This window comes from Saccharopolyspora sp. ASAGF58 (assembly GCF_012277335.1).
In the GTDB taxonomy this organism is placed as follows: domain Bacteria; phylum Actinomycetota; class Actinomycetes; order Mycobacteriales; family Pseudonocardiaceae; genus Saccharopolyspora; species Saccharopolyspora hattusasensis.
This window is the reverse complement of the sequence record NZ_CP040605.1, coordinates 4,869,375-4,927,045: the sequence shown is the minus strand read 5'-3', so window position 1 is coordinate 4,927,045 and position 57,671 is coordinate 4,869,375. Positions and strand designations below refer to the sequence as shown.

The following is a 57,671-nucleotide window of genomic DNA, read 5'->3' as shown; positions in this document are numbered from 1 at the left end:
GCTACCGCAACGCGCAACTGACCAGGCCGGGGCACCAGCCGTGATGAGCGCAACGCCCCTCACCGACAAGACCCCGCACAGGAGATACGACCCAACCTTTCCCCGCGATCAACAAGCATCCGCCGACCGGCATCGGCGTCAAGGCCCTGCGTTTCCTCCCGCGGTCGGGCTCCGCCCGAGCCTTGACCCCGACGCCTTGCCCGGGCGCGGCCCAACCGCGGGAGGAAAGGCCAAAAGAAAGGTCAGCACCCCCTTGACCGGCCCCGCTCCTTCAGGGATGACCTGCACCGACAGCGCGTGTGCCTGCAACCGCCCGGCATACGACGGCGAGAGCGTGGCCTGCTGGCGTGGGCGAACTCGCTCGATGAGGCTGCATTCGATCTGTGGCCTAGCACCCGCGGCGGCAACGGCCTGGTCACCTTTACCGCCGGACCATTGGCGGGGTGTCGATCGAGGGCTTCGACCACCTGACTTACGCCAGCAGCTGCTTCAGCCTGCCGGTCGGAACTGGCCTCAGGAGATGCAGGGGGAAGGGCCATCAAACGGTAAGCCGGAGAGCAGGTCACGCCGCCGCGTCACAATGCGAACGCTGCCCCCGCACATGTCGAGGGCAGCGTTGCGCACTGCGGACGTGAGGATTACGTCCAGGTGGTCTTGGCGGGAGTGACGCTTCTGTCCTTGATCTTCTCGGTCGTCACCGCGTCCTTCGCGAGTTTCACTTCCGACACAGCGCTGTCCGCGAGCTTCTCGCTCGTCACGGCCGCTGCAACCAAATGGCCGGTGCTCACCTGGTTGGGTGCGAGTTCGTTCCCCGTAACGGCGTTCTGAGCGATCTTGTCCGTGGTCACAGCCCCGGACACGAGTTTCTGGCCCGCGATGGCGTTGTCCGCGATCTTTCCGTCCGCCACGCAGTTCGGGGCGAGTTGCCGGTCGGTGACGCAGTTGTCCGCCATCTTGGCGGTCGTGACGGCCCCGGCGTCCAGTGCCTCCGTCCCCACCGCGTTGGGCGCGATGTGGCTGCTCTGGACGGCTCCGATCGCGATCTTGTGAGAGCTGACCGCGCCATCCATGAGCTTCTTTTCCTGCACCGCGTTGTCGGCGATCTTTTCAGCCGTGACAGCGTTGCTGGCGAGTTCCCTGCCTGTGACGGCGTTCTCGTCGATCTTTCCGGACTTGACCGCGTTGTTCGCGATCTCCCTGTCGGTGACCGCATTCGCAGCGATCCTGTCGCTCGTGACGGCGTCCATCGCCAATTTGTCGGTGTTCACCGCGTTGTTGGCAATCTTGTCTCGTAGGACGGCGTCCTTGAAGATATTCTCGGACTTGACCGCATTCGGAGCGAGTTCAACGTCAGTAACCGAGTTGTCGGCGATCTTCGGGGTCGTGACCGCGTTGTCGGCAATCTTCGCGGCCACGACCGCGTTGTCGGCGAGCTTCTTCGAGGTGACCGCATCCTTACCGATCTTCGTGGTCGTGACGCAGTCCTCCGCGAGATGACGATTCTGAATCACACCGTCCTTGTCCTCCAGGTACTTCGTCTGCATCTCCCGCACGGTATTTTCAAGTTCTGTGATTCTGTTTTCTAGCGCATCCACGTACTTCATGCGATCAAGCTGGTCACGGAGACGGTTGACCTGGACGGCGGCCTCGTTCCAGTCGCTCGTCGTAATCTCCTCACCGTGTCCTTTGGTGGACAGTGGGTATTCTCTGGTGTGATTCGACATCATTTTCCTCTCTCTGCGTGCTGTCGAGACCGGAGCGCTTCACCCCGTAGGCCCATCGTGGTTTGGTTGCGCGGTCATCGCGAGTCGGTCACACGATGCACACCTGATCGAAGGATAATTCAGCAAAGAGATCGAAAAATGTGGACGCCAGGTAATCACAATTGTGTTTTTTCTGCCGGTTCGCGAACATATCGACGAAATCAACTGGTCCTGATCTGGCGTTCGCAGGTCCGCCCGCCACTGTCGGTTACCTGAACGGATCGCGGTAGGGACCGCCCTTGTGGGCAGGGTTCCGGCGAAGTCTGTTCACCCTGGGTAAAGGACGGGCACGGCGCTCTTGTTGATCATGTGAGTCCACCGCGCTGTTCTACGTCGCCGCTCGGCTATTGCACAGAATCAGCATGGGCGATCACCCCGAACTCGCCGAGCCACTTCGCCCTGGTTGCCGAACTCGAAACGCAGGAGCCAACCTCGGCGACGTGCATAGGCGATGGTTACTGCGCGTCGGCTCAATGTCCTATTCGGGTGCGGGGTTGTCCGTCGGCGAGGTGGTGCCGGTATAGCGGGCGCCAGGCCGTGCCAGTCGTCCGGTGACCAGTGCGCAACGGGCCTCGCGCCAACGGCCCGCGTGCAGGTGCTCATCTGCGGCGCGGATGGCGTCCGCGGCGTCCTGCACGATAATCGTCTGATCGTCGTCGATCTGGGCCAGCAGCCCCAGGGCGTGCTGCACATGGGACCGCACCTGCGGCATGGCTGCTGCCTCGGCGGTAAGCACCTTCACCAGGGCCGTGTCGACCGCTGCCTGAACCTGGCCAACGATTCCGTCGTGCGATGAGGGCGACATGGAGGACCAGGATAAGCACCCGCCGCGGCGGCACGGCCGAGACACGCCCGGTTCCGATGCAGTCAGAGGCGATCCGACCATTGTGGGCATCTTGTACGGCGGGGCGTGGCTTCGGCGCACCTGCGGGGCCCGGCTCGACGACCGGGCTGTCCGCGGCCAGTGAAAACCACATGGCCACTGACACCTAGCCTGACGGCGCGCAGGGCGTGGCCGCTTCGGGGGGTGCAGGCGGCAGTGATCGTTGGCGTTTGGTCGGTGGTGGCGTTGTCGGCCTGGTTCGATGGAAGGGCGTCGTTCGCTGCTTCGGGAGGGGCTGGTCCTGCACGCGTTACTTGCGGAGGCTCTGTCCGTCGTTGTGCTCCTGGTGGTGCTGGCCGCGGCGGTGGTGCGGCCGTGGGGCTGGCCGGAGGCGGTGGTCGCGGTTCCGGCCGCAGCGGTGATGATCGGCACCGGGGCGGTCTCGCTGGAGCACGCGCGCATCGAGGCGGAACGACCGGGGCCCATGATCGGTTTCCTCGCTACGGTGCTCGTTTTCGCCCGGTTGTGCGACGACGAGGGACTGTTCCACGCCTGCGGGGCGTGGATGAGCCGCACCGCCGTGGGGCGGCACGCCGGTTACTGGTCGAGCTGTTCGTGATCGCGTCGCTGACGACGGCGGTGCTGAGTCTGGACGCCACAGTGGTGCTGCTGACCCCGGTGGTGCTACCGCAGCCCGGCTGGGCGCCCGCCCCAAGCCCCACGTCTACGCCTGCACCCACTTGTCAAACACCGCTTCTCTGCTGTTGCCGGTATCCAACTTGACCAATCTGCTGGCATTCGCAGCCAGCGGCCAGAGCTTCACGCGGTTCGCCGCGCTGATGGCGCTGCCGTGGCTGGTGGCCATCGCCACCGAGTACGTGATCTTCCGGTGGTACTTCGCCATCGACCTCGACGCCGGCGCCCCAGCGCCGCCTGGTGCCGCAGCGCCCGAATTACCGGTGTTCGCCCTGGCAACCCTCGCCTGCACCCTGGCGGGTTTCGTCCTCGCCTCCGGTTTCGGGGTGAACCCGGTGTGGGCGGCCCTGGCCGGTGTCGTCGTCCTCGCTTCCCGCGCGCTGGCCCAGCGCCGCACCACCGCGTTCGAGATCGTCCGCGCCGCCGCGGTGCCGTTCCTCGCCTTCGTGCTGGCGTTGGGGATCGTGGTCCGTGCGGTGGTCGACAACGGATTGGCTTGGGCGCTGGGGAATCTGGTGCCCGCAGGCACCGGCCTGCCGGTCCTGCTGGGCACCGCGGCGCTGGCAGCGGTCCTGGCAAACATGATCAACAACCTGCCCGCTGTGCTGGTGCTGCTACCGCTGGCCGCCCCGGCCGGCCCCGGCGCGGTGCTCGCAGTGCTGCTCGGAGTGAACATCGGCCCCAACCTCACCTACGCCGGGTCCCTGGCCACCCTGCTGTGGCGACGCATCATGCGCGGCCACGACACCGACGTGGACTTGGGCGAGTTCACCCTGCTCGGCTTGCTCACCGTGCCCGCCGGCCTCGTATGGCCGTAGTGGCACTGTGGGCATCGCTGCATGTGATCGGAGGCTGATCGGATGCCCGTCATCGTCTGGATCGTCGAAGGCACCTGGCCCGCGTGCGTCGACGCCGCACGCACCCACACGCCCGAAGACACCGACATCGTGCTGCTCCACGTCACCAGCCACGACATCCCGGGCGGAGCCCACGGCGCCTACGCCGGCCTGCTCGGCCGCGCCCACCCCGAACACGACCCCGGCACCCGGCTGGAACACCTGGCCGCCGGCTCCGCCGAACGACTCCTCAACGCCGCCGCCGACCGCCTACAGCGCCCCTGCACCCGACTGGAGCGCATCGGACGATGCCGAACAGGAAGTCGTCGCCGCAGCCCAAGGCGCCGACCTACTCATCCTCGCCCGCGACGGGGACCGCACCCACCCAGGACCGAAAAGCCTCAGCGCGGCCACCCTCTTCGCCGTCGACCACGCACCCTGCCCCATCCTCCTGGTCTGGCCCGAACCACCCCAAACCACCGCCATCCCACCACCACATCCACAGCACCATCCATAAACCCGAACCACCCCAACAAACCGCGAAGGAATCGAGCAGTGCTCGCAGCGCGCGGCGTAGTCGGCCAGACCCTCGCCGAGCGCTGTGTATTCGCCGGCGTTGGTGACCCCAGTCACGGATGATTTGTGCCAGCGGCTGCGGCTGTGCGCTCCGGCCAACAGGGGCGGGGAGTCGGTGCCGCCGTGGAATTCCAGCTTGGTCAGGACGTCGACTTCGGTGACCACGCCCACCGGCCTGCCTGCCGGTCGATGACGACCAGGGCGTCGATGTCTCGGGCGATCATGGTGCCCACGAGTTCCTTGAAGGGCGTGCCGGGCACGACAGTGATCGCGTGCGGGTTCATCACATCCGCCACGCTCGGCTCGCGCATCTCGACCTCGCATTGATGTGGTGCGGCCCACTACACAGCAAGCCATTCGAAGTTGCTAAGGTTAGCAACTGCTGAACCTCGTGGGCAGCGTGCGAGCTGGCCCGCCCCGAGTGACGGCGGGCAGGGAGGATCAGCGGTATGCCAACGATGGACGGCCGTAGTGCGAGTAATGAATCCCGCGAGGAGGGGTACTGGTGAGCAGACCCCTCTACCAGGTCAAGGCGGATTTCTTCAAGACGCTGGGGCATCCGGCGCGGATCCGGGTGCTCGAGTTGTTGAGCGAACGCGAACACGCGGTGGCGGAGATGCTGCCCGAAGTGGAAATCGAACCGGCGAACCTCTCACAGCACCTTGCGGTACTGCGACGGGCCGGTCTGGTGGTGACCCGCAAAGAAGGTTCCACCGTGTTCTACTCGCTGACCAGCCCCCACGTGGCCGAGCTGCTGGCGGTCGCGCGGCGCATCTTGACCGGGGTGTTGTCCGGTCAGGTGGAGTTGCTGGAGGACCTGCGCACCGCGACATCCGCAGCGGCGGCCCGCAGCGGCCGGAGGCCGGCGCAGCCGGGCGATTGAGCCGCGGTCACGTCGCCGATTTCCTGCAGGCTTCGGCGACGTGACCGCACCCTCATGACTCGAACGGACTTTTCGTACGGAGTGAGGCAGGAGCGAGAGCGTGCTGGGTTTGTGGCGGAAGATCCGCAGAACCGGGCGGGTGGCCGAGCCCGCGCCCGCGCGACCGGCGGGTGAGGGGTTACCGGCCGCGGCGGAGCTGGGCGGCTCGGTGCAGATCCGGCACGTGGACGCGGGTTCGTGCAACGGGTGCGAGGTGGAGATCGGTTCGGTGTTCGGGCCGGTCTACGACGCCGAGCGCTACGGTGCGCGGCTGGTGGCCTCGCCGCGGCATGCCGATGCGCTGGTGGTGACCGGGCCGGTCACCCGCAACATGGCCGAGCCGTTGCGGCGCACCTATGACGCGGTGCCGGGCCCGAAGACTGTGGTGGCGGTGGGTGACTGCGCCCGCAACTGCGGTGCGTTCGCTGGGGCGTACGGGGTGGCGGGCGCAGTGCGCGATGTGGTTCCGGTGGATGTGGAGATCGCCGGGTGTCCGCCGCGGCCGGAGGCGATCGTCGAGGGGTTGCGGAAGCTGACCGGTCGATGAATCTCGCAGCAGTAGGCCTCGGCACCGCCGTGGCCATCAGTGTGTTCACCGCTCTGATCGCCCTGGTGCTGCCTTCCCGTTCACGACCGGCGGCAGTGGGTGTCACGACCGCACTGACGGGCGCTGCCGGTGTGGTCGCCGGGACGGCGGCGATGGTCGGGCCTGGGTTTTCGATCGTGCTACCCGATCTGCTGCCGCTGGCCGGGGTGTCGATCGCGCTGGACGCGCTGGGCGGGTTGTTCGTCGCGGTGACCGGTGGTGTCGCGGTGGTGGCAGGGATCTACGGCATCTCCTACGCCTGCTCGCACGGCTTGGGCTCGCGCCCGGTGCAGTCGGTGTTCCCGCTGTTCGTGGTGGCGATGTTGCTGGTGCCGGCGGCGGCGAGTGTGGGCACGTTCCTGGTGTGCTGGGAACTGATGGCGCTGACCTCGTTGCTGCTGGTGGTGGCCGAGCACCGGCAGCGCCCCGAGGTGGCCTCGGCGGGGCGCTGGTACGCGGTGATGACCCACCTTGGTTTCGTCTCCGTCCTCATCGGACTGATGGTGTTCGCCGCGGCTGCCGGGAGTGACTCGTTCCCCGCTCTGCGCTCGGCCAGTCTCTCCCCTGCCCTGAGCAGCGTGGTTTTCGTGGTGACGCTGGCGGGTTTCGCGTCGAAGGCCGGGATCCTGCCGCTGCACGCGTGGCTGCCGCGGGCGCATCCGGAAGCGCCGAGCCACGTGTCCGCCTTGATGTCGGCGGCCATGGTCAACCTGGGCGTGTACGGCATCGTGCGGGTCGTGTTCGATCTGCTCGGCGGTGGCCCGCAGTGGTGGTGGCTGCTGGTGCTGGCGCTGGGCGCGGTTTCCGCGGTGTACGGGATCCTGCAGGCGGCGATGAGCACCGATCTCAAGCGCCTGCTGGGGCAGTCAACGACCGAGAACATGGGGCTGGTGCTCATCGGCATCGGCGCAGCGGGGCTGTTCCTCTCCAATGGCAACCGCGAGCTGGCTGGTGTGGCGCTGGCCGCCGCTTTGCTGCACGTCCTCAACCACGCGGCGTTCAAGACATTGCTGTTCCTCGCGGCGGGCTCCGTCTTGCACGGCACCGGTACCCGTGATCTGGACGCGTTGGGTGGTCTGCGGCAGGGCATGCCGGTGACCACGGCGGCATTCGGCTGGGGTGCGCTTGCCGCCTCCGCGCTGCCACCGGGCACGGCGTTCGTGTCGGAGTGGTTGTTGTTGCAGGCGCTGATCCACGGGTTGCCTGCTTCGGGGACCGCTGAGGCGGTCGTGCTACCGGTGGCGGTGTCCGCGGTCGCGCTCACGGCCGGGTTGGCGGTGGCGACCTTCGTCAAGGCGTTCGGGGTCGGGTTCCTGGCCAAGCCCCGAAGCGACGTCGCCACGACCGCACGCGAGAGCCCGGCCGGCATGCTCGCGGGAATGGCGCTCGCTGGGTTGGCGTGCGCGGTGCTGGCGCTGGTGCCCACGCTCGTGCTGCCCGCGGTGTCGGCGGCCAGCGGGATCGCGTTGGGGTCGGCGGGCCCCGCGGTCACCGGTACGGTGACCCTCCAACTGACCGGGGTGACCGGATCGTTGTCGCCGCTGATGCTCACACTTGCGCTCCTCTGCGCCACCGTCCTGGCATTGGTTGTGGTGCAGGTGGTGTCGGCCCGGCGGGCGCGGCGTGCCGCGCGGTTGTGGGACTGCGGGGCGGGTCCGCTGTCGGCGCGGATGGAATACACGGCGACGTCGTTCGCCGAGCCGCTACAGCGGGTGTTCGACAACGTGGTGCAACCGGAGCAGGACGTGGATGTCAGCCACTACGAGGAATCGCGGTATCTGGTGCGGGCCGTGGAGTTCCGGCGGAAGGTGCCCGACCGGATCGAGCGTCGCCTGTACGCTCCGGTGCTCGCTGTGGTGGCGGCGTGCGGCGGGTGGGCACGGCGGTTGGCCACCGGCAGCGTGCACCGCTACCTCGGCTACGGCTTCTACACGGTCTGCGCACTGCTGATCCTGTTGGCGGTGACCCGGTGAGCGTTCTCGGTGTGGTCGGCGGATTCGTGCAGGCGGTGCTGATCGTGGGTGGCGCGCCGCTGCTCATCGGCGTCATGCGGCAGGCCCGGGCGAGGCTCGAAGGCCGCCAGGGGCCGGGTGTGCTGCAGCCATGGCGGGACCTGCGCAAACTCTTCCGCAAGGAAGCGATCACACCCCGGGGCACGAGCGAGATGTTCCGCATCGCGCCACTGGTGCTGGTGGCCACCGCACTGGTCGTCGCGGCGGTGGCGCCGTACGTGACCACCGCATCGGCGCTCAACCCTGTCTCAGACCTCTTCGCGGTAGTGGCGCTGCTGGCGATGGGCACCGCGACGCTGGCGCTGGCCGGGCTGGACACCGGCACCGCGTTCGGCGGGATGGGCGCCAGCCGCGAGGTGACGATCATCGCGCTGGTCGAACCCACCCTGCTGGTGGCGATCTTCGCACTCTCGGTGCGGGTCGGTTCGACCAACCTCGCCACGATCGTGTCCGCGATGCAGCACGATCCTGCGCTGGTGATCTCCCCGGTCAGCCTGCTGGCTGCGGTCGCGCTCGGTGTGGTGATCATCGCCGAGACCGGGCGGCTGCCGGTGGACAACCCGTCCACGCACCTGGAGCTGACCATGGTGCACGAAGCGATGATCCTGGAGTACACCGGCCGGGACCTGGCGCTGGTGGAACTGGCCTCGGCGATGCGGCTGACCGTGTTCCTCGGCCTGCTGGCGAACCTGTTCGTGCCTTGGGGCATCGCCACCACCCTCACACCGGTCGCGCTGCTCGTCGGGGTACTGGCCTTCGTGGTGAAGGTCGGCCTGCTCGGCGTGTTGCTGGGTGCCGGTGAGGTGTTTCTGGCCAAGCTGCGGCTGTTCCGGGTGCCCGAGCTGTTGGCCGGTTCCTTTCTGCTCGCCCTGCTGGCCGTCGGCGCCTCGTTCTTCCTGGCCTGACAAGGAGAAACACGGATGGACGAGACGCTCTACGTGCAACTGCTCGACCTGACCGGTGGCGCGCTGCTGCTGACCGCCGTGCTGGTGTTGTGGCGGCGCGAACTGGCCATCGTGATCAAGATCTTCGCGCTGCAAGGCGTCGCGCTGGCCGCGCTGGTCGCCGTACTGGCCGCTGAGCGAGGCTCCTGGGAGCTGGGCACGGTGGCTGCCGGTGTGCTGGTGCTGCGAGCCAGCGTGCTGCCCTACCTGTTGAGTAGGGCATTGCCCGGCGCTGGCCAGCAACGGCGGGAGACCCGACCGCTGGTCAACGTCGCGACCTCACTCCTGGCCGCAGCGGTGCTGACGCTGGTGGCCTACGGAGTCTCCCGACCGCTGGTCGCCTTAGCCCCCTCACCTGCCGCCCAGGCGATCCCCGTCGGCATCGCCGTGGTGCTGATCGGGTTCTTCGTACTCGTCACCCGACGCCTGGCGCTGTCCCAGCTGATCGGTTTCCTGTTGCTGGACAACGGCATCACCGCAGTCGGTTTCCTCGCCACCGCCGGAGCGGGACTGATCGTGGAACTCGGGGTGTCGCTGGACGTGCTGTTCGTGGTGCTGGTGCTGCAGATCCTGACCACCCGGATGCGCGAGGCCTTCGGCGATACCGATCTGGACGAGCTGCGGGAGTTGCACGACTGATGACCACGGTATTGATGCTCGCCCCCGTCGCCGTGCCGGTCCTAGGCGCGCTCTCCTACCTCGCGTTGGGCTGGCGTCGGGCTACCTCCTGGATCAGCGCCGCCAGCGCCGCGCTGGTGCTCGCCGCCGCAGTCGCCCTCGCCATCGAGGTGCACCGCGTCGGCCCCCTCACCGCGCTCGGCGGCATGGTGCGAATCGATGCGCTCTCAGCGTTCATGCTCATCGTGATCGGTGCGGTCGGTCTGATGTCCACAGTGGCCACCCCCAGCTACCTCGAGGGTGAGATCCGTGCCGGTCGTGCCACGCCGCGCACCGCGATGCGGCACAGCGTGCTGGTGCAGCTGTTCCTGGCCGCGATGGCCTCGGCGGTGCTCGCCGCCAACCTGGGCGTGCTGTGGGTCGCGATCGAGGCCACCACCATCGTCACCGCGTTCCTGGTCGGCCAACGCCGCACCCGCGCGGCGGTCGAAGCGGCCTGGAAGTACGTGGTGATCTGCTCCGCCGGGATCGCCCTGGCACTGCTGGGCACCTTCCTGCTCAACTACGCCGCCGCCCACGCCCCCGGTGGCGCCGGGCTGGACCTGGCCGAGCTGGCCGTGCACGCGGCAGGTCTCGACTCCGGTGTCACCCGCAACGCGGTCGTGCTGCTGATCATCGGATTCGGTACCAAGGCCGGGCTCGCCCCGCTGCACGCCTGGCTGCCCGACGCCCACAGCCAGGCCCCGGCGCCGGTGTCCGCGCTGATGTCCGGGGTGCTGCTGTCGGTGGCCTTCTACGCGATCCTGCGCGTCAAGGTGATCGCCGACGCCGCACTCGGCACCGGCTTCACCCGCGCGCTGCTGGTCGGCATGACGCTGGCCTCGCTGCTGGTCGCGGCGTCGCTGCTGCTGGCGCAACGCGACTACAAGCGGATGCTGGCCTACTCCAGCATCGAACACCTCGGTCTGGTCGCTCTTGGCGCCGCGATCGGCACCCCGCTGGCGCTGGCCGCCGCACTGCTGCACATCCTCGGGCACGGCCTAGCCAAGGGCGTCCTGTTCCTCGGCGCTGGACGGGTCCTGCAACTGACCGGCACCAGCCGCATCGACGAGGTCCGCGGCCTAGCGGCTCGAAGTCCGCTGCTGGCCGGGTGTCTCGGGCTGGGGGTGCTGGCCCTGATCGGGCTGCCGCCGTTCAGCCTGTTCGCCAGCGAACTCGGCATCGCCCGAGCCGGCTTTGCGACCGGGTTGGGCTGGGCGACCGCTGCCGCGCTCGTCCTGGTCTTGGTGGTCGCCGCCGCGCTCATCGGGCACACCAGCCGCATGCTGCTCGGTTCGCCGCCAGAAGGCCCCGGCGCGGCCACCGCCCCGGCCCGCGTGCCTGCACCGATCGCAATCGCGCTGGCCGGAGGAATGCTGGCGTGCGCGGCGCTCGGCGTCACCGCTGGCCCGCTATCCACCTTGCTGGCCGAGGCCGCTCAGATCGTGGGAGGGGTCTGATGACGCTGGAAGAACCGGTCGGTGCCCACCGCACCGCGCTGACGATCAGCCCGGACGAGCTGCCCGCCCAGGCTGAACTTCTGCTGCACAACGGATTCCGGGTCGCCCTGGTCGCCGGGCACGACGACGGCGACCGGCTGCGCGCGGTCTACCTGTTCACTGCCGCCGACCCGGACCGCCGCGTCGAGCTGCGGGTGCCACTGGACCGCGACGCGCCGCGCGTGCCGAGCCTGGCCGCGCTGTCGTTCCCCGCCAGCCGGTTCGAGCGGGAGATGCGCGATCTGTTCGGCATCGTGCCCACCGGCCACCCGCTGCCGCAGCGGCTGGTCCGCCACTTCCACTGGCCACAGGGCTGGTACCCGATGCGCGCCGACGCCGGCGATCCGCCGGAGTTCAGCGACGTCGCCGGACCGTACCCGTTCCGCACCGTCGAAGGCCCCGGCGTGTATGAGATCCCGGTCGGGCCGGTGCACGCCGGGATGATCGAGCCGGGCCACTTCCGGTTCTCCGTGGTCGGCGAGACCATCCTCAACCTCAATGCCCGCCTCTGGTTCGTTCACAAGGGACTAGAGAAGCTGTTCCAGGGCCGCCGCCCCTACCAAGCCATCGAACTCGCCGAACGCATCAGCGGCGACACCGCCGTCGGACACACCCTCGCCTTCTGCCTCGCCGTGGAAGACGCCCTCGACCTGACCGTCCCGCCCGACGCGCAGCGCATCCGCGCGATCCTGCTGGAACTGGAACGGCTCTACAACCACATCACCGACATCGGCGCGCTGTGCAACGACGTCGGCCACGGCATCCTCAACACCCACGCCCAACGTGTCCGCGAACAACTCCTACGACTCAACGACGAAGTCACCGGCCACCGGCTACTGCGCGGCGCGATCGTGCCGGGTGGGGTCACCGTCGCCGCACTCCCCGACCCTGAGCGGCTGGCCGCCATCGGGGCCGACATCGCCGAGATCGTCGACCTCGCGCTCGGCCACACCGTGGTGCGCGACCGGTTCGCGGGTACCGCGATCCTCACCGCCCGGCAAGCGGCCGATCTGGGCACCCTCGGCTACGTCGCCCGCGCCAGCGGCCACACCGTGGACGCCAGACACGACCACCCGTTCCTCCCCGACGAACTCCCCCGCACCCTGCACACCCGCACCAACGGCGACGTATTCTCCCGATTCCTGGTGCGTGCCGAAGAAATCAACACCTCCATCCAGCAGATCACTGGTCTGCTCGACGCCATCGGCGGGCCCGCACAGGCCCCCACGCTGCCCGACACCGGCACCGCCCACTCCGGTGTGGGCATCGTCGAGGGCTGGCGCGGCACCATCGTGCACCGCGTCGAACTCACCGGAGACGGCACGCTCACTCGCGTGAAGATCGTCGACCCCAGCTTCTTCAACTGGCCCGCCCTACCGGTCGCCCTGACCGACACGATCGTCCCCGACTTCCCGCTGACCAACAAAAGCTTCAACCTCTCCTACGCCGGCAACGACCTCTAACCACCAGGAGCAGCTGTGACCTACACGTCTCACACGATCCAGCACTTGCGAAGTTCCTTAAGTCTGAGGTTTCGCAGTTATGCGGCGGTTGAGATGCTGGTCGACGGCCTGGCGGGATTTTGATCGAGTGTGTTCTGGCCTGCGCTGATGACGGTTATTCGGGCTCGTCGGAAGGTGATGAGCATGTCGTCGATGCTGATGTGGGTCTTCTTGCGGTTCCAGGGTGCGCGGGCGCGGGCGGCGGCCAGGTCCGCCTCGGCGGTGCCGTGGGCGGCGTACCACAGGATGAGGATGGTCAGGCCCAGCATCGCGAAGGGCACGCTGCGTTCGACCGCGAGGCGGAGTCGGTTGGCGGTGTCCCCGGCACCGATCAGGATCTTGGCGTCCTTGATGGTTTGTTCCACCGACCAGCGGTCGGCGTAGCGGGCGATGAGTGTCTCGACCGAAGCGGTGGTGTCGGTGGATACCAGCGCGATGTCATAGGGCCGGGTCGAATCGGTCTCCCGCACCAGCACCACGGTGACCTGCCTGCGATGCAGCGAGCCCCACCACAGACAGGAGATCATGGCGACTTTCACCGTCGAGGTCGTGCCGTAGCGAGTGACGTTCGTGCTCCGCCACGTGGCGGTGGTGGCCAGATCGGTGCAGGTGCCCAGTTTCTCGCCTTTCCACGCCGGGTGCCCTCGTTTGCCCGTGGGCGCGGGTGGCAGGGCGTAGAGAACGGCGTTGGTTGCCAGGCGGGTGGTGAACGTGGTGTTGCCGGGCAGCGTGCGCCACGCCGGTCCCCGGTAAGCGGCGTCGGCCACCGCGTGGAGGGTGCGTTCGGGGAACGCGCGGGCGAGCAACCCGACCAGTGCACGGGCGGCGTCGGGTTTGGAGACACCGGATTTGGGGATATGCAGCCGGAACAGGATCGGCAGGCAGACCGCCCTGGTCAAAAATGGCACGGTCACGATGAGTCCGACGACCACGAAGCAATTGCCCCGCCCGAGGCCGTCGTGGCCCTTCGCTGAGCCGTCGTGCTGCCAGAACACCCCGTGGGTCTTGGTGCCGTAGCGATGGAACAACGTGTCGTCGACCACCACCGTCAGGGCTTGCCCGGCCGGGACGAAGCGGCCACCACCAGCCGGGCCAGCAGCAACCCCAGCGAATCCAGGCTCCAGCGGGCGTGAGAGAAGAACCGGTGCGCCCGAGCGTGGTGGCAGCGTCCCGCCAGTCCGGCCGCGCTCCACATTCCCGTTACCGTCCGGGGCCCTGTGGCTGCCAGCAGGCCGGTCACCAACGAGGCGAACGTGGCGAACGTCGGCGCGGTGAACACCGAACGCACCCCTTCCAACACAGACAGCAAACAAGACGGTACGGTTCCCACAGGAAGCATCGGCGAATCTCCCGGACAACGGGCGGTTACATGGAACGCCGATGCTTCCTCCATGTTCAGGCTTTGATCACGCCGCCACGCCGAACACCCCACGATCCACTCACAAGATCACATCACCAAAAGTGATCGCGGTAGGGACCGCTCTCGCGGGCGGCCCCCCGCACAGATCCCAGCGTGCGCTACTAACGCACTGGGCTCCTGCCTCGGGTCCTGGCATCAAAGCGCCTCTCAGGGAAGGGATGCTTCACGCGGGCGGGTGGTAGCCATCGAGTCTCGAGGCGGTGCATCCGCGTCCAGTCAAGGCGAGTGCGTTGGCTTCGGCACCGCAGCGCCTTGTACCAGTGCCGCGTTGCCTGGGTGCGGAAAGCTGCAACCGCGTCGGTGTTGCCGGGCACGGCGTAGTAGGCGAGGTGTCCGCTTACCATGCTGGCCAGCCACAGCCCCTGTTCCGGGATGGGCAGATGCCGACGTCGCTTGAGCTGGTCTTTGACCTCGGCCAGCTTCGCCCGCATCCGTTTCGAGATGGTCTTACGCTTCACCCAGAACCGCCCGGTCCTCGTTTTACCGCAGATGTGCGTGAATCCAAGGAAGTCGAACGTCTCGGGCTTCCCGACACCCCGCGCCGCTCGGGCTCGGGCGGCGTGCCGACCGAACTCGATCAACCGGGTTTTGTCGGGGTGCAGCTCCAACCCAAACTTCGCGAACCGCTCGCGAAGACCGGCAAGGAAACGCTGCGCGTCCTCCTGATACTCGAATCCCGCGACGAAGTCGTCCGCGAAACGCACAATGATCATGTCACCGCGCGCATAGCGGCTCCTCCACCACTGGGCCCACAAGTCGAAGACGTAATGGAGGTAGACGTTCGCGAGCAGCGGCGATGCCGATGCCCCTTGCGGTGCTCCCTCCGAGGTCTCCGACAGTTCCCCGTTCTCGATGACCCCTGCGCTCAACCACTTGCCGATCAGACGCAGGACCCGCTGATCCGCAATCCGGTGCTCCAAGAACTTCACCAGCCAATGATGATCAAGATTGGTGAAGAACTCGCGGATATCCGCGTCGAGCACCCAGTTCACCTTCTTCCGCGAAATCCCGACCGAGAGCGCGTCCAACGCGTAATGCGGGCCGCGCCCTGGCCGGAACCCATAGGAAAAACCCAGGAAGTCCACCTCGTAGACGGCGCCCAGCACCTCGACAACGGCCCGTTGGAGGATCTTGTCCTCCAACGTGGCGATACCCAACGGCCGTTGCCGCCCATCCGCCTTCGGGATGTATACGCGCCGCGACGGACTCGCCCGGTAAGCGCCGCTGTGAACCCGCACGAGCAGGTCCCGGAGGTTGGCCTCCAACTCCTGCCCATAGTCCTCCCACCTCACACCGTCCACTCCCGGCGCAGCCTGTGGGCGAATTGCCCAGTAGGCCGCCCGAAGACGATTCAGGTCGACGTGGTGCAGCAGCGCGGTGAACCGCGCTTCCTTGTCCCTTCGAGCTACTTCACGCACACGATCCAGCCCGTGTGGCACGCCTGGCCCGGCCCTGTGTCCGGGACGTGTCGGCCTGGCCGTGTTCCCCTTGGCCAGCCCCCTTTCCTCCACCACCTCCGCGACCGAAGTCTTGTTCGGTGGCTTCGCAGGTACTACGGGGCTGTCAGACTCCCCACGCTCGTTCATCTCAGGCTTACCGCCTCAGCGTTCCCTGAGCGGCCCGCCCGGCCATCACACCGACGGGCGAGCGTGGGATCTCCCGGTTCTCGCGCATGGAGATTCCGTACATGCACAGGTTCTCCGACCGCGCGGGGTCCCCTGACGACTCGCGCATAGCGTCGCCAGCGATGTTGCCTTCCGCCTGTTTCGACGACGTCGGCACCCCGGACACCTTGATTTCGCGGCTCAATAGCCCAGCCTGCACGTACCCCTGTCAACGCTTCGCCGACGCCCTCACGGACGCCAACGCATGACTCAGGGCCACCGTGGGTCGCTAGCCCTTCGATGTAGAACTCTCTCATCTCCTTCTCCATGCCGGTTTATCCCGGCGCTCCGAAACCACAGAACAACAGATCCTCACCCAGGTGTGGGGCCCCACCTACACCCGCAACACCCACTACCTGCGCCAGTACATGGCCCAACTGCGCCGAAAACTCGAAACCAACCCCGACCGCCCCCGCCACCTGCTCACCGAAGCCGGCATGGGCTACCGCTTCCAACCCTGACCCACCGGCACTCTCGGAAAGACCCACGCTGCCAATTAGGCCAGCGCCGTGTGAGGTGTTCCCAGGAACCGGAAGCACGGTAATGGCTGGGCGAGGCACCAAGGCACCCCATCCCACATTTCCGGCTTCACAAGGGATTCCCGTGCGAGCCGGGTTAGCCGACGTGGACCAGGGGGCGTTGTTCAGGATCAGGCTCGGCGCGGCGGAGCACTTCGCGGGTGACCGGGGCGATGTCACCGCCGCCCGAGATGAGGTAGCTGATCAGGAACTTGAAGGGATTGCCCTCAGTCCACGCGAAGTAAACGTGCGGCAGGACGCCCGTCTCGTTGCGGATGTGCAGCAGCACGGCAGCGATGGCGTTCGCGATCGACGCGCTCTTCACCCGAAGAATCCGGTATCCGTGCAGCTTCTGGCCGGTCACGTTCAGGACGGACTCGAACTCGGACGCGTCTGTCACAGTGATCTCCAGGAACAGCACCGGGTCGCCGGCCGGGATGTGGTTGTCCTCGCGCTGCTCCTGCTCCTTCTCCCGGTACTCCTGCTCGTCACGGGCGTCGGGTTCGTTGGCGATGATGCGGATCGCGCCGCTGCGGGCCGCCTTGTCTATGAACCGGCGCGCGGCGGCGTCGAGGCGGACTTCCGTGACGCGCAACTCCAGCGCGCGGCCGACCCGGGAAGCCAGCGAGGTGGCGATGATCGCCGCGATAAAGAACGAGGCGATCTTCACCCCGTCCGGACGCTCGATGACGTTGGCGATCGAGGTGTAGGCGAACACCGCGGTGATCACCCCGAATGTGATCGTCGCGGCGCGCTGGCCGCGCTTGCGGGCCGCCAAGGTCACGGCGAGCGCGGCGGAGAAGATGAGCACCAGCACCCCGGTGGCGTACGCCCCGCCCTGAGCATCGACGTCGGCGTTGAAGATGATCGTGATCGCGAAGGCGATGGCCGTGAACACCAGCACCAGCGGCCGGGTCGCGCGCGCCCAGTTCGGCGCCATCCCGTAGCGGGGCAAGTAGCGCGGCACGATGTTAAGCAGCCCGGCCATCGCCGAGGCACCGGCGAACCACAGGATGGCGATCGTGCTCACGTCGTAGGCCGTGCCGAAGGCTTCCCCGAGGTAGGAGTGCGCGAGGAACGCCAGCGCACGTCCGTTGGCCTGGCCACCGGGTTCGAACTCGTGGTGCGGGATGAGCACGGCGGTCGCGAAGCTGCTCGTGATCAGGAACGCGCTCATGATCAGCGCGGCCGTCAGCAGCAGCTTGCGGGCGTTGCGGATCCGGCCCAGCGGGCGCGCCTCGGTGTCCCCCGCCGATCCCCGGACCAGCGGCATGACCGCGACACCGGTCTCGAATCCGGACAGGCCCAGCGCCAACTTCGGGAACACCAGCAACGCCACCCCGATCATCAGCCAGGGGCTACCGTGCTGGGCGACGAGCAGCTTCTGCCAGTTCACGACGAGCTCCGGACTGGCCAGCACGTGCTGCAACGCGACGATCACCACCACGGCGTTCATCGCGAGGAACACGGCCACCAAGGTCACGGCCACCCCGATGGCCTCGCTGAACCCCTTGAGGAACACCACGCCGAGCAGGCCGACCAGCACCAGAGTGATCAGCACGTGCTGCCCGTGCAGGAACTCAGGCACGAACGGGTTCTCCACCACGTGCGCGGTGGCGTCCGCGGCCGACAGCGTGATCGTGATGATGAAGTCGGTCGCCACGAAGCCGAGCAGCACGAGGATCAGCAGCTTGCCCTTCCACCGGGACAGCAGCCGCTCCAGCATCGCCAGCGAACCCTGCCCGTGCGGGCTGTCCGCGGCCACCCGGCGGTAGACCGGCAGTGCACCGGCCAACGTCAACAGGACTAGCACCAGGGTGGCGATCGGCGACAGCACCCCGGCGGCCAGCGCCGCGATACCCGGCTGGTAGCCCAGCGTGGAGAAGTAGTCGACCCCGGTCAGGCACATCACCTTCCACCATGGGTGGTCCGGGTGCTTCACCGGTTCTCCCCGCCCACCGGCGAGTTGCCGCGCCCGACGGGGCTGTCCCTCGAACAACCACCTCTTGAACCCGTCGGCCCGCCGTTCTCGCTGCGCGGTGGTCGCCACCTGCCACTCCCCTGCCTTCAGCACCAACTGCCGGTGTCCCTCGACCGAACCCCGCGGCCGCTCGAAACGCACAGAGACTACGTCGTCGGCCTCGCCGGTACATACGGCTGCCCGCGTGCCCTCAGTCACCTCGTCACGTAGGCGTTCCTCAGCGCCGCGGACATATAGGTGTCCGAGTGGTGGACGGAGACCCAACCCCTCATACCTCTAGCCCTGCGCCGGATCCCAGCACACCGAGCCGTGACCGCCGCGCGCAGCGAACTCTTCGACATCGGCCTTGGCCTTATCCGCGCTGAGGTGCACGTGCGCCCAATACCGGGTGTGCGTGGTCGGTTCCGGGTCCGTGTGATCTTCGACCAGGTAGACCACCGTTGGTTCCTTGGAGAACAAGCCCATGACGATCAGCGTAGCCAGACCCGTCGACGCCGACGGTTCACTGAACGGCGATCGGAGCTGTCTGGCTCTGCCGTCGTTGCGTGCTCACCCGTTCCCATTCGGTACGTTGGCTGCATGTCCGAGCAGGAGGCCTGGCACACGCGGATCGTCCCGCAAAGCCCGCACGCCCAGCTGCAAGCCACGCAGACGCTCATCAGCATGGAACGGTGGCGCAACGTCGCACCCGAGCGACTGGTCCCCGAGCTTGAAGTCTTCTTCTCAGCGGGCTGGTGTGTCGATGCGCTGGTCCAGGCACTGCACGATCGCCCCGACGGGTCACCACAGAAACAGGTCAGCACCGCCAAGCGCACCGACCTGGTGCGGTACCTGCTCAACCAGTGGCGCGACAGCCAGGGCATACCGGTGGCGCCGCCGGTGGAGGCCGGCGAAGGCACCGGCGCGGTAGCGACGACCTCGAGCGAACAGCAGCGGGACGAAACCCGGTCCCGGGTACACCACCAGTGGCCGCGAACGGTCCCGCCGGAGACCTGGGACCAGGTGGCCGCAGCGGTCAAACGGCTCCGCGCGGCGATGCGGTGGCTCGACGAGCAGATCAGCGACACCGAGCTGCGGGAGCTGACCGCACCGTTCTTCCGGGCCGGCTGGAGCGTGAACTGTCTGCTGCACGCGCTGAAAGTCTCGGGCAGAACGCACCGGGCGGCCCCATTCGAGCCGGATCCCCGGAAAGCTCTCGGCGAGGCACTGCAGGCCCGGCTGGCGACCTGGACCTACACCAGCAACCACCTGCCGAAACGCCCACCCATCCCGGTTCTGTCCTATGAGGAATGGGACGCACGGCAAGCCGCGCTCGGTGCCTACGACGTGCGGGAAAAACGCAAGTCGGCATCACAGGTACAGCTGGAAGCCCTGCAGCAGGCCCGTGCCACCGACGCGCGACGGCGCGCTCATCGAGCGCTGGAACGGTTGAACGAGATCCGGGCCGAGTCCAAAGCCGAGCAGTCCTTGGACGCGCTGTACGAGATCGGGCCGGCGGCACCACGGCTCCGCGGCGAGGACGGCCCCGTGCGCGCAACCCAAAAGGCCATTTTGCACGAGCGGTTGATCGAGGGTGTCGAGTTCCTGACCGCCACCGACGCCGGGTTGATCCAGTGGCTGCGGTCGCTGGTGGAGATGGAGCCCGAGGCCATCGGGCCCGAAGCGGCGCAGGTGACCCGGTCGGCACGAAGCGTCGAGGCGTCGAGGCCGAGGCGCGCGACGGCACCGGGCACGAGGTTCTGTACGACGACGTCGGCGGCCGCGATCATCTCGTCGAGCACAGCTCGATCTTGAGGGTCCTTCACGTCGAGCTCGATCGACTCCTTGCCGCGGTTGAGCCACACGAAGTAGCTGGAGTCGCCGTGCACGGTGCGGTCGTAGCCGCGCGCGAAGTCCCCTGCTCCAGGCCTTTCGACCTTGATCACACGGGCACCGAGGTCGGCGAGCTGTCGAGTCGCGAACGGTGCCGCGACGGCTTGTTCGAGGGACACGACGGTGATGCCATCAAGGGGAAGCAAGGTTGGCCTTCCTGGTTCAGTCCTGAAGGATCGACCGGGCGCGGTCGATCACCGGCTTGTCGATCATGTGGCCGTCCGGGCCGATGACGACGCCGCCGGCCGCGTCCGCTGTGGCGTGGAGTACGCCGCGGGCCCAAGCCAGCTGATCAGGAGTCGGCGCGAAGGCCGCGGCGGTAACTGGCAGCTGCGCCGGGTGGATGCAGAGCTTGCCGCCGAACCCGAGTGCACGGGATCGCTGGGCCTCCGCCGTGATCAGCTGCGTGTCGCTTACCGAGGTCGTCACACCGTCGACCGGGGCGGAAGTCCCGCAGCGCGTGAGGCCAGCACGAGGGTGCTGCGTGCCAGGAGTAGCGCTTCGTCGACGTGCTCGACACGAACGTCGGCGGCGAAGTCGAGCGACCCGAACGCAAGCCTGAGGACCCCGCTGGCCTCGGCGATGTCGAAGGCGCGGTGAACGCCGAGGGCCGTTTCGACGAGAGCGACGAGGCGGTTCCCTCCGGCCAATCGCCGGGTCAGCGCCGAGAGGAGGTCGGGGTCCTCGGCCTTCGGCACGACGAGTCCGAGCACGCCGGGCAGTTCGGCGAGCGTACCAACGTCGTCGTCGTGCCACGGAGTGCCGGCGGCGTTCACCCGTCCCCGGGCCTGGCCCCCGCCCTGAAGCCATGCGAGGGCCGACTCACGCGCGTCGCCCTTGGCGTCCACGCCGACGGCGTCTTCGAGGTCGAGGACGACGGCATCGGCGCCGGATGCGACCGCTTTCGCGAAGCGGTGCGGTGTCGAAGCCGGCACGAACAGCCACGTGCGGGCGTTCGCGCTCATCAGGCGGGGTTTCGCTTCACGAGCTGCCGGGCGATGACGTTCTTCTGAATCTCGTTCGTGCCCTCACCCACGATCATGAGGGGAGCGTCGCGGAAGTAGCGCTCGACGTCGTATTCCGTGGAGTAGCCGTAGCCTCCGTGGATGCGCACCGCGTCGAGCGCGATCTTCATGGCCACCTCGGAGGCGAACAATTTGGCCATGCCGGCCTCCATGTCGGCACGCTCACCTGACTGAAAGCGACGCGCGGCGTACTGCACGAGCTGTCGCGCCGCCGTGAGCTGCGTCGCCATCTCGGCCAGGTAGTTTCCGATCGACTGGTGTTCCCAGATCTGCTTGCCGAAGCTCTCGCGTTCCTGGCTATAGCGCAGCGCGTCCTCAAGTGCCGCGGCGCCGACTCCCAGCGCACGCGAGGCCACCTGGATGCGACCGATCTCGAGACCCCGCATCATCTGGGCGAAGCCTCGCCCCTCCTCCATCCCGAGCAGGCTGCTCTGCGGGGTCCGGTAGCCATCGAAGAAGAGCTCGCAGCTCTCGACCCCCTTGTAGCCGAGCTTGGGCAAGTCACGAGACACCTCGAATCCAGGCCCCTTCTCGACCAGCAGAATGCTGATCCCGCGGTGCACGGGCTGCGCGTCAGGATCGGTACGACACAGGAGCGCGATGAGTTGGGACCGCCGCGCGTTCGTGATCCAGGTCTTGGAGCCGTTGACGACGTAGTCGTCACCCTCCTTGCGGGCCGTTGTTCGCATGGCCTGCAAGTCCGAGCCACCACCTGGCTCGGTCAAGGCCATCGTCGCCCGGATCTCACCGGTGGCCATGCGGGGAAGGTAGTAATCCTTCTGCTCCTGGGTGCCGTGATCGATGAGGAGCTTCGCCACGACGCTGTGACCACCCATCGCGCCGGCAAGGCTCATCCAGCCACGGGCGAGCTCCTCGGTGACCGCGGCGTAGCACGGCACGCTAACCCCCGCGTCGTTCCACGGCTCGGGGATCGCGAGCCCGTAGATGCCCAACTGCTTCATCTGGTCGATGAGCGTCTCGGGGTAGGTGTTGGAATGCTCCAGGTCTTGAACCACGGGCTTGACCTCACGGTCGACCCAGTCGCGCACGAGTGCGACGATCGAAGCTTCCTCCGCGTCCAGCTCGTACGAGGCCATCATCGCGACGCTCCCCTCAAGCGTCGGTGGGTCAGCAGCGAGGAGACCGCCACCGCGACGATGACGGCGCCACCGTTGAACGCGGGCTCGACCCAGTCGGCGGCACCGGCCAACGTCAGGCCATTGATGCTGATCGCCACGAAGAAAACACCCACCAGCGTGCCCGCCACCGTGTACCTGCCCGGGCGGATGGTGGTCGACCCCAGAAAGATCGCGGCCAGGGCGGGAAGGAGGTAGCCCACTCCGACCCCGGATGCAGCGCTTCCCGTACGCGCGAGCAGCAAGGCTCCCGCCAGACCCGCGAGTGCACCCGAGGCGACGAAGGCCAGCGCGACCGTGCGCTGGACCGGCAGACCGACCAGATGAGCCGCCGTCTCGTTGACACCCACGGACAGCAGGCCTCGGCCGAAGATCGTCAGTCCCAGCAGGAACGACACGCTCAGGGCCGCGATGACGACGAGGAACACCGGGCGTGGGATGCCGAACCACAGTCCGTTGCCGAAGGTTGTGAGGGCGACTGGCACCCCGACGATCGTCTGGTGCCCGGACCAAGCCGAGGCCACTCCGCCCAGCAGGGTCGACATGCCGAGGGTGATGACCAGCGAGTTGGCTCGGAAGTAGGCGATGAGGATTCCGTTCGTCAGCCCGACGAGGGCTCCGACCGCCACCGCGATCGCCACGCCGACGATGACTGGCAGCTCCATCGATGTGGTCGCCTTGGCTGCGGCGATCGAGGTTAGGGCAACGATCGCTCCCACCGAGAGGTCGAAGCGATGGGCGACCAGCGGGATCAGGGCGGCGAGTGCGACCAGGATCAGCACCGACTCGTTGGCCACGATGTTGCGCAGGTTCGACGTCGTGGGAAACGTCGCCGAGGTGGCGGGATCGAGGGCGAAGTACACCACCACCACGACGAGCAGCATCACGAGACCAAAACGCTCGACCAGGCGCAGCATCGAGGGACGCCAACCGTGCGTCGTCTGTGCCGCACCATCCTCGGTGGGTGGTTGATCGGTCGGCACCTGAAGGGTGGTCTGGTCCTGGGATGTCATGTCGATGCCTTCTCGTGCTGGTAGACGTTGTCGAATATCCAGGTGCGGGTGATCTCTGGCCCGCAGGCCTCGTGGGCGATGCGTCCGTCTGCGAGCACGAGGACGCGGTCCGCGAGGTGCAGCAGCTCGTCGAGGTCGGACGTAGCCAGCAGCACCCCCGCACCGCCCGCAACGGCCGCGTCGATCTGGGCGTAGATGTCTGCCCGAGCCCCGACATCGACGCCCTGCGTCGGCTCGTCAAGCAACAGCACGACGGGAGAAGACCTCATCGCCCGCGCCATTACGGCCTTCTGCTGGTTGCCGCCTGAAAGCCGTGCGATCGGAGCATCAACCGTGCCCTTGATGCCGTAGGTCGCGATGTCAGCCGCGGCGGCACGTCGTTCATCGGCCCGTCGCATCCAGCCGCCGCGGCTGTGCCGTCTGATGGTTGTGGCGGACATGTTCTCCGTCAGCGACAACGACAAGAAGGCCGCGTCGCGGACCCGCTCCTCAGGCACCAGCGCGAGACCGCGCGAGATCGCGTCCGCGACGTGCCCGGCCCGCAGCTGCTGGCCCTTCACCAAGACCGAGCCGCCGCGAGGCTTGACCGCCCCGATGACGTTCTGCATCACGCTGGTCCTGCCGCTCCCGACCAGCCCGGCCAGGGCGACAACCTCCCCCGCATGGACCTCGAAGCTGACGTCTCGCAGAGGCCCACCTCTCAGGCCTTCGACCGAGAGGACTACCTCTCCAGACGATGAGCGTGTCTGACGCTGACGGTCCTGAGGGGCGTGTCCCGCGATGTTCGCCACGAGACTCGCACGATCGTGCTGCGCCGCCGGCCTGGTGTCGACATGTCGCCCATCGCGCAGCACCGTCACGGTGTTGGCGTAGCTCAGCACCTCGTCGAGGCGGTGCGTGACGTACAAGATGCTCTGTCCTTGTGCGCTATAGGCGCTCAGGCGCTGCAAGAGGCCGTCCACCTCGTCGGCCGGAAGGCGCGTCGTCGGCTCGTCCAGGACGAGCAGGCCGACCCCGCCAGTGTCGCGATCTCGCAAGCAGCGCGCCACCGCGACGAGAGTCTGATCAGCGGGTCGCAGATCACGCACCAGGGATCGTGCTTTGACATCGACGTCGAGCCCGTCCAGTAGCTGTTGGACCGAACGGCGCGCCTCGGGCCAGTCGATTCTGCCTATCCGCTTGGGGAACGGGCTACCAGCGAGAACGTTCTCCGTCACCGTCAGATCCGGGAACAGCCCCAGGTCCTGATGGACGAACCGGAGCCCGGCGTCGCGCGACCAGCGGGGCGTCAGCTGCTCGACGTCAAAGCTCTGCTCGCCGAGGTGGAGCGAACCACCGCGGTCAGCGCTGTAGACGCCGGCAAGGATCTTGATCAGCGTCGACTTCCCAGAACCATTTCCCCCCACGAGTGCGTGAAAGTGGCCGGGCTCGACCGAGAAGCTCACATCCGCGAGCGCCTGCGTACCGGGAAAGGTCTTGGAAAGGCGGGCGAGCGCCAAGGCGCTCGCCGGCATCCCCGAAGTGGCGTCGACCACTCAGCCCACCCCCCAGATTTTCTTGTAGTTCTCCTGATAGCCCGACGATTTCGGGTTGCCGTCGTACACGTCGCCTTCGGGAAGGTGGTCGGCATCCATGCTTCCGATGCCCATGCCGGAGTCGACTGGCTCCGCACCGACAAACAACCGGTTCAGGCCGTCCGCGGCCGCCCAACCGGTCCACTCGAGCGGCCGACCGACAGCGTAGGACTGCGTGCCACTCCGGATGAGGGCGATGGACGACTCGACGCCTTCGTTACCCGTGAGCAGCAGGTCCTCACGGCCGCCCTGGCGCGCCTGGTCGACCGCCGCCCCGACACCCAAAGTAATGGCTGAGTCGGCCGGCACCATGACGACGTTCGCGTTCGGGAACTGCTGGAGCGCGGCGCTGGCCTTGGCCTGCATCTGCCCGCCGAACAGATCCCCAGCGGTGAACGTCACCTCGTGGACGACGCATCCGTCGCACTCCGCGAGGCGAGCGGCCTGTGCGTCACCGACCATCCGCAGAGTCGCGTTGTCGTCCTGACGCATCAGAATGACCTTGGCCGTGCCGTCCGTCTTGGCGATGACCCAATCCGAAATCGTCGGTCCGACGAACTCGCTCATGTAGTCCTCGTAGGAGACGAGGTCCTTGTTGAAACGGAGGTGCTCGTTGAAGAGCGGCTTACCACCGTCGCTGAACCGGTCGTCACAGCCCAAGGCGTTGCCGCCGTAGACGAGGACGCCAGCGGCCTGCACCTCCTCGATCGACGCCTTCACGACCGAGCAGTCAACGCCGAACAGGGCGACGGCATCGACGTTCGCGGCCGCCGCGGCCCGAAGCTGGGAGTTGTAGACGGCGGGGTCGGCCTTGCCGTCGACGAGCTTGACCTGCCAGCCGAGAGCCTTGGACGCCTCGACGAAGCCCTCAGCGGGCACGACACAGCCAGCAGCCTGCGTGCTGCAGGCCAGCGCCCAGACGGTCTTGCCCTGCTGAGCCTTGGGCCCATCGGACGGTAAGGCGCGATCGGTGCCGGCGAAGGCCTGCTCCGTCGAGGCCTTCGCCTGCTCGATGACGTCATCGCTCGTCGTACCGGTGGGGCCGTCCGACGACGCACTGCCACACGCCGACAGCGTGAGCGCCAGCAGCGCTCCGCACACCGCAGCGATGCGAGTTCTCGTCATGCTCTCTCCTAGTTTCACATCGACGCCGGCCAGGTGCCCGCACCGTCCTGCGGCAGATCGACAACCGTTCGAGTCGCTCCGGGGAGCTGTCCAATGGCCGCGGGATGGGCCCGCAAACCTTCAGCCTCACGTGACCCAGCCCACATCGGGTACTGCTATCGGTATCGTAGGCGCATATCTAGTACCGGTCAAGAGGCGGGTGAGACAACCCCGTCGCGAGCGACGACGGAGGTGCCAGCCCGGAGCCAGACCCGAGGCCGGGTCCGGAATCAAGCCCAGAGTCCGGCCCGTATTCAGGCCTGGGCCAGGACCGCGTCAGGTCGGGTCAGGCTCGGGCCAGTTCCGGGGGCAGGCCCGGCGGCTGTCGCGAAGCGATGCTCGGTAGATACGGCGCTCAGGCCAGACCGCGGCGGCAGAATCGCCCGAAGAGCTCGAGGGCATCGCCGCGCGTGGCCCCGACCCGGTCCAGCACCCCAGGATCGCGAAGGTGGCGTATGACGGCGCCGAGCATCTCGGCCCACAGCGTCGGTGACCCTGCCGTCACCTCGCCCCGCTCACTCGCTCTGCGCACGATGCTTTCGAGCTCGCGGATCGCGATCTCTTGGTGGCGGTCGTAGACGTGACTTGTGGGCAGGTAGTTCTCAACGTCGTGCACGAACTGGCGACTGGCTCGGCGGTTGCGCTCGACGGAAGCCGACAGGTATGCCTCGATCTGGTCGTGCACCCCCGTGGAGTCCTGTGCTCGTCGCAGCGCCTCCTTACCCATCGAGTTGAAGTAGCGGTCAACGACACCGACCACGACCTCTTCCTTGCTCTGACCGAGGTGGTAGATCGTGCGCCGGGAGGTTCGCGCGAGGGCGGCCATGTCGCCGATGGTCAGGTGGCGGAAACCCTCGGCGAGGAAGGCTTCCTCGAGCGCGTTGAGCACGTCGGACTGTCGACCGGACAGGGAGTTCGATCGGACGTCTGGCATGGCAAACCTCACTTCACGACGTCACCGCGGGGCTGCAGCGACCCACTCAACGGTACTCTATGGCGGCGGCGGGTACCGGCCCTGAGGTCGTCGTTAGCGCGGCCGGCTCATCCGTTGCCGCGTGCCGCCTCGTCTCGACGGTCCTGGAACCGGCAGCCCGTGCGGTCGCGGACCTCGTCGAGCGTGACGCCGGGGGCGAGCTCGACCAGCGCCAGGCCGGCGGTGGTGATGTCGAAGACGGACAGATCGGTGATGATTCGGTTCACGACGCCGCGGCCGGTCAGGGGCAGGTCGCACGTCTCGACGATCTTGGGGCGGCCGTCCTTCGTGGTGTGGTCGGTCACGACGAGGACTCTTTGGGCGCCAGCGACGAGGTCCATGGCTCCGCCCATGCCCTTGACCAGGACGCCGGGAATCGTCCAGTTGGCTAGGTCGCCCGTGCCCGAGACCTGCATCGCGCCCAGGATCGCCAGGTCGATGTGGCCGCCCCTGATCATCGCGAAGGACTGGTCGGAGCCGAAGAAGCTTCCTCCCGGCTCGATGGTGACCGTCTGTTTGCCAGCGTTGATGAGGTCAGCGTCCTCCTCACCGTCGAGCGGGAACTCCCCCATTCCCAGCATGCCGTTCTCGCTCTGCAACGTGACCCGCATGCCTGTCGGTACGTGGTTCGCCACGAGAGTGGGGATACCGATGCCGAGGTTGACGTAGGCACCGTCGGCCAGCTCACGTGCCGCGACTGCGGCCATCTGCTCACGCGTCCGCATCTGCGCCTCCGTCGGCTCGCCTCGGGCGTGTCGTCCTCTGCTCGATCTCCGGTGCCCGCCCTGACGCGACGATCACCTCCTCGACGTAGATCCCGGGCGTCTGCACCAGGTCGGGGTCCAGAAAGTCCTCGACCACGCGATCGACCTCCGCGAGGGTGACCCGTCCAGCCGTGGCTACGACGGGGTTGAAGTTCCGGGCGGTACGCCGGTAGATCAGGTTACCCGCGGCGTCCGCTTGGTGCGCTCGCACGAGCGAGAGGTCGGCGACGATCGCGTGCTCCAGGATCACCGTGCGGCCGCCTATCTCCATGGTCGGCTTGCCGTCAGCGACCGTCGTGTGGGCGCCAGTCGGGGTGTAGAAGGCGGGAATCCCTGCACCGCCCGCGCGAAGCCGCTCGGCCAGCGTCCCTTGGGGTGTGAACTCGATCTCGAGGTGCCCGTCGAGGTACTGCTGCGCGAACTGGCGGTTCTCTCCTACGTAGGAGGCCACGACCTTGCGGACCTGTTGAGCCTCCAGGAGAACCCCGAGGCCCTTGCCGTCGGTGCCCATGTTGTTGGAGACGATCGTCAGGTCCGTGACACCCGAGTCGCGGACCGCGTCGATGAGGTCGAACGGATTGCCGCAGAGGCCGAAGCCTCCGACTGCGATGGTCATGCCGTCGAACACATGGCGCGCCACGAGGTCGCGGGCTGTTGTCACGACGTCCTCCTGCCATCGTCACAGCCGGGTGGCAGTGCGACGACCCCGGACTCCAGGTGCCTCCTGGCCTCGGACTCACTGAGGCCAAGTTCCTCCAGCAGCGCTTGGCCGTCGCTGCCGACGACTGGCGCCGGGCGTGGTTCGGCCGCTGGTGTGCCAGCGAAGCGGGGCACGGGTCGTGCCATGTGCCCGTCCCCGAGGGAGGTGTAGGTCTGGCGTTCGACGTGGTGTGGATGCAGGGGGGCCTCGCCGATGGAGAGGACCGGGGTGACGCAGGCCGAGCTCGAGGCGAAGATGTCCCCCACTCGTCTCGCGTCCGTGACGCGAAGGTCCGTTGGAGCCGGTCGATCATCGTCGGCCAGGTCGCGCGGTCGTCCTGTGACGAGAAGTCCGGGTCGCCTGTCAGGTCGAGTCTGTCGAGCAGGGCCGCGTAGAACTGCGGCTCGATGCACCCGACGGCGACGTATCGCCCATCGCTGCACTCATAGGTCCGGTAGTAGGGCGCGCCTCCGTCGAGATGGTTCACTCCGCGCTCGTCGACCCACCGTCCCTCGGACAGGTATCCGTGCAGCATGGCCATCAGGGCGGCAGATCCGTCGATCATCGCGGCGTCGACGACCTGCCCGCGTCCCGTCGCACGGGCGCTGACCACCCCTGCCAGGACGCCGTAGGCGAGCAGCATGCCGCCTCCGCCGAAGTCGCCGATCAGGTTCAGCGGAACGACTGGGTCCCCGCCGGCAGGGCCGATGGCGTGCAGGGCGCCGGTCAGCGCGATGTAGTTGATGTCGTGCCCGGGAAGCTGCGCCCATGGCCCGTCCTGGCCCCAGCCGGTCATCCGCCCGTAGACCACGTGGGCGGCCTCGCGCGCCACGTCGTCCGGGCCGAGTCCGAGACGCTCGGCAACGCCTGGCCGGAAGCCCTCGACGGCGACGTCGCTGTTGGCGACCAGACGCATCGCGATCGCTCGGCCCTCGGGAGACTTCAGGTCGAGAGCGATCGAGCGTCGGTTGCGGTGCATCACCGGGTGGAGCTCGGCTCCCGGCCGGTCGATCCTGATGACCTCGGCGCCGAGGTCCGCGAGCATCATGCACGCAAACGGTGCTGGCCCGATGCCACCGAGCTCGACGACTCGGACGCCGTCGAGCGGCCCGGCGCTCATCGTCCGCTCCACACGGGGGTGCGCTTCTCGGCGAAGGCGCGTGCGCCTTCTTGGGCGTCCTCGGACTCCGTCACCGGGCGGGCGATCTCGAGCTGGCGTTCGTAGGCCTCTTCGTGGGCCCACGATGCAGATGCCGACACGATCTGCTTGCTGGCGCGCAGCGCCAGCGGGCCGTTGGCCGCGACACGGTCGGCCAGGAGTCGGGCGGCCGTCAGCGCCTCGCCGTCTGGAGCCACTGCGTTGACCAAACCTACCTCGTGGGCGCGGCGAGCACCGACCATGTCGCCGGTCAGGATCCACTCCATCGCGACCTGGTAGGGGATCCGTGAGGGCAGCTTGAGAAGCGCGCCTCCGACGGCGACCAGTCCGCGCTTGACCTCAGGCACTCCGAAGCGTGCGGACTCAGCCGCTACGACGAGGTCGCAGGCGAGCACGAGTTCGCACCCTCCGGCCACAGCAGCCCCCTCGACTGCGGCGATCACGGGCAAGGCGGGGGGCCTGGCCGTGAAGCCGGCGAATCCGCGACCCGGGATCGATGACTTCTCACCTCGGACGAACGCCTTGAGGTCCATGCCCGAGCAGAAGCTGCCGCCGGCGCCAGTGAGTATCGCGGCTCGCAGGTCGGTGCGTTCGTCGAGGTGATCGACGATCTCGGCGAGGGCTTCGGCCAGCGTCGCGTTCACGGCGTTGCGCACTTCGGGGCGGTTCAGGGTGATCGTTGCGACGCCGTTGGCCTCCTCGAACAGGACCGGGGCAACTCCGCCGCTCATCGGGGCGCCATCCTGATGGCTCCGTCCAGCCGGATGACCTCACCGTTCATGTATCGGTTGTGCAGGAGCTCCTCGGCCATCGAGGCGTACTCGTCGGGGTCGCCGAGGCGTTTCGGGAAGGTGACCGATGCCCCCAGTCCATCGCGGATCTCGTCGGAGAACCGGGCCAGCAGCGGAGTATCAAAGATCCCCGGGGCGATCGTGTTCACCCGGATGCCCAGGTCCGCGAGGTCCCGGGCAGCGCACAGGGTCATGCCGACAACCCCGGACTTCGCGGCGGCGTAGGCGATCTGTCCGACCTGCCCGTCCCAGGCAGCCACCGACGCAGTCATGACGATCGATCCCCGCTCGCCGTCGGCAGGCTCGTTCGCGGCCATGCGGGCGGCCGTGAGGCGCAGGGCGTTGAAGGTGCCCACCAGGTTGAGGCGCAACGCGGTCTCGAACTGTTCGAGTGGGAAGGGGGCGAGGTCGCGGTCGACGATCCGGCGAGGAAAGCCCTTGCCCGGGCAGTGGACCAGTCCGCGGATCGCGCCGCGCTCCGAGGCGTGGTCAAGGACGTTCTCGAGCTCATCCGCAGAGCAGACGTCGCCCTGGACGAAGGTGACGGACTCGCCGAGTTGTGCGCGCAGGTTGCGCTCGTCGGTATCGGCGAGGTCGGTCACGACGACGGCCGCGCCTCGCTGCGCCAACAGCTTCGCCGTAGCGCCGCCGAGTCCTCCGGCTCCTCCAGTCACCACGTACACCGGTGGGGTGTCGGCCATCTACGGTCCTTTCCAAACAGCGGGGAGCACGTCGGTTCAGATCGCTTGCGCAATCCAGGGCAGCCACCGGCCGGTCGAGAGAGCGAACTGACTCGCCGACACATGAGCTCGTGCTGGTATCAATATTGGTACTATACGTACGTTTCTAGTACCGAGCAAGTGATGCCCAGCCCCAGCCGTCGAGGCAACTCCCCCAAAGCGAGGCCCTGGTCGCAGAAACGCCCGAACAGCCGGTCCAACACCTCTGGGTCTCGGAGCTGGCGTATGAGCTTTTGGAGGAGCTCGGCCCACGGGGCGGAGGTGCCGCTGGTGACCTGTTCTGTCCATTGCTCGTCCGATGGTGCGCTGCAGCTCGCGGCTGGCGATCTCCTGGTGCCGGTAGTAGACGCGGCAGGTCGGCCCGTGGGCCTCGACGTCCTGGACGAACTGGCGATGGCACGGCGGTTGCGGTTTACCGACGGTGAGAGATGGGCCTCGATCTGATCCCAGACGTCGGTCGCCGCTGGGATCGCAGCCGGGCGTCTTTGCCCATGTGGTTGAAGAGACGACTCTGGGCACGACCTTTTTTGCTCTGACCGAGCTGGTAGAGGGTTCGCCGCGAGGTTCGGGAGATCCGCGCCATGCCGCCGACCGTCAGGTGCCGGAAGCCCCCTGGAGGAACACGGCTTCGAGCGTGTCGAGCAAGGGGGGAGTGTCGAGCGCCCGCGGGCCCGGCGTTCGGCTGGGGGAGCCGACGGAGGTCTTCTGCCGGGCGGCCGGCCCTTGGATCAGGCGTCGGGGCTTCAGCGCTTCCCTGCATGGCGCTGCTGCCAGGCGGCCATTTCGCCGAAGAGCTCAATCCCGTCCTCCGCCGGGGTGTCGGCCGCTGCCTGCCTGTATGCTTGGTAGGTCGTCACGACGATGCGTTCGGCCTGCGGCCAGGAGGCGTAGCGGTCCAGGTCCATCCGGTCAGCGGTCTCGCGCCACGGGCGACCGGCCGCGAACCCCTCGGCGATCTGGTCCTTGACGTGGGCCAGGTAGCTTCGCATCTCAGCGATCCCGTCGAGGTCGGTGAGGGGCCCGTGACCGGGTACGACGGCTGTGGGGTCGAGCGCTCTCATCCGGTCGCAGGCACGCAGCCAGTTCTCAAGCGATCCGGCCCACATGATCGGCGTGCCGCCGATGAATAGGAGGTCGCCGGTGAAGAGCACTCCAGCGTCAGGGACGAAAGCGATGGCGTCGCCCGCGGTGTGAGCCGGACCTAGCCGCAGCAGCTCCACGTCGCGACCACCGACGGATACCGTGAGGGCATCCTCGAACGTGACATCGGCCGCCCGCAGGGTGATGCCCTCGAAGTGGAAGCGGCCGAAGCAGCTGCGCAGGAACGGGGACGTCACGGGCCCGAAGTCTGAGGTCACGAGCATCCGCAGACGCTCGGGGGTCGTGCCGTGGTGGATCTCGTGATCGGTGTCGCGGGTCGCGTAGATCGTGACGTCGTCTGCGAGGAGCTGGTTCCCGAAGCAATGGTCGCCGTTTGCGTGCGTGTTTAGCGCTGCCCTGATTGGAGAGTTCCCCGTCGTGCCCGACATCGCCTGGAGCATCTCGGTCGTCAGCAATAGGTCGAATAAGGTGTCGACGAGAAAGCTCTCGCCCTCGCCCTGCACCAGCCCGGCGTTGCTCATGCCCCACTCCCCGTCGGGCAGGAGCCATGCAGAGACTCCGGGGGCAACCTGGTGCAGCCCTCGCGTGTAGGTGTTCGTCGTGCGGTTCGTCATGCCGGCGTCCTCGTCTCGGTCGGAGTCAGTAGCCGCTCGAGAGCGGGTGGGGCGGAGCGCTCGCAACGATGCGCTGATGCGTGCTTCCGAGGGCAAGGCCGTGGAGCGAGACGGTGTCTCCTGGCTTGAGCCATCCGTCGTAGGTCTCCGGGTCACCTACGAGGTGCTCAAGCATGCAGCCCCCGGGGATCGTGCCCGACCCGATGATGTCTCCGGGGACTAGGCGCGTGCCGCGCGAAACGAAGGACACGATCTCGGCGAAAGCCCAGTCCATTGCACCAGTGGTCCCGCGAGCAATTTCGACACCGTTGACATCCGCTTTGACGTGCAGGTCGAGGCGACCGTCGACAAGCCGCTCCTGGACCTCATCGTCAGTCACCAGCCATGGACCGAAGCTCATCCCGGAGTCTTTGCCCTTGCCCTGACCGATACCGAGCGCCGTGTCGGCCCGCTGCAGATCCCGGGCAGTCCAGTCGCAGAAGAGCATGTAGCCCGCGATCGCGCCTTGGGCGGCCGCAGGGTCGAGGTCTGAACCCGGCGTGCCGATGACCGCAGCGACCTCGAGCTCGAAGTCGAACCACTGGGAGCCCGGGGCGATCGCGACGTCGTCCCGCGCGCCGAACAGGGTGGCCGGGTTGGCGAAGTAGAACGCAGGGATCTGGTTCCAGACCTCGCCGAGTTTTGTGTCGCGGCCATACGCCCGACGACATCCGCGGACATGGTCGAGAAATCCGACCGCGTCACGGACCGACGGCGGGGTCGGGATCGGTGAGCGGAGCGTCGCCGACTCAAGCGAGACGACCTCTGCTGGTGACCGTCGTGCCGTTTTGGCGACGTGCTCCATCTCGCTCTGCCCTGAGGAGATCACGTCGATCAGCGTGCGCTCGTCCCCCAGCAAGTGCACCTGGTCATCGACGACCAAGCCGACCCGGTCGCCACCGTCGCTCTCGCAGGTCACCCAGCGCACGGCGTCTCCCAAGATCCGGACGTGGAGCCGGGCGTAGAGCCGGACGTGGACATCCGGACCCAGCTCACGACGGCGAGCCCGTCCCCGCGGTCGCTGCGCCCCACCAGTCAGGCTGCGGGGGCGTCATGCCTCCGTAGACCTGGGACTCCTTGACGATGTGGGAGCCGGACTCCTGCAGGCCCCGGATCGCCTTGTCAACGAGGTCGGCACGCATGGCGCCATCCTGCTTCACGACTTCGCCGCCGATGAGGACGGTGTCGATGTCGGAGGTCCTGGCGCCCATGACGATCGCACCCAGCGGGTCGACGGCCGGGGCGAGGTTCAGGGACGTGCTGCGGATGAAGAGCAGGTCGGCGGCCTTGCCCACCTCGATCGAGCCGCACTCGTCCTCCAGGCCCAGACCGATCGCTCCGCCGAGTGTCGCGTAGTGCATCACGTCGGCGGCACGGAGCTCGAGGCCCCCCATGTCGTAGATGCCTTCCTGCTCCAGAGCGCGCTGGTTGGTCCGCGCCCGCTCCCCGGCCAGCATCAGGCGCATCGTGGTGAACATGTCGGGCGAGTTGTTCGACTGGATATCGGCTCCAAGCCCGGCGACGACACCTGCTCGGTCGGCGACGGCGGCGATCGGGAATCCCATGCCCATGTTGAGCTCCGTCTCCGGGGTCGAGGAGACCTTGGCCCCGTGATCGGCCAGGATGGCGAAGTCCTCGGCGTCGGAGGTGTTGCAGTGGGAGTGGAGCTGGTGCGACCACAGGAGCCCAGCTTTTGCCAACTGCTTGATCTCCGAGGGATAGCCCGGCTTCCACCGAGCGTTGGTGTGGGTGTGGATCAAGCAGTCAAGCTCGCGGCCGAGCACCATCTCTTGCGCCGCCTGCTCGATGCCGGCGAGACTCATCTCGGTCGGGGCAATGCCGAACCGCACTCGCCCGGCGCTTGTGTCGAACAGCGACGAGCGCACCCGCCGCGCATCCTCAAGACGCTGCTCGACCGAGATGAAGTACGGTTTGGCCGTGTGGGGGTCGTACAGGCCGTAGCACCACACGCCCCGGATTCCGGACTCGTTGATGGCTGCCACCCCGGCGTCGGCGTGCTCGGGAGTGAGGATGCTGTGGGAGTAGTCGACCGAGCACGTCGTGCCAGAGTCGATCAGTGCCACGGCGGCGCCCAGCGTGCCGTTGTAGATGTCCACCGCGCGGTGGATGCCGGAGTGGTTGCGTCGGATCGTCCACACGTAGTCCGACAGCGTGAAGTCGACCGTGAGCCCGCGCATCGTCGCCTGCCACATGTGGTGATGGGCGTCGACGAAGCCGGGGATGACCCACGCCCATGAGGCATCGAAGACCTCGACCCCTTCTGAAGTCGCCGAAAGGCCCTCGGCGAGCTGGCTGATCCGGCCGTCAACGACTTCGACGTCCAGTCGCTGGAAACTGCCGTTGCGGGGGTCGCCCACCAGGACCAACGCGCCCGTGTAGATCGTTCGAGTGCCCACGAGTCTTCCTTTCGGTTGGCCGCGCAAGAGTGCCGACCACTGCTTGGACGGTATCAGAATAGGCTGTATGGTACCGCTCATGGTACCAGCGATTGTGGCTGGGCTCGCGCCCGGCGAGGGCGCGGCTCAGGCCCTCCCCACGCCGACCACCCGCCCGTTTTGGGACGCCGCGGCCGAAGAGCGTCTGTCCGTGCAGCGCTGCGAGTCCTGCGAGGCCGATTTCTTCTATCCGCGCGTGGCGTGCCCGTTCTGCGGGTCGCGCGAGGTGTCGTGGGTCGACGTCAGCGGGCGCGCCACTCTGTTGAGCTACGTCATCAACCACTTACCGGCTCCGGGGTTCGAGACCGTCGGCCCCCACGTGATCGCGATCGTCAGGCTCGAGGAAGGACCGACCATGATGACGAACATCGTCGGCGTCGACCCCAGGCCTGAGCAGCTCCTCATCGACATGCCTCTCCAGGTGGCGTTCGAGGAGCGGTACGGGCAGGTCGTCCCGGTGTTCGTTCCCCGACCGGGTGGTGCCGAGTGAGCCGTCACGTGGCAGCCATCGCCGGTGCTGCTGAGACCTCCCTGGGGCGGCTGCCAGCGATGTCGGAGCTGGACCTGCACGTCGATGCGGCACTGCTTGCGCTCGAGGACGCCGGGTTGGGTCTTGCCGATGTCGATGGCATTACCAGCGCGGTCCACAACCCGGTCGAAATCGCCCACGCGCTAGGCGTGCGGCCAACCTGGTTCGACGGCACGAGCGTTGGTGGGACCTCGTTCCTTGTGCACGTGCGTCACGCGGCTGCGGCCATTGCTGCGGGACAGGCCGAGGTTGTCCTCGTTCTCCACGGCGAGTCCCGTCGATCGGTGGTCGGACGCCACCCCCGGCCGATGCCGGCCGACGGGATGCTCGGCCAGTTCGAGCTTCCGTTCGGCGTCTACGGACCTCCGACGATGTTCACGCTTCCCTATCTGCGCTACGCACACGAGACGGGGACGACGCTCGAGCAGCTTGCCTCTGTCCCGGCCCGGCAGAGTGAGTGGTCGCAGGGGAGCCCGCGAGCCGCCCGCCCTTCTCTGGCTTCCGTGGACGAGGTGCTGGCCTCGACTCCGATCGCCTGGCCGTTCACCAAGCTCATGTGCTGCATGGTGAGCGACGGCGGTGGTGGCCTGGTCGTCACCTCAGCGGAGCGTGCCCGAGACCTGCGGCGACCTCCGGTGTATCTGTGGGGGTCCGGCGAGGCCGCCGGCAGCCCGCTCGTGTCCCAGATGCCCGACCTCACCCGGGCCGAGACGTTCGAGCAGTCCGCCGCCGCCGCGTTCGCGGAGGCGCGCATCGGTCACGACGACGTCGATCACCTGATGATTTACGACGCGTTCGCCCACGTGCCGCTTTACGGGCTCGAGGCGCTCGGGTTCGTCGGTCGCGGGGAGGCTGGAGCGTTCGTCGCCGACGGCAACACCGCCCCGGGAGGCACGCTCCCGATGAACACCAACGGCGGCGGCCTGCGCTATACGCACACTGGCATGTACGGGATGTTCGCGATCCAGGAGGCCGTGCGACAGCTCAGGGGTGAGGCGTTCGCCCAAGTACCCGATGTCGACGTCAGCGTCGTCCAAGGTGTCGGACACTTCTTCTCTGAGGCAGCGACCTTGGTGCTCTCGAATCAGGAGGTGTCGGCATGACGACGACGGCTGGCGCGCACGCTCAGGGCTTCTTCGAGATCGCCGCCCGCGACCGTGACGCCATCGCGCTGCGGCTCGGGACAGACAGCATCACCCGGGGCGAGTTGCTCGATGACGCCCACCGGTGGTCCCGGGTGTTCCAGCACGACCTGGGCCTGGAACGCGGAGACACCGTCGCGCTCGTGCTGCCGAATGGGCCCACCTTCATCGCCGCGCAGCTCGCAGCAGAACAGGTCGGCCTCTACCTCGTCCTCGTCAACTGGCACCTGACCGCCTCCGAAGCCGCTTACCTCATCGGGGACTCTGGGGCTCGCGCCGTGGTGACCGAGGCATCCCTCGAACCTGTCGTCATCGAGGCCGCCCGACTCGGAAGCGACCTCGCTCCCGACCGCGTAGTCGTGGTCGGTGGTGCGGCGGACGGCCGCTCGGCTGAGGCCATGTTGGCGCGCCACCCTGCCACCGAGCCCACGAGCCGTAGTGCCGGCTCGGTGCAGTACTACAGCTCGGGAACGAGCGGGCGCCCCAAGGGCGTGCGTCGGCCACTGCCGACGTCGACCCCGGACGAGGCGGCCGACGCCCGCGCCCGGCAACGGTTCGCGCAGTACGACATGAACGCCGAAGTTGCCCAGGTGCACCTGGTCGTCGCGCCGTTGTATCACCCGGCACCGAACCTGAATGCGCTCTGCGCTCTCCACTTGGGACAGGAACTCGTCATCACCGCACGATTCGACGCGACGGAGACCCTCGCGCTGATCGACCAGTTTAGGGTCACGAGCACCTTCATGGTCCCGGTCATGTTCCACCGGCTCCTCGACCTCGACGAAGCGACTCGCGGCGCGTTCTCCGGCCGGTCGCTCCAGATGGTGACCCACGCAGGGGCACCGTGCCCGCCCGAGGTGAAGCGGCGGATGATCGAATGGTGGGGCCCCATCATCTCGGAGTACTACGGGTGCACGGAGTTCGGCATCGCGACCATCATCACCTCGGAGGAGGCGCTGCTGAAGCCGGGCTCCGCAGGTCGCGCAGCACCTGGGATCCAGGTCGAGATCCGTGGGAGCGACGGACTCCGGCTCCCCACGGGCGAGCCCGGCACGATCTACGTCAGCGGTGGCTTCGACTTCACCTACAGCGGTGCTGCCGGAGACCTGTGCGTTAACGGCGCGTCAAGTGCTAACGACCCGTTCCGGACGGCCGGGGACGTTGGCCACCTCGACGAGGACGGCTACCTCTACGTCGGCGACCGACGGTCCGATCTGATCCTCTCGGGGGGTGTCAACATCTACCCAGCCGAAGTGGAAGCCGCCCTAGCCACGGAACCGTCCGTCGCCGATGTTGTGGTCATCGGGCTGCCCGACCAGGAGTGGGGTCAGCGTGTCGTCGCTGTGATCGAACTGAAGCCCGACGCCGTGGCCGATGAGGGTGCCGCCACGCGGTTGCGCGAGCACCTCGCCGACCGCCTTGCCCGATTCAAGACACCGCGCGAGTTTCACTTCGTCGAGTCCGTCGGCCGCACCAGCACGGGCAAGATCAACCGATCCCAGATCTCTGCCCTCATGACGGACTCCTCCCGAAGCAGTTCAAAACAATGAAGTACATGCCCGATTTCCCCGAGCGGTTCGGGTCACTGGAAGACGCTCGCACTTTCTGCGACGGTTTCTTCCCGACCTACAACCACGAACACCGGCATTCCGGGATCGGCCTTCACACCCCCGCCTCGGTGCACTTCGGCACCGCAGAACACATCCACACCCAACGACAGACCACCCTCGACCGCGCCCACGCCGCACACCCCGAACGCTTCACCCGCCGACCCCGACCACCAGCACTACCCAAGGCAGCCTGGATCAACCAGCCCACCGAACATCAACTACCGGTCAACTAGACACAACCCGTCTCAATTTGACTTGACAACTACCGTAGCGGGAAGAGACTGGAGGAGGTGTCTCTGGATCTGATGGCTCTACCTGAGCTCGAAAGAGTGAGGGGACCATAGCATGCCAGTAAACCAGTGCTCATGCCCAGGCGTATGGGGTGAGGTGCTGGGAGATCCGCGTGATATGGCTACGGCTTGATTGCAGGAATCCCAATCTCCAGAAGGTGCAACTTGACGCCCGCCGGAAAGACGCCTGAAACCGGTGCCGGCCCCTACGGCGCGATGTATGTGGGCGTGCCGTATTCCTCCGGGGTGCAGGAGCGATGTAAACATTCAGGGGCGGGTTTGAGGTGCGGTTTCTGGTCGTGAGGGCATGCCGAATTGCCCGCGGTGCCGCGGGGTTGCCGGAGGGGGTGCGGGGTCAGGCTGGGGCGGGGTCTGGCGGCATCCACGGGTGACCGAGGATCGCTTCGCGCAGGGCGTCCATCGTGTTGCGGCCGTGCTTGGCAGCGGTGGAGAGGTAGCCGCGGATCAGGTAGCGGTCCTTGGTGCGGGCTTCGCTGGTGAGCCGCCCGGAGATCTTCTGCTGGATCTTGGCCGGTCTCAGGTCGCGTTCGGCCTGGTTGGAGGTGGGTGGTACGCGCAGGTCGTGGGCGAATCGCAGCACGTCGTCCTCGCGGTCGCGCAGGACCTCCAGTAGCAGCCTGGCCTTGCGCTCACCGGGCTTGGTGCCGTGGCTGGTGGTGTCGGACAGCCCGACCTTCACCCCGTCCCGGACATTGTTGATCAGCTTGTCGCGGACGGCGTCGTTGAGGGCGCGGCGGCCGGCGTCGCGGGCAAGGTTGGCGTGGTGGATCAGGCCGCGCAGCGCGTCGGCGATCTGGGTGGGCCAGTGCGCGTCGGAGTAGGTTTCGGCGGCATCAGCAAGATCACGCAGGAGATGCTGGCCGCACAGTTGGTGGGTCAGCTCGCCGATCTCGGCGGAGTCGTAGAGGTGGTAGCGGTCGTGCACCACCACCGAGTCGATCAGGTCCTTGAACACGAACGCCTTGAAGGTGTCCAGGTCATGGTTGCCGAGCAGGTAGTGGGTGTAGAGCTCGGTGCAGGCCACCAGCAGGTACTTGTCGGCCTTCTTCCGCCCGGGTTTCGGGGTCTTGCCACCGACGCGTAGCGGGGTCTCATCGGCGCAGACCGCGTAGGCCAGGGTGATCAGGGCGCGGATGCGTTTGTCCGCCTCAACCAGCAGTGTTGCGGCGCGGTCGAGCATGCCGTGCACGAACCCGACGCTGGGGGTGGCGCCGGTCAGCGACTGGAGCACCTCGACCACTCGCGTGGCGGGGATGAAGTGCACCACCATCAGATAGACAGCGAAACTTTGCAGATTCGGCCCGTACCCGACCAACCCGGTGCGGGCGCCCTCGGGGCGGGTGGCGGTGTGCAGCCGGCCGCAGCCGCAGCGCACCTGATGCTGGTCGTACTGCGTCACCGTGACGCTGATCAGCGGGATCTCGTGCTGCTGATAGCGATCCACGATCCCCAGATCGGTGGCCCCAGCCAGGTCATGGCCGCACTCGCAACGCCCGGTCGGGAACCGGTCTACCTGCTTGGCCGGATTGTCGGCCCAGGCCAGGTTCGCCCCCGGCGCCCCCGGCTGCTTACCCCGCGCACGCTTCGGCCCGCCAACCCGCCGTGCCGGCTTCACCGCCAGCGGCATCCGGCCAGGATCGTCATCCTTCGACGGCGGTATCGAGGAATTGCTCGAGTTACGGGTCAGCAGGTGCTCCAGCCGGGCCAGCTTCGCCGCCAACTCCTCGTTGACCTCCAACAGGCCCGCCACCTGTGTCGACAACGCAGCGATCCGCTCATCCCGAGCAGCGATCCGCACATCCCGCGCCGCGAACTGACAGTCCCGGTGGGCAACAAGCGCGATCAACTCCTCACGCGACATCTCCTCCGGAACGGGCACATCCAGATCAAACTACAGCCGCCACCGCTGATCAACACACCAGCAGGGCCTCCTCCGGTTCGACTACCCGGTCAGCCTCGACCCTGCCGAACCGCCTCGCCCGCCGCAGCCGCCAACGCCGCCTCGCTCACCCGCCAGCTTTCATAGCCACGTTCCTCATCGACGACGACGTCCAGCAACCCCACGGCCTTCAACCGCGCGGCCGCCGACTCCACCACCTCCCGCGACAGCGAAGTCTGGCGCTGCACACCGAACGTCGTCACATACCGCATAGACCGCGTCCCCGGCTCAGTCTTCATCCCCACATGTGTCGCGCCCACCGCGATCACCCCGAACACATACAGCGTCTCCGGATCAGCGAGCGCGTCGACCACAGCCCAAGCATCTTCGATAGCCATACCTTCAACCGTAGCCACCCAAGATCACCTTCAGCACGGAGACCGGCCGCTCAACCTTCACGAACCCGCTGAATGTTTACCGGTCCGCTCCTTCCTCCACCGCCTCCAGAAGCTGCCCGACCAAGTTCGCTCCTACTTCGGCAAACCCGAAGTTCGCTACGCCGCCTGACATCGAGGGTTATTCACGCTGAGGCGAAGGTTGGCGGGCGTCAGTGTCAGCAGCACGCCAGATTCACCGAGGCAGTACGAGTCGTGCCGGCTGCCATCAATCGGATCGGAGATCCACCTGAGCTTGCCGTCGACCGTACAGGCGATCTGCACGTTCATACCGGTGGTCTTGTGCTTGCCCGAGTACAACTCGGGGTGCGAGGACCAGGACCAGGAGGGCAGCAGCGTGCCGTCGACGATGTACTGCTGTCGGTCGTCCAACTCGTCGGCGGTGGGCACGAACCTCGCGAGCACCTGGTTGATCAGTGGCGTCACTGTGGTAACCGCACGACTGATGGACGGCTGGGAAACTCCGTACGTTTCTGCGATTTCAGCTTGGACCCGATTGCGCCTCAGATAGGTCAGCGCAACGACCACAGAATTCCACAATCCTAGAATCGGTGGCCACGGCTGATTCTCTTGCCCGGTTTCCATCCTGATTAGCTCGCACAAGTCGGCGATCTGTGCCGCGGTGAGGCCGGTGGTATGATACATACAGGTGGTCCGTTTCTTGCAGTTTTGAGTGTGGTAACCCAATTCTCGCAGTAAACGGACCGCCGCTTATGTCAACACGCCGGTCGGGCGACTTAATTTTGATGCCTCTGAATAATCCTCATCACACATTTGCCACCCCGGATCAATAGTGTCCATTCATGGCTTGGGTTGAGCTGGGGTTGGTGGGGCGTGTCTGGCTTGATCTTGTTGGCTTGATCGTCGATCATTGTGGCCGTGTCCGTACCGCCCGAGCAGCCTGCGCCGTCGTATGAGCAGCTTGCGGAATTGGTGACGGCGCTGTCGGCCGAGGTGGCGGCACTGCGGGCGGAGAACGCGGAGCTGAAGCGCAGGTTGGGGATGGATTCGACGAATTCCTCGACCCCGCCGTCGCAGGATTCGCTTGCGGCCAAGGGGAAACGCCGCGCGCAGCGCTCACAGCGGGTGCGGTCGAAGGACCGTAAGCCGGGCGGCCAACCCGGGCATCGAGGCTCGGGTTTGCAGCCCGCGGTGAAGCCGGATCGCAGTGAGACCGCGCCTGAGCCTGCGCAGTGTTGGCTGTGGCACGGATCTGGCAGAGGCGCGGGATGCGGGGATGTCTTGGACGCAGGTCTGGGATACCCCGCCGATCCGGCTGCAGCGGGCACTACCGGCTGCCGAAACGGCAGTGCGGCAGTTGCGGGAAGACCACGACCGCGGCGGTTGCTTTCGGGCAGGCCGGGGCGGTCTGCTACGGGCCGAACGTCAACGCCGCGGCGGTCCTGCTGTCCTCGACCGGGAATGTGCCGGTGGAGCGCACCGCGACGCTGATGGAAGCGTTGCTTTCCGCTCCGGTGTCGACCGGGTTCGTCGCCCGCGCGCACGAACGTGTCGCTGACGCGTTGGATCAGGCAGGCTTTGATGACGCGATGCGCGCCGCGCTGGCCGCCGAACCGGTGCTGTGCGCGGACGAAACACCGGTCAACATCGCGCACCCCGACATTGGCGAGGACGGCCAACCGGTCCCCGGCGCCCCACACGTGGTCTGTGTGCGCACCCCGGATGAACGGCTGGTGTGGTACCGGAACCTGCTGGCACGCACCAAAAAAACGCTGCGCACCCTCGGGCTTTTCAACGATTACACCGGGTATCTCGTGCGCGATGACTACACCGCCTGGCATCAGTTCGACGCCCGGCCGGCCGGGGTCCAGCAGTGTGTGGCGCACCTGTTCCGCCACCTGCAAGGCGTTCTCGACCTGCACCCCACCCAGCAGGGATGGGCGGCAACGGTCCGCAACGTACTCCGCGAAGCGCACACCGCCGTCGCCGACGCCCACGCCGCCGGGGCCGATCGCCTCGACCCCGACCTGCTAGCCGACCTGCGCGCCCGCTACGACAAAGCCGTCGCCTGGGGAATCGCCACCAACCGCCACCGCGACTGGGACAAAGGCAACCACCCTGGCTGCTGTTCACCAGGGTGTTCGCGGTGCCTTGGACCAACAACGCCTCGGAACAAGCACTCAAAAGCCCGAAACTGCACCAGAAAGTCTCCGGCTACTGGCACACCCTGGCCACCCTGGCCCGGTTCTGCCGAGTCCGTTCCTACCTGACCAGCGCCACCAACCACGGGCGACGCGCCATCGACGCAATCCATGCCGCCCTCACCGGCAACCCCTGGATGCCACCGGTCACAGCCTGACCACAAAGATCAAACCGCCCGGCGTCCTGTTCAGCCCTGAATGGAAACCTTGGCTGCCCTCCGCCGAATGACCAGTTACATCGGCCGTAGCGGAACCTGATTGGACGCTTCCTGTCCCACCTGGCGCGGGTTTAGACTCGCTCCGCGAGCATGATCAGATACATTGCCGCACGGTACCATTCAAAGAAAGGCGAACAGTCATGTCGGACTATGCCGTTCGATGGATCAGCTTTGACGGCAACGACTGGAGCGCGGAAACCAAGTTTCCCAATCACCAAACCGCCAGCGAGCCGGCTCTCGCCGTATTCAACAACACCCTATATTGCGTCCACCGCGGCGGCAACGACACCGCCGTCTGGTACACCGGCTTCGACGGCACCCAGTGGAGCACTGATACCACCATCGCGAACTACCACTCGGCCGCCGGACCGGCGCTCGCGGTATTCAACAACCAACTGTACTGCGTCTATCGCGGCGACAACACCGACATCAACCTCAGATACATCGTATTCGACGGCAAATCTTGGAGCAGCGAAACGAAGTTTCCCAACCACCAGTCCACGACCGGGTCAGCCCTTGCCGTGTTCAACGGCTTGTTATACTGCGTCCACCGGGGCGGCAACGACACAACTCTCTGGTATTCGTCCTTCGACGGCACCCAATGGAGCGTCGACAAACCCGTCACCAACTACAACAAATCGGCCGCCGGTCCGGCGCTCGCGGTATTCAACAACCAACTGTACTGCGTCTATCGCGGCGACAACACCGACATCAACCTCAGATACATCGTATTCGACGGCAAGTCCTGGAGTAGCGAAAAAGAGTTTTCCAATCACCAAACCGTCGCACGACCGGCCCTGGCGGTGTTCAACAACTCGCTGTACTGTGTCCACCGCGGAGGAAACGACGACACACATGCGTATTCGTCCTTCGACGGCACCCAATGGAGCGTCGACAAACCCGTCACCAACTACAACAAATCGGCCGCCGGTCCGGCGCTCGCGGTATTCAACAACCAACTGTACTGCGTCTATCGCGGCGAATAGACCTACAGAGGAGGGACTGTAAAACAAGCGGTGTAACTCCCGATCATGGAAGTGCACCTGGGATGGTGGGCAAGCACGCTCGACCTGCTCCACCACCACACCGGTCAGTTGCGGCAGCAGTACGCCTAACCACTGGCGCGAGGTGCGGTTGGAAGATCTCGGCCAGTTTGTGGCCGGCCGGCCTGTGGACTTGGGACACTGACAGGTTGATGTCCCGGTCGACACTCACGACGACACTGACGAGCTGTTCCTCGTCGGTGTCGTGGGCGAGCTGACGATTCAGTTGGCAGGGCGGATGGTCATGGTTCCGAAGGGTGTGAAGCGCTGCCCCATGGATCGCCTCGGCGGTCAGGTCGTGACCTACCGGATCGGTGTCCGGGCCGGTCGCGAGGCAGCCCTCGTTGAACACCAGGAACAGGACGGCCAGCACGCCGGACACGCGGGCCTGGAGGTCTTCGGCCGACGGCACCCGGTAAGGAATGCGCGCCGCCTTGATCTTGGTCTTCGCGCGGGTGATCCGCTGCCCCATGGTGGTCTCGGCCACCAGGAAGGCGTGGGCGATCTTGGGCACGGTCAGACCGCCGACCATGCGTAGCGTCAGCGCCAGGCGGGCTTCCGGCGCCAGCGCCGGGTGACAGCAGGTGAAGATCAGCCGGAGCCGGTCGTCGTCGATGGCGCCGAGAGGCTCGGGTGGGGTGTTGTCGTGCAGGATCTGAGCCTCCTTGTGCTGTCGTCGCGCTTGTTCTCGCGCCGGATGCGGTCGATGGCCTTGTGGTTGGCGGTGGTGGTCAGCCAGGCGCCGGGGTTGGGGGGCACGCCGTCGGCCGGCCACCGCTCGACGGCGGTCGCGAATGCCTCGGCGGCCGCTTCCTCGGCGATGTCGAGGTCGCCGAAGCGCCTGGTCAGGGCGGCGGTCACCCGGGCCCACTCCTCGTGGTGGGCCCGGGTGACCGCCTCGCGGGTGTCGACCCTGTTCACGGGAACGGTCGCACCTCGATCTTCCGGTTGCAGGCCTTTGATCCGTCGGCGGCGAGCTTGAGCGCTACGTCGAGGTCGGGGGCCTCGATGATCCAGAAGCCGGCGAGGTATTCCTTGGACTCTAGGAAGGGCCCGTCGGTGACCAGCGCTTCCTTGCCCCGGTTGTCGATGACGGTGGCCGTGTCGGGCGCGGCGAGGCCGCCGGCGAAGACCCAGTGGCCCTCGGCCTGGAGCCGGTCGTTGAACACGTCGATCGCAGCGTGCTCGTCCGGGGTGGCGAGGCCGGCCTGGTCGTGGAGCACGGAAATCAGGTACTGCATCTGAGGATCATCTCCTGTGGTGTCAAGACACTGGTGGTTTACCGGGCAGGTGCTTCAGTCGGCGCATAGTGCGGGAGCCCGGCTGGCCGGTAGGCCTGGATCGTCACGCCCTTGGAGTCCACTTGCGACTCGGCCAGGTCGAGCGCGAGATCCGGGCCGTTCTCCGGGAACAATCGCGCGCCCTGGCCGAGAATCACCGGGACCACGATCAGAGTCATTTCGTCGACCAGATCGTTGGCCAGTAGCCACCGGGTCAGCGCGCCACTGCCATGCACCTGCAGCTCACCCCCCCCCCGCCGTGGCTTTCAGCTCCGCGATGGCGGTCGCCAGGTCGTTGGACAGGACGGTGGTGCCCGACCACGCCGGGTCAGTGAGTGTGGTCGATGCCACGTACTTGGGCCGTGTGTTCAAGGCTCGTATGACGAGCTCCCAGCCGGGGACATCCAGTTCCGTCCAGGATCCCCACGAGCCGGCGAACAGCTCGTAGGTCCGCCGGCCGAACAGGAACGAGTCGGCGCGCTGGTAGGTCTCGTTGATGAACACGTCGGTCTCGTTGTCGCCCTGCCCGCGGGCCCATCCGCCGCGCTCGAATCCGTTCCTGTGGTCCTCATCCGACGCGCCGCCGTTTCCTTGCATCACTCCATCGAGGGTGACCTGAGTCATGGTCGTCAGCTTCATGATCGCGGTTCCCTTTGCCTTGGCGCCGCCCCTTGCGGGCGGCCTCACCCCTGCTACGAACACCTCCGCCCCGATCCGACACCGCCTCCCGGATTTCTTTCGGAGAACTTTCCGCCGACGCCGGTCGTCAGCGATCCGACAACACGGCAGTTTCGCGGCGACCGCGCTCCACTTCCTCAAGCGCGCCCAGTGCGGACAAGCTCTTTGGACCAGATCGATCGCGAAGATCCGGACCAGTGGTGGCGGGCGTCGAGCGGCTCGGGCGCGAGGGCAACCTCATTCGCAGGCGTCCAGTATTGCCTGGACTTGTTTGACTGTAAGGACTTTCGGGCGCGGCGGTGACGTCTTCAGTTTGATCGCGCGCCGCCGGTCGGGCTTGTTATTCGTGACATGGTGCAGGAATGGTTTGAACGACGTCGCCGACCCCCGCCGGCCGGCCGGTTGCATCCTGACCAGTAACCCGGCCAGCTCAGCGCCTTGGCGGGCGTGGAACTCGCAGAACGATGTCAACGCCGCCAGTTCCGGTTCACGCTGGCTGCCGAGCAGTGATGCTCCACGGTCGGCAGGACAGCCACCCTGCCGTCCCGGGCATGCGGCGGCATCCGCAGCCAGGTCACGAACCCCGCCACATCCTCCAACGTCACCGACTGCCAGCCGAGCCCATGTTGGCCAAGGTAAGCCCACCAGTCCTTGAGGTCATGGGCGTATGCCTTCTGACCGCGCACCGCCGCCTGGCCCGTGACTACGAACGCGACCCCGCCATCTCCGAGGCCATGATCCGCTGGGCCGCGATCAACACCATCACCCGCCGGATCGCCCACGGAGGCCTCGCCACCCGCCAGCAGCGGCGCACCTTCACCACCAGTAGTTGATCTCCTCAAGCACGCTCTTACAAAGCTTTGTCACTCTGCAACTGCACCAGCAGTACCTCGCACGCAATATCAACGGCTACCGGTGCCACAGCACCACAGGTGTGCCGTACTCTACCTCCGGACCGGCCGACTGCTGGCCCGCTGATCTAGTGTCATGCCAGTTCAGCGGGCCTTGGTGCCTCGAACCGCGTGACCGGAGGAGTCGATGCTGGGATGACGGCAGGGCGACCGATGCCGACACAGGACGACGTGCTCGGGTACTTCAGCACGCTGTCGAACTGGGGGCGGTGGGGCGACGACGACGAGCTCGGCACTCTGAACTACATCACCGACGACGTCCGGCTGGCGGCGGCGCGGGCCGTGCGCCACGGCAGGAGCGTGTCGTGCGCATGGGAGGTTGCCGTACCGGAAGACATGGAGCGGTCGACGACGACGTGCCCGTGCGCCGCCGACATGCCGGGTGCCGAGGACATGCCGGTGCCCGGATTCCGCAACGACCGGCGCTGGGGCTTTTCGTCCGAGCGGCTCGGCATCACGTTCCACGGCAACACCTTCACCCACGTCGACTCGCCGTGCCACATCTTCTGGGACGGCACGATGTACAACGGGCGGTCGCACTCGTTGGTCGACGCCGCAACGGGATCGGCGTGGGCGGCCGTCACGGCGGCGGCGAACGGGATCATCACGCGTGGTGTCCTGCTGGACATCGCGAGGGTCCGCGATGTGCCGTGGTTGGAACCGGGGCAGGGTGTGTTTCCCGACGATCTCGAGGAGGCCGAGCGTCGCCAGGGTGTGCGGGTGCGATCCGGCGATGCGGTACTCCTGCGGACCGGCTATGGCCGCGTCCGGCACGAGGCCGGTGAGGCCAGCGGTTTCACGCAGGCCGGCTGGCACGCGTCCTGCCTGCCGTGGCTGCATGAACGGGAGGTCGCGCTGATCGGCGCTGACACCCCCCAGGACGTTCAGCCGTCGGGGTACGAAGACGTGTTGATGCCGGTTCACGCTGTGAGCCTCGTTGCGATGGGTCTGTGGCTGCTCGACAACTGCGACCTGGAGTTGTGCGCGACGACGGCTGCCGAGCTCGGCCAGTGGAACTTCCACCTCGCAGTCGCGCCGGTCCGCTTCGCCGGTACGTCCGGCAGCCCGGTCAACCCGATCGCCACATTCTGACCGCGGGACTCGCGCCCGACAGTGTCGGCACCCTTCACTGTCTGGGAGTCGATCAGCCCTGCGCTGGGCTGCGGGTTACGGCCTTCGGCGATCCGCAGCTGTGCACGCACCACCGGGAGGATCTGCTCGGTGACCTTGTACTGTTCCCAGCGGTTGAAGTACCAGTACACGGCCTGCCAGGGCGGGAAGTCGGCCGGCAGTTGCCGCCACGCGAATCCGGTGCGCACCACATAGAGGATCGCGTCCACCAATGCGCGGCGGGATGCTTCTCCGGCCGGCCTCCGGTCTTCACCTCCGGCAGCAGCGGCTCGATCAGAGCCCACTGCTCGTCGCTGGTGTCCGAGGGGTACCCGCTGCGTCGTGCCAGCCGCCCAGAGTTGGGCATACGGCGGGTGAGTCACGCAGACACGCCGATCCTTCTCAACCACGCACTTAGAGGCGTGTGGTCGCGTTTTGCGGCGTAACCGCCGCTTATCCCGGCCGTCCGTTGCCCTGGCCTCGCGCTGCGAGCTCGGCCTTGGATGGCGCTTCGTTGGGCGGCGTCAGCCAAGCGTGGCTTCGATCGCGCGCTTTGTGACCGCAGAAGCCGTGTCCGGGCGTGTCGGTGTCCTGTTTGGAGGGACCCTGCTATGTCCTCCGAAGCCGTCGTCGAACACCTTCGGCCGCGTACCGCGGTGGCTCTTGGTCGCCGCGGCGGCGTTGCGGGGCGGGCGCCTCCCACCCCCTGGGCGCGGTCCGCTGCCTCGACCAGATGTGGTGGATGTGCTGCGAGAGGTGTATGTCGGGGGCGGGCGCAAGATGCCCGGGGCGCCGACGGAGTTCGTGCCGACCCAGTGGCGCGGCTACCTCGACCAGGCCGCCAAGGCGGGCAATGCCACGGCGTACCGGCACTACTGGAAGCTGTGCACGTTGCTCGGGTTGCGGGACGCGCTGCGCTCCGGCGACGTGTGGGTGCCGGGCTCGCGCCGCTACTCGGAGTTCCACCACAGTCACGCCCGGCGTGCTCTGTGCACTCGTGAGTTCAGCGTCGCGGACGCGTCGCCGATGCGGGTGGCGCTGGTATAGGAGGGCACTGATGGTTCCCTGCAAGGGCGGTGTTTTTGCCTCGCGTCGGTGCGGACAGCAGCAATGGCGCAGCTACCTGCGCGAATACAGCGGACTGCACTTGCGCACGGCAAGCGACGCCGACGAGGGTTTGTCGTCGCCTGGTGCTACGACTACGGGGATTCGTCCCCGATTCGATGAGGTGTTGCTGATGCGTCCTCCCACCACCTCGGCATCAGGAAAGCCGTCCTCACCCGCCAAATCAACGACCTCGAACATGCTGTCGGGGCCACTCTCCTGGACAAGACATCCGACCCTGACGGCATCCGCCTCACCCCCGCAGGCGTCGCATTCAAGGCGGAAGTAGTCCCAGTTCTGGCCATGCTCGCCGGTATGGGCAACGCCGCCGCAGTGATGACGGCGAGCCCGCAACCTCGATCTTGTCGAGCTATGACACGGTGACGGGATTCAGAAATTGCTGCACACACGAGTACCTTCCGGCCGCGTTACCTGGGATGTCGATAATCCCATTTCCGCATGCAATGGCCCGTTAGAAGCCAGTCCGAGCGGCCACCTCCCAGCATCTCGGTACAGATTCTCAGCCACAAACGGAACGTGTCAGTAACAGTACGCAGAGCTACGTCTCGGGCCCTTCGTGCAGACCTTGTAGCTGACAGGACCATTTTCACTGGACAACTCTTAACCGTGGGGTGACGCACCCTACGGTGCAGTTAGATCACGCGTCGCTGAGTCATCATGCCGACGCCATGACCAGCGAGGAGCATTCGAGCTTATGACGGGTGCGGTGTCTGCGTACACCTTTCAGGTGTGGTCGCGTGTCCTGAACTCCGCGAAGTGGGCGCCAGGTCACGAGCTACTGGTACACGTCGACAACGGTGAGAACGTGGTGCTGGACGAGTTGTCGTGGGGCGCCGCGGACGGCTCATGGTCCGCGGTCGGTTTCTCGCCGGACATGACGAGCTGCTACGGCCATCGCCGCCCCAGCAACGGCGATGTGCTGGAGGTACGAGGCGAGCTCCGCGGCCAGCCGGGAGACTCACCAGGGACCGGCGATGCTCGTGGATATGAGTTCGACACGGAGGTCGAGGACGCAACAGGCCGGCACCCGTCGGAACCACTCCGGTTGCTGATCGACGATGGTGCTGACGCGGCGCCGCTGTGGATAGCCTGGCGCGACCGGACGGGCAACTCCTGCTCGATTGCCCTGCGTTCGGTGAGCCCGACCGGCAACGCGGATGTCACCGGGATGGTGACCTACGTGTGGGCCAGCGCCGAGTATCGCGACGCGGGCGAGGTGGCCGCGAACCTCATCGAGGGAACACACAGCAAATGGTTCGCACCACATGACCGGGCGTCCCTGGAATTCCAGTTTCCGCAACCGATCGCGGCGGACCGGTACGTCCTCACCTCCGCCAACGACGCACCCGATCGGGACCCGGCCGCATGGATCCTGCGCGGCTCCGTAGACGGGAACCTGTGGCGGGTCCTGGACACACGCACGCACCAGTCGTTCACTGACCGGCACGAGTCCAGGACATATCCGATCGCCGAACCCGGAGCTTATGTCTGCTACCGCCTTGACATCGTCGGTAATAACGGTTCCCCGCATCTGCAACTCGAAACCGTCCGGTTCCTCGCCCCAGGCAGCGGTTTCACCGGCTACCGCCAATGCCCGGGCCATGCCCCCATCGCATACCGAGGGTCGTGTGCCGTGCCAGAAGCACCGGACACGTCAATGGAACCATTGCCTGAGGAGTTGCCCGGCCGGCACACACGGCGACTGGCTCAATTCCCCGGCACCAGGGTCCTTGCGCGCTCCAGCGGCTCACCTTCAACACCGCCGACGGAAGACGACCTGATCGCTGGAGGACACCAGTTGCGGGTCGGCGAGAGTCTGCGACGGCAGTCCCTGACCTCACTCAACGACGCGTTCACCCTCAAGCACTTCGGTTTCGACGACCTCGTTCTTATCCGCAACCACGATCGCCAGCCGCTGTGGTGGTCCAGCACGTTCAGCCCCGAGGACTGGCGGCAGAAGCGCAGCGGCACCGGTGTCAGCGATGTCACCCTGCAGCCGGACGGCGATCTCGTAGCGCATGATGAAGATGGGGCCCTGCTGCGGTCCACCGGCACGGCAGGCTGCGGTGTTGTGATGCTCGAGGTCCGGGACGACGGCGACGTCGTCCTGCTCAACGGCTCCGGCGAGGTCGTGTGGCACACCGACACCGCCACTGCCGACATCCAGCTGCCGCCTTTGCCCGTCGCACGTCGAGACCGCATGCTGGTCGGGCAGAGCCTGGCCGACCAGAGCCTGACCTCCCCCAACGGCCAGTACGTGCTGGTGCACGACCATCAGCACGGTGGCACCTTCATGTACGGGCCGCAGGGTCAGATCACCAGCTGGTTCTACCTGGTCCCGGCGATGTATCCGGATCGATTCGGCACCCGGCTCGTCCTGGAGGAGGACGGTCTGTTCCTGCGCTGGTCCAAGGACGAGGCCAACGGCGTGGACCTGCGCGGCGTCCGCAAGGCATGGGACAGTCTCACCACACCACGGTTCCCCTTCCACCCCAAACAGGTCGTGGTCCGTGACAGCGGCGATCTGGAAATGCTGGACGCCCACGGCGAGGTCATGTGGCGCAACGGGCACAAACGCGACCACGCCAAGTTCACGAAATCCTCGAACCAGCGACAGGCGAAAACAAGCCTCAAGCGCGCGGCCCGCCGCCCCGCGGTTCCGGCTGGCGCACCACAGCTGCCGGACACGCCGGACGTGCCGGTGATCCGCACCGACTTCTCCGACCAGACAGCCTGGGAACGAGTGAAGGCCGGGATCAGTTGGGTGACACCGGACGAGTTCGAGGCCAACGTGACGTATGTCGACGACCCGGCGTTCGCCGGCTTGACGGTCACTGACCTGCTGGAGTCCGGGCCGGACCGTGCCACGCACGCGCTGCTGCTGGTCGTTGACGAGACCACAATTCACTCCCTCGATCACCCGATCCTGGTCGTGGACCTCGGCTCGGAACCTGACCCGGCCAACGACTGGCCAGGCGAGCCCGCTGGCCGGTCGTTCCGCGCCGTCCCGCACACCATCCAGGAGATCGAAAACAACCTCACCATCTCCAACATGGATTGGGAGGAATTCGCCGATGGCGTCGACGACGACGGAGTACGTCGGGAACACATGCTCTACGGCCGCGTCGAGGACCTGACTGTCGATCAGGCGACCGAATAGTCCCGAGGAACCACCTACCTGGTCGAGCTGCAGCGCCTCAACCTGGGCGCGCGCTTTGATCGCGGCGGCCAGGACGTGACGGTCGTCGGGGTCGGGCAGTGTGACGGCGTCGATGAGCGGTTCGTAGCCCTGGACCAGGCAGTCCCGGATTGCCCGGATCATCAGCTTGCGGACCCGGATCAGTAGGTCGCGCAGGACGTTGGGGTAGAGGACGTTGGCGTCATAGATGACGACGAAGGCCATCAAAGCCCCAATTCGTGGGTGAGGCTGGTGAGTTCGTCGGCGGCTTCGCGGCGGCGCTGATCGTCGCGGCGCATGTACTCCGGCAGAGATTCGACCTTCACTCGGCGATGGGTGCTGACCTTGCGGTAGTCGTAAAGGTGAAACGGCTACCGTCGGTTCTGGGTCTCGGGCTCCTGTTCTCCTCTGGTGGAGCGGAGGCGAGTGCGCGGCATGCGGAGAGCACGGAGTACGTGGTGGTGCGACCTGATGCGATCGATTGGAGTCTCCCGTCTGCGAGCGTGACGCCGGGCTGGGAGGTGGCTGTCCTAGATGATTGATTCCGTGAAGATCATGTGAAGGGGGCCGGTGTGACGGCCTGGGAGGAGGGTGTTCAAGATCAAACTGTGACGAAAGAACTGAACACCCTCCTGACCGCACTCTACGTGCTGATCGAGCGCGCCACGAGGCTCTGCTGCCTCCGGACGGAGGTGAAAGACCGTTCGTTGCCTCGGCGTCGTAGCGGTGGGGTGAAGCTGGAGGAAGTCCAATCCGGGGATCGCCGGGGAGGATGGGAGCATCCTCGACAAAGTCGCGTCGGCTCAGGACTGCCGGATGGGCCGGGCGTGGTGAGCAAGACGGGAAGGTATACGAGAGGAACCGGCTTCGTTACGCCTCTTAATCACGTGCCAGCTCTAACCCGGTGGATTCGGGCTGGATTGTGGTGCGAACTTGCCTCTCATTGCGGGCGAGGAACTTCCGGAAGGGTCTTCGATGCCTGGTCTGGAAGGCTGCGGCGAATTGTCTACGGCGTAACCGCAGCGATGCCACAGGGGCAAAGCCGGGTGCCTAACCCTGACTTTTCATGGCGGTCGGTGAGCGGGTGAGGGGGTTGGGTTTTGCTGTGGTGGGGCTGGTTTTCGCGGCCTGGGCGTGATGGTTGCCCGGCTGTCGGGCCGGGTGGCCGGGGGTTCCACGGGCCCCGGGGTCTTTCTTGGGTCGTAGGGGCGGGTTGGCGCTGGTTAGGGTGCTTGTGGCAGGGCGGTGATGCGCTGCCAGGCGCTCTCGATCTGGGTGGCCCAGGGCCAGGTGCGGGGAATTTTGAGTCGTCGTCGGCGGCCGCCGCGGACGAGGCGGGCCGCGGTGTGCAGGATGCGGTAGCGCAACGTTTTCGGCTCGGCTTTGGCCAGAGCGCCGTCGAGGGCGAGGAGTTTGAGCCAGGAGAGCAGGATGGCGGCGGTCATGGATGTGGTCAGCCAGGCGGTGTTGATCGCGAAGTCGCGGGAGGGGAATCGGCCCAGGCCGGTGTCCTTGCCGGTGCGGATGCAGTCCTCCACCCGGGCGTGCACCCGGTGCGCGGCGTCGATGTACTGCGACTGCCCCAGCCACCCCTTCGTGGTCTCGGGACGGTTGGTGACCCACAGCGTGTAGCGCCACCCGTCTTGGGTTTCGAACAGGGTCAGCTGCGCCCCAGGATGGGGACGTTCGCGACGCACGAACACCCGCATCTTCTCCGGCCAGGCGGAGAGTTGGTCGCCGCCTGGTCCCTGCCGCAGCAGCCCGGTCAGCTCGGCCACGTGGGCCTGCTCGACCCAGCAGCGGGCGTGTGTGCACCGGGGGTTGTCGCAGGCTTCCTCGGCGCGTCGCTCACGCAGCTGCCCGCGCGGCCCGATCGCCTGCACCCACGCCCGCTCGGGCACCAGCCGGATCGCGGTCTTCTCCCGCTCGGTCAGCGCCCACCCCACCGAGTAGATGAGCTGGTATCCGCGCCGGGACGCGAGCTTGTCCAGATGTGCGATGAGCTCGTGACTGGCGCCGGCACCGTCCACAGTGACCATCAACCGCCTCCGAAACTGTTGTGGCAGCGCGGCAATCGCACTATCGGTGATGGCGATGTGGTCCTCGGCTGTGTTGCTGCCGGCCGAACCGCGGCGCAGCATCCACGCCAGCGGCTCACCCCCGGTGTTGTCGCAGTAGGCCTGCAGCGGGTGATGGCCGAACCCCTTGAAGTTCGCCTCCGCCCACTCCTTGTCCGAATGCGCGTCAGTGACCGTCGCGTCGATGCGGACGCAGGTCACCCCCTCCAGGGTCTTGTCCGCGATGCGCACCCCGGGAAGCGTGCCGTGGCGTGTCACGATCTGGTCCCACGCATACCGGCGGGCAGTGTTCACTGCGGCGGTGATCTTCTTCGCCGTGCGGGTTCCGCCGTCGGCGATCTCTTCCAACGTCCGCCACGCGGTGGGCACCGACGCCACCGGCCCGAACAGCTCCCGCTGGTCACCCATCACCCGGAAATCGCTGATCGCCCGCGCCCCGTCGGCGATCGCGCACGCCACATCCGCTACCACCCGGCCCCGGTTATGCACCAGCAACCGGGTGCCGGCCAGCGCCTTCGACAAGCCTGCGGTCAAACCCGTCTTATCGGTCAACCCGCGCAGCAGCGCAAGCCCGGCGTGCGACACGATCCCCTCACCATCAGCGGTGACTTCCAAACCCCGCGACCACCCAGTAGCCTGCACCTCGAAAGTGCTCCTCACCTTGGTTGCGATACGGACGTCAGACACCCGTATCCTCCCAGGTCAGGAGCACTTTCTGTGTTCAGGCACGCCGCAACACAACCGACCCACATGAAAAGTCAGGGCTAACAAGAGCCCCTGTGATCCCGCGGACTGCAGGACGCGGTAAGGCACAGCGGAGTGTCCGTCGAACGTTCTGGGAGCGGTTCAGAATCGGCTCTGGACCGCCATTGGGCTTTCGGTGTGTGTTCTAGGACACTGGTGATCACCTGAAGGAGGCACGTACGCGGCGACGGTGACAACGGAGCCACCCCGGGCACTTTCTACTCCCTGCGCTCACTGCGACAGGTGAGCGCAGGCAGCTCCGAATGGATCAATCGGAGTTACGCTCAGCGATACGAACGGGTGTTTGAGACGCGGAGCTGTCGGCCGTTTTCTCTACCTTCGCGGTCGTGGACGAATCGCAGCTGGCGTTGGAGAGCGCGGCCGAGGACGAGGCCGTGCTGTCGATCTATCGGCAGATCGTGGCCGTGTTGGGGCGGGATGCGGGCTCTGTGATCACTGATCCGGTCATGGTGGAGATCGCTGACACTCTGTTTGCGGCGTTCGCGGAGGCCGGCGTCGACGGGCTGACGTTCGAGCAGGCACGGCATGCGTGTCGCGAGTATCCGGAGAAGGTCTTCGCTCAACGCTTCAACGTCCTGAAGGACCTCGGTGCAGTTCAGCCGATGTTTCCGCGCCCGAACGCACGGCAGTTCCGGGCGTCGTTCACGACATATGTCTCGCTGTTGTTCTTGCGTCGGATGATGGCCCGCGGTGGGCAGTCGGAGTTGCATCAACTGCTGGCGATGGAGCAACTGAATCTCAACAGCGATAGCGCGACCAAAGCGGACGGCCGGGCAGCTGCGGCACGCCTGACTCATGTGTTTCGTTTGATCGCATCGGAGCTGTCGAGCCTGGTTGTCGCGGACGACGAGGAGCGGCTGCGGGAAAAGGCGGTGCTGCTATGGGACGCGCACACGCTGAAGGCGCAGGCCGACGAAGTCCACCGCGTGATCCTGAACAAGTGGACCGTTCTCGCCCGTCCGTGCGCCGAGCTGCGTGCGGCGATTCGGGCGTATGGAGATGCCACCCAATCGGCATGTGCTCGGTTGCAGTCGTCAGCGGGAACAACCCGTGCACTCGGGATGTTGCCGCCGCGGGCCTGGACGAGCTTCGTGAAGCACGCGACGGTGGAACAGCTGAGCACCGTGTTGACCTCGTTCGTCTTCGATGCGCCGATGCCGTGGATTGAACCAGGACAGATGCGCGATGCGTTGGATCAGCTCGCCCGACCGACGACGGAGCGCACGGCGCCGCCCCGGTCCAGTACGACGGATCCGGTGTCACCGGAGTCTGTCGACGATCGGACGATGCGTGACCGTCAGGCGCTGCGGGAGATCGCCGAGGATGTTCTGGATGGCCGCGATCGGATCGCGGTGCATGACCTCCTCCGGGACTGTGGTGACTGGCCCACTGCCCGACGCGTACTCGCGGAGTTGACGGCGATCGCTAACGAATCCAACTTGCCTTACGAGCTGTCGTGGGGACCTCGTCTCGACGCTGATCCGGGCCTAACGCCCTCGTGGGTGACGGACGGCTGGTTCGGTCGAAGGCTCGCTGCTGTGGCGGAGCGGCCGGATGGATGAGGTGCGCTCGGAAGCGCTGGCCTGGGCGCGGAGTCGAGCGCGCGGACTTGAGCGAAAAGATGCGGGACGACGCACTCCGGTCGGCATGTCACGGTTGATCGAGCCCGGCGGTGAC

At 66.7% G+C, this 57,671-nt stretch carries 51 protein-coding genes and 8 pseudogenes (1 of these 59 only partly in view); 25 read left to right on the top strand and 34 right to left on the bottom strand.

What is annotated here, in order from left to right:
• Positions 1–638: 638 nt before the first annotated feature.
• Positions 639–1,727 (bottom strand): hypothetical protein, encoded by a 1,089-nt coding sequence (locus FDZ84_RS23625; protein ID WP_168587679.1) that lies wholly within the window; start codon positions 1,725–1,727, stop codon positions 639–641.
• Positions 1,728–2,241: 514 nt separating this feature from the next.
• On the bottom strand, positions 2,242–2,568 hold the full coding sequence (locus FDZ84_RS23620; protein ID WP_168587678.1) for a hypothetical protein: 327 nt from the start codon (positions 2,566–2,568) through the stop codon (positions 2,242–2,244).
• A 280-nt stretch (positions 2,569–2,848) separates the two neighbouring features.
• Here FDZ84_RS23620 and FDZ84_RS40880 point away from each other — a divergent pair, with 280 nt between their 5' ends.
• Complete coding sequence (locus FDZ84_RS40880) at positions 2,849–3,205, top strand: hypothetical protein (RefSeq protein ID WP_371812662.1); 357 nt, start codon at positions 2,849–2,851, stop codon at positions 3,203–3,205.
• Between the two features lie 121 nt (positions 3,206–3,326).
• Positions 3,327–4,100 carry an ArsB/NhaD family transporter gene (locus tag FDZ84_RS40875; protein ID WP_371812661.1) on the top strand — a complete coding sequence of 258 codons (774 nt, stop codon included), beginning with the start codon at positions 3,327–3,329 and terminating at the stop codon, positions 4,098–4,100.
• Positions 4,101–4,834: 734 nt separating this feature from the next.
• Here the strand turns inward: FDZ84_RS40875 and FDZ84_RS23605 are convergent.
• The gene (locus tag FDZ84_RS23605; RefSeq protein ID WP_168587677.1) at positions 4,835–5,005 is read right to left on the bottom strand and encodes a CBS domain-containing protein; all 171 of its coding nucleotides are present in this window, start codon (positions 5,003–5,005) and stop codon (positions 4,835–4,837) included.
• A gap of 194 nt (positions 5,006–5,199) precedes the next feature.
• Here FDZ84_RS23605 and FDZ84_RS23600 point away from each other — a divergent pair, with 194 nt between their 5' ends.
• From FDZ84_RS23600 to FDZ84_RS23570, 7 genes are all read left to right on the top strand, one after another.
• Complete coding sequence (locus FDZ84_RS23600; RefSeq protein ID WP_168587676.1) at positions 5,200–5,577, top strand: helix-turn-helix transcriptional regulator; 378 nt, start codon at positions 5,200–5,202, stop codon at positions 5,575–5,577.
• 100 nt (positions 5,578–5,677) lie between these two features.
• On the top strand, positions 5,678–6,163 hold the full coding sequence (locus tag FDZ84_RS23595) for an NADH-quinone oxidoreductase subunit B family protein (RefSeq protein WP_210435068.1): 486 nt from the start codon (positions 5,678–5,680) through the stop codon (positions 6,161–6,163).
• Positions 6,160–8,175: a proton-conducting transporter membrane subunit gene (locus FDZ84_RS23590; RefSeq protein WP_168587675.1), complete on the top strand. Its 2,016-nt coding sequence runs from the start codon at positions 6,160–6,162 to the stop codon at positions 8,173–8,175. Before FDZ84_RS23595 ends, FDZ84_RS23590 begins: the two co-directional genes overlap by 4 nt.
• Positions 8,172–9,119 carry a respiratory chain complex I subunit 1 family protein gene (locus FDZ84_RS23585; RefSeq protein WP_168587674.1) on the top strand — a complete coding sequence of 316 codons (948 nt, stop codon included), beginning with the start codon at positions 8,172–8,174 and terminating at the stop codon, positions 9,117–9,119. The genes FDZ84_RS23590 and FDZ84_RS23585 overlap by 4 nt, the downstream gene beginning before the upstream one ends.
• Positions 9,120–9,134: 15 nt before the next feature.
• Positions 9,135–9,797: a hypothetical protein gene (locus FDZ84_RS23580; protein ID WP_168587673.1), complete on the top strand. Its 663-nt coding sequence runs from the start codon at positions 9,135–9,137 to the stop codon at positions 9,795–9,797.
• Positions 9,797–11,275, top strand: coding sequence for a proton-conducting transporter membrane subunit (locus tag FDZ84_RS23575; RefSeq protein WP_168587672.1), 1,479 nt, complete (start codon positions 9,797–9,799; stop codon positions 11,273–11,275). The genes FDZ84_RS23580 and FDZ84_RS23575 overlap by 1 nt, the downstream gene beginning before the upstream one ends.
• Entirely contained in the window at positions 11,275–12,777 is a 1,503-nt protein-coding gene (locus FDZ84_RS23570; RefSeq protein ID WP_168587671.1) for an NADH-quinone oxidoreductase subunit C, read from the top strand. Before FDZ84_RS23575 ends, FDZ84_RS23570 begins: the two co-directional genes overlap by 1 nt.
• Before the next feature lie 77 nt (positions 12,778–12,854).
• Here the strand turns inward: FDZ84_RS23570 and FDZ84_RS23565 are convergent, their stop codons facing one another.
• From FDZ84_RS23565 to ltrA, 3 genes are all read right to left on the bottom strand, one after another.
• Positions 12,855–13,862: a transposase gene (locus FDZ84_RS23565; protein ID WP_168587670.1), complete on the bottom strand. Its 1,008-nt coding sequence runs from the start codon at positions 13,860–13,862 to the stop codon at positions 12,855–12,857.
• 2 nt (positions 13,863–13,864) lie between these two features.
• Entirely contained in the window at positions 13,865–14,095 is a 231-nt protein-coding gene (locus FDZ84_RS40070) for a transposase (RefSeq protein ID WP_168587669.1), read from the bottom strand.
• 242 nt (positions 14,096–14,337) lie between these two features.
• Positions 14,338–15,654 (bottom strand): group II intron reverse transcriptase/maturase, encoded by a 1,317-nt coding sequence (ltrA, locus tag FDZ84_RS23555; protein ID WP_371812660.1) that lies wholly within the window; start codon positions 15,652–15,654, stop codon positions 14,338–14,340.
• A 545-nt stretch (positions 15,655–16,199) separates the two neighbouring features.
• On the opposite strand from ltrA, the pseudogene FDZ84_RS23550 reads away from it, so the two are divergent.
• Positions 16,200–16,361: pseudogene (locus FDZ84_RS23550) on the top strand (winged helix-turn-helix domain-containing protein); the annotation flags it as partial.
• A 154-nt stretch (positions 16,362–16,515) separates the two neighbouring features.
• Here the strand turns inward: FDZ84_RS23550 and FDZ84_RS39190 are convergent.
• The 15 genes and pseudogenes from FDZ84_RS39190 to FDZ84_RS23480 form a co-directional block, all read right to left on the bottom strand.
• Complete coding sequence (locus tag FDZ84_RS39190) at positions 16,516–18,540, bottom strand: amino acid transporter (protein WP_246868366.1); 2,025 nt, start codon at positions 18,538–18,540, stop codon at positions 16,516–16,518.
• A 135-nt stretch (positions 18,541–18,675) separates the two neighbouring features.
• Positions 18,676–18,837, bottom strand: a complete 162-nt coding sequence (locus FDZ84_RS23540) for a hypothetical protein (RefSeq protein WP_168587667.1) — start codon at positions 18,835–18,837, stop codon at positions 18,676–18,678.
• A 1,202-nt stretch (positions 18,838–20,039) separates the two neighbouring features.
• A pseudogene (locus FDZ84_RS23535) lies at positions 20,040–20,417 on the bottom strand (CoA transferase); the annotation flags it as partial.
• 16 nt (positions 20,418–20,433) lie between these two features.
• Complete coding sequence (locus FDZ84_RS40870) at positions 20,434–20,700, bottom strand: hypothetical protein (RefSeq protein WP_371812659.1); 267 nt, start codon at positions 20,698–20,700, stop codon at positions 20,434–20,436.
• A complete protein-coding gene (locus FDZ84_RS23530; RefSeq protein WP_371812658.1) occupies positions 20,697–21,236 on the bottom strand; it encodes a CoA ester lyase in 540 nt (179 codons plus the stop codon). Before FDZ84_RS23530 ends, FDZ84_RS40870 begins: the two co-directional genes overlap by 4 nt.
• Positions 21,236–22,393, bottom strand: a complete 1,158-nt coding sequence (locus tag FDZ84_RS23525) for an acyl-CoA dehydrogenase family protein (RefSeq protein WP_210435745.1) — start codon at positions 22,391–22,393, stop codon at positions 21,236–21,238. Before FDZ84_RS23525 ends, FDZ84_RS23530 begins: the two co-directional genes overlap by 1 nt.
• On the bottom strand, positions 22,393–23,445 hold the full coding sequence (locus tag FDZ84_RS23520; protein WP_168587666.1) for an ABC transporter permease: 1,053 nt from the start codon (positions 23,443–23,445) through the stop codon (positions 22,393–22,395). The genes FDZ84_RS23525 and FDZ84_RS23520 overlap by 1 nt, the downstream gene beginning before the upstream one ends.
• The gene (locus FDZ84_RS23515) at positions 23,442–24,980 is read right to left on the bottom strand and encodes a sugar ABC transporter ATP-binding protein (RefSeq protein ID WP_168587665.1); all 1,539 of its coding nucleotides are present in this window, start codon (positions 24,978–24,980) and stop codon (positions 23,442–23,444) included. Before FDZ84_RS23515 ends, FDZ84_RS23520 begins: the two co-directional genes overlap by 4 nt.
• The gene (locus FDZ84_RS23510) at positions 24,981–26,144 is read right to left on the bottom strand and encodes a substrate-binding domain-containing protein (RefSeq protein ID WP_168587664.1); all 1,164 of its coding nucleotides are present in this window, start codon (positions 26,142–26,144) and stop codon (positions 24,981–24,983) included.
• Positions 26,145–26,538: 394 nt separating this feature from the next.
• On the bottom strand, positions 26,539–27,117 hold the full coding sequence (locus FDZ84_RS23505) for a TetR/AcrR family transcriptional regulator (RefSeq protein ID WP_210435067.1): 579 nt from the start codon (positions 27,115–27,117) through the stop codon (positions 26,539–26,541).
• Between the two features lie 107 nt (positions 27,118–27,224).
• Positions 27,225–27,881, bottom strand: a complete 657-nt coding sequence (locus FDZ84_RS23500) for a 3-oxoacid CoA-transferase subunit B (protein WP_246868365.1) — start codon at positions 27,879–27,881, stop codon at positions 27,225–27,227.
• Complete coding sequence (locus tag FDZ84_RS23495; RefSeq protein WP_168587662.1) at positions 27,868–28,581, bottom strand: CoA transferase subunit A; 714 nt, start codon at positions 28,579–28,581, stop codon at positions 27,868–27,870. The genes FDZ84_RS23500 and FDZ84_RS23495 overlap by 14 nt, the downstream gene beginning before the upstream one ends.
• Positions 28,578–29,740 (bottom strand): annotated as a pseudogene (locus FDZ84_RS23490) (CaiB/BaiF CoA transferase family protein). The gene FDZ84_RS23495 and the pseudogene FDZ84_RS23490 overlap by 4 nt, the downstream one beginning before the upstream one ends.
• Entirely contained in the window at positions 29,737–30,510 is a 774-nt protein-coding gene (locus FDZ84_RS23485) for a crotonase/enoyl-CoA hydratase family protein (protein WP_168587661.1), read from the bottom strand. Before FDZ84_RS23485 ends, FDZ84_RS23490 begins: the two are co-directional and overlap by 4 nt.
• A complete protein-coding gene (locus FDZ84_RS23480; RefSeq protein ID WP_168587660.1) occupies positions 30,507–31,271 on the bottom strand; it encodes an SDR family NAD(P)-dependent oxidoreductase in 765 nt (254 codons plus the stop codon). The genes FDZ84_RS23485 and FDZ84_RS23480 overlap by 4 nt, the downstream gene beginning before the upstream one ends.
• 309 nt (positions 31,272–31,580) lie before the next feature.
• Between FDZ84_RS23480 and FDZ84_RS23475 the strand changes: the two genes are divergently transcribed.
• Entirely contained in the window at positions 31,581–31,754 is a 174-nt protein-coding gene (locus FDZ84_RS23475; protein WP_168587659.1) for a hypothetical protein, read from the top strand.
• 299 nt (positions 31,755–32,053) lie between these two features.
• On the opposite strand, the gene FDZ84_RS37905 is transcribed toward FDZ84_RS23475, so the two are convergent.
• The 3 genes from FDZ84_RS37905 to FDZ84_RS23465 all read right to left on the bottom strand — a co-directional run bounded on the left by FDZ84_RS37905 (position 32,054) and on the right by FDZ84_RS23465 (position 35,481).
• Positions 32,054–33,025 carry an MBL fold metallo-hydrolase gene (locus FDZ84_RS37905; RefSeq protein ID WP_210435066.1) on the bottom strand — a complete coding sequence of 324 codons (972 nt, stop codon included), beginning with the start codon at positions 33,023–33,025 and terminating at the stop codon, positions 32,054–32,056.
• A 25-nt stretch (positions 33,026–33,050) separates the two neighbouring features.
• Complete coding sequence (locus FDZ84_RS37900) at positions 33,051–33,992, bottom strand: fumarylacetoacetate hydrolase family protein (RefSeq protein WP_210435065.1); 942 nt, start codon at positions 33,990–33,992, stop codon at positions 33,051–33,053.
• 64 nt (positions 33,993–34,056) lie between these two features.
• On the bottom strand, positions 34,057–35,481 hold the full coding sequence (locus FDZ84_RS23465; RefSeq protein ID WP_168587658.1) for an amidohydrolase family protein: 1,425 nt from the start codon (positions 35,479–35,481) through the stop codon (positions 34,057–34,059).
• Positions 35,482–35,560: 79 nt separating this feature from the next.
• Here FDZ84_RS23465 and FDZ84_RS23460 point away from each other — a divergent pair, with 79 nt between their 5' ends.
• The 4 genes and pseudogenes from FDZ84_RS23460 to FDZ84_RS23445 all read left to right on the top strand — a co-directional run.
• Complete coding sequence (locus tag FDZ84_RS23460; protein WP_168587657.1) at positions 35,561–36,010, top strand: Zn-ribbon domain-containing OB-fold protein; 450 nt, start codon at positions 35,561–35,563, stop codon at positions 36,008–36,010.
• Positions 36,007–37,152: a thiolase gene (locus FDZ84_RS23455; protein ID WP_168587656.1), complete on the top strand. Its 1,146-nt coding sequence runs from the start codon at positions 36,007–36,009 to the stop codon at positions 37,150–37,152. Before FDZ84_RS23460 ends, FDZ84_RS23455 begins: the two co-directional genes overlap by 4 nt.
• The gene (locus FDZ84_RS23450; RefSeq protein WP_168587655.1) at positions 37,149–38,741 is read left to right on the top strand and encodes an AMP-binding protein; all 1,593 of its coding nucleotides are present in this window, start codon (positions 37,149–37,151) and stop codon (positions 38,739–38,741) included. The genes FDZ84_RS23455 and FDZ84_RS23450 overlap by 4 nt, the downstream gene beginning before the upstream one ends.
• Positions 38,726–39,034, top strand: a pseudogene (locus FDZ84_RS23445) (integrase core domain-containing protein); the annotation flags it as partial. The gene FDZ84_RS23450 and the pseudogene FDZ84_RS23445, both read left to right, overlap by 16 nt.
• Before the next feature lie 412 nt (positions 39,035–39,446).
• Here the strand turns inward: FDZ84_RS23445 and FDZ84_RS23440 are convergent.
• From FDZ84_RS23440 to FDZ84_RS23425, 4 genes are all read right to left on the bottom strand, one after another.
• Positions 39,447–40,973, bottom strand: a complete 1,527-nt coding sequence (locus tag FDZ84_RS23440; RefSeq protein ID WP_168587653.1) for an IS66 family transposase — start codon at positions 40,971–40,973, stop codon at positions 39,447–39,449.
• 89 nt (positions 40,974–41,062) lie between these two features.
• The gene (locus FDZ84_RS23435) at positions 41,063–41,389 is read right to left on the bottom strand and encodes a hypothetical protein (RefSeq protein WP_168587652.1); all 327 of its coding nucleotides are present in this window, start codon (positions 41,387–41,389) and stop codon (positions 41,063–41,065) included.
• A 156-nt stretch (positions 41,390–41,545) separates the two neighbouring features.
• Positions 41,546–41,974, bottom strand: coding sequence for a transposase family protein (locus FDZ84_RS23430; protein WP_210435064.1), 429 nt, complete (start codon positions 41,972–41,974; stop codon positions 41,546–41,548).
• Positions 41,975–42,183: 209 nt separating this feature from the next.
• Positions 42,184–42,501, bottom strand: coding sequence for a hypothetical protein (locus FDZ84_RS23425; protein WP_168587651.1), 318 nt, complete (start codon positions 42,499–42,501; stop codon positions 42,184–42,186).
• Here FDZ84_RS23425 and FDZ84_RS40865 point away from each other — a divergent pair.
• From FDZ84_RS40865 to FDZ84_RS39180, 3 genes and pseudogenes are all read left to right on the top strand, one after another.
• The gene (locus tag FDZ84_RS40865) at positions 42,389–42,898 is read left to right on the top strand and encodes a DUF6444 domain-containing protein (protein WP_371812913.1); all 510 of its coding nucleotides are present in this window, start codon (positions 42,389–42,391) and stop codon (positions 42,896–42,898) included. The genes FDZ84_RS23425 and FDZ84_RS40865 overlap by 113 nt on opposite strands.
• A pseudogene (locus FDZ84_RS23420) lies at positions 42,829–43,677 on the top strand (transposase); the annotation flags it as partial. The gene FDZ84_RS40865 and the pseudogene FDZ84_RS23420, both read left to right, overlap by 70 nt.
• 289 nt (positions 43,678–43,966) lie before the next feature.
• Complete coding sequence (locus FDZ84_RS39180; RefSeq protein WP_246868364.1) at positions 43,967–44,812, top strand: hypothetical protein; 846 nt, start codon at positions 43,967–43,969, stop codon at positions 44,810–44,812.
• 334 nt (positions 44,813–45,146) lie between these two features.
• Here FDZ84_RS39180 and FDZ84_RS23405 read toward each other — a convergent pair.
• From FDZ84_RS23405 to FDZ84_RS40860, 4 genes and pseudogenes are all read right to left on the bottom strand, one after another.
• Positions 45,147–45,790, bottom strand: a pseudogene (locus tag FDZ84_RS23405) (RNA polymerase sigma factor); the annotation flags it as partial.
• Complete coding sequence (locus tag FDZ84_RS23400; RefSeq protein ID WP_168587649.1) at positions 45,787–46,110, bottom strand: YciI family protein; 324 nt, start codon at positions 46,108–46,110, stop codon at positions 45,787–45,789. The pseudogene FDZ84_RS23405 and the gene FDZ84_RS23400, both read right to left, overlap by 4 nt.
• Positions 46,111–46,148: 38 nt before the next feature.
• Positions 46,149–46,788, bottom strand: a pseudogene (locus tag FDZ84_RS23395) (dihydrofolate reductase family protein).
• A 506-nt stretch (positions 46,789–47,294) separates the two neighbouring features.
• Positions 47,295–47,513 (bottom strand): site-specific integrase, encoded by a 219-nt coding sequence (locus FDZ84_RS40860; RefSeq protein WP_371812657.1) that lies wholly within the window; start codon positions 47,511–47,513, stop codon positions 47,295–47,297.
• Between FDZ84_RS40860 and FDZ84_RS40855 the strand changes: the two genes are divergently transcribed.
• Together FDZ84_RS40855 and FDZ84_RS23385 are read left to right on the top strand one after the other, a co-directional pair.
• A complete protein-coding gene (locus FDZ84_RS40855; RefSeq protein WP_168587648.1) occupies positions 47,487–47,660 on the top strand; it encodes a hypothetical protein in 174 nt (57 codons plus the stop codon). The genes FDZ84_RS40860 and FDZ84_RS40855 overlap by 27 nt on opposite strands.
• Before the next feature lie 213 nt (positions 47,661–47,873).
• Positions 47,874–48,830: a cyclase family protein gene (locus FDZ84_RS23385; protein WP_246868363.1), complete on the top strand. Its 957-nt coding sequence runs from the start codon at positions 47,874–47,876 to the stop codon at positions 48,828–48,830.
• Positions 48,831–48,961: 131 nt separating this feature from the next.
• On the opposite strand, the pseudogene FDZ84_RS40850 reads toward FDZ84_RS23385, so the two are convergent.
• A pseudogene (locus FDZ84_RS40850) lies at positions 48,962–49,153 on the bottom strand (transposase); the annotation flags it as partial.
• Between the two features lie 433 nt (positions 49,154–49,586).
• Here FDZ84_RS40850 and FDZ84_RS23380 point away from each other — a divergent pair.
• From FDZ84_RS23380 to FDZ84_RS23370, 3 genes are all read left to right on the top strand, one after another.
• Entirely contained in the window at positions 49,587–49,895 is a 309-nt protein-coding gene (locus FDZ84_RS23380) for a hypothetical protein (RefSeq protein ID WP_210435063.1), read from the top strand.
• A 213-nt stretch (positions 49,896–50,108) separates the two neighbouring features.
• On the top strand, positions 50,109–50,336 hold the full coding sequence (locus FDZ84_RS40845; protein ID WP_168590291.1) for a LysR family transcriptional regulator: 228 nt from the start codon (positions 50,109–50,111) through the stop codon (positions 50,334–50,336).
• A 343-nt stretch (positions 50,337–50,679) separates the two neighbouring features.
• Complete coding sequence (locus tag FDZ84_RS23370) at positions 50,680–53,133, top strand: hypothetical protein (protein WP_168587647.1); 2,454 nt, start codon at positions 50,680–50,682, stop codon at positions 53,131–53,133.
• 1,241 nt (positions 53,134–54,374) lie between these two features.
• On the opposite strand, the gene FDZ84_RS23355 is transcribed toward FDZ84_RS23370, so the two are convergent.
• Entirely contained in the window at positions 54,375–55,916 is a 1,542-nt protein-coding gene (locus FDZ84_RS23355) for an IS1380 family transposase (RefSeq protein WP_246868362.1), read from the bottom strand.
• Between the two features lie 404 nt (positions 55,917–56,320).
• Between FDZ84_RS23355 and FDZ84_RS23350 the strand changes: the two genes are divergently transcribed.
• Positions 56,321–57,556: a hypothetical protein gene (locus FDZ84_RS23350; RefSeq protein ID WP_168587646.1), complete on the top strand. Its 1,236-nt coding sequence runs from the start codon at positions 56,321–56,323 to the stop codon at positions 57,554–57,556.
• On the top strand, positions 57,549–57,671 hold the 5' portion of the coding sequence (locus FDZ84_RS23345) for a hypothetical protein (protein WP_168587645.1). It continues 417 nt past the right edge of the window; the window shows 123 of its 540 coding nt (coding positions 1–123); it begins with the start codon at positions 57,549–57,551; its stop codon lies beyond the right edge, outside the window. The genes FDZ84_RS23350 and FDZ84_RS23345 overlap by 8 nt, the downstream gene beginning before the upstream one ends.

Excerpts from the sequence above, each read along its gene's own strand:
- FDZ84_RS23580 (WP_168587673.1), top strand. The coding sequence starts at position 9,135 with ATGGACGAGACGCTCTACGTGCAACTGCTCGACCTGACCGGTGGCGCG.
- FDZ84_RS23525 (WP_210435745.1), bottom strand. The coding sequence starts at position 22,393 with ATGGCCTCGTACGAGCTGGACGCGGAGGAAGCTTCGATCGTCGCACTC.
- FDZ84_RS23480 (WP_168587660.1), bottom strand. The coding sequence starts at position 31,271 with ATGGCCGACACCCCACCGGTGTACGTGGTGACTGGAGGAGCCGGAGGA.
- FDZ84_RS23500 (WP_246868365.1), bottom strand. The coding sequence starts at position 27,881 with ATGCGGACGCGTGAGCAGATGGCCGCAGTCGCGGCACGTGAGCTGGCC.
- FDZ84_RS23625 (WP_168587679.1), bottom strand. The coding sequence starts at position 1,727 with ATGATGTCGAATCACACCAGAGAATACCCACTGTCCACCAAAGGACAC.
- FDZ84_RS23620 (WP_168587678.1), bottom strand. The coding sequence starts at position 2,568 with ATGTCGCCCTCATCGCACGACGGAATCGTTGGCCAGGTTCAGGCAGCG.
- FDZ84_RS23505 (WP_210435067.1), bottom strand. The coding sequence starts at position 27,117 with ATGCCAGACGTCCGATCGAACTCCCTGTCCGGTCGACAGTCCGACGTG.
- FDZ84_RS40855 (WP_168587648.1), top strand. The coding sequence starts at position 47,487 with ATGGGCGTATGCCTTCTGACCGCGCACCGCCGCCTGGCCCGTGACTAC.
- FDZ84_RS23460 (WP_168587657.1), top strand. The coding sequence starts at position 35,561 with ATGGTACCAGCGATTGTGGCTGGGCTCGCGCCCGGCGAGGGCGCGGCT.
- FDZ84_RS23385 (WP_246868363.1), top strand. The coding sequence starts at position 47,874 with ATGACGGCAGGGCGACCGATGCCGACACAGGACGACGTGCTCGGGTAC.
- FDZ84_RS23605 (WP_168587677.1), bottom strand. The coding sequence starts at position 5,005 with ATGCGCGAGCCGAGCGTGGCGGATGTGATGAACCCGCACGCGATCACT.
- FDZ84_RS23575 (WP_168587672.1), top strand. The coding sequence starts at position 9,797 with ATGACCACGGTATTGATGCTCGCCCCCGTCGCCGTGCCGGTCCTAGGC.
- FDZ84_RS23590 (WP_168587675.1), top strand. The coding sequence starts at position 6,160 with ATGAATCTCGCAGCAGTAGGCCTCGGCACCGCCGTGGCCATCAGTGTG.
- FDZ84_RS23400 (WP_168587649.1), bottom strand. The coding sequence starts at position 46,110 with ATGCAGTACCTGATTTCCGTGCTCCACGACCAGGCCGGCCTCGCCACC.
- FDZ84_RS23440 (WP_168587653.1), bottom strand. The coding sequence starts at position 40,973 with ATGTCGCGTGAGGAGTTGATCGCGCTTGTTGCCCACCGGGACTGTCAG.
- FDZ84_RS37905 (WP_210435066.1), bottom strand. The coding sequence starts at position 33,025 with ATGACGAACCGCACGACGAACACCTACACGCGAGGGCTGCACCAGGTT.
- FDZ84_RS23530 (WP_371812658.1), bottom strand. The coding sequence starts at position 21,236 with ATGAGCGCGAACGCCCGCACGTGGCTGTTCGTGCCGGCTTCGACACCG.
- FDZ84_RS23450 (WP_168587655.1), top strand. The coding sequence starts at position 37,149 with ATGACGACGACGGCTGGCGCGCACGCTCAGGGCTTCTTCGAGATCGCC.
- FDZ84_RS23510 (WP_168587664.1), bottom strand. The coding sequence starts at position 26,144 with ATGACGAGAACTCGCATCGCTGCGGTGTGCGGAGCGCTGCTGGCGCTC.
- FDZ84_RS23520 (WP_168587666.1), bottom strand. The coding sequence starts at position 23,445 with ATGACATCCCAGGACCAGACCACCCTTCAGGTGCCGACCGATCAACCA.
- FDZ84_RS40880 (WP_371812662.1), top strand. The coding sequence starts at position 2,849 with ATGGAAGGGCGTCGTTCGCTGCTTCGGGAGGGGCTGGTCCTGCACGCG.
- FDZ84_RS23570 (WP_168587671.1), top strand. The coding sequence starts at position 11,275 with ATGACGCTGGAAGAACCGGTCGGTGCCCACCGCACCGCGCTGACGATC.
- FDZ84_RS23485 (WP_168587661.1), bottom strand. The coding sequence starts at position 30,510 with ATGAGCGGCGGAGTTGCCCCGGTCCTGTTCGAGGAGGCCAACGGCGTC.
- FDZ84_RS23435 (WP_168587652.1), bottom strand. The coding sequence starts at position 41,389 with ATGGCTATCGAAGATGCTTGGGCTGTGGTCGACGCGCTCGCTGATCCG.
- FDZ84_RS39180 (WP_246868364.1), top strand. The coding sequence starts at position 43,967 with ATGTCGGACTATGCCGTTCGATGGATCAGCTTTGACGGCAACGACTGG.